50 protein-coding genes and 3 pseudogenes are annotated in these 57,501 nt (G+C 72.4%); 31 read left to right on the top strand and 22 right to left on the bottom strand.

Features of this window, described 5'->3' with window-relative positions:
- Positions 1–352: 352 nt before the first annotated feature.
- Complete coding sequence (locus ACFRAR_RS04270) at positions 353–2,530, bottom strand: helix-turn-helix domain-containing protein (protein ID WP_380694590.1); 2,178 nt, start codon at positions 2,528–2,530, stop codon at positions 353–355.
- Positions 2,531–2,653: 123 nt separating this feature from the next.
- On the opposite strand from ACFRAR_RS04270, the gene ACFRAR_RS04265 reads away from it, so the two are divergent.
- Positions 2,654–2,854, top strand: coding sequence for a hypothetical protein (locus ACFRAR_RS04265; RefSeq protein ID WP_380694588.1), 201 nt, complete (start codon positions 2,654–2,656; stop codon positions 2,852–2,854).
- 36 nt (positions 2,855–2,890) lie between these two features.
- Here the strand turns inward: ACFRAR_RS04265 and ACFRAR_RS04260 are convergent, their stop codons facing one another.
- On the bottom strand, positions 2,891–5,824 hold the full coding sequence (locus ACFRAR_RS04260) for an AAA family ATPase (protein WP_380694586.1): 2,934 nt from the start codon (positions 5,822–5,824) through the stop codon (positions 2,891–2,893).
- Positions 5,825–6,272: 448 nt separating this feature from the next.
- Between ACFRAR_RS04260 and ACFRAR_RS04255 the strand changes: the two genes are divergently transcribed.
- The 7 genes from ACFRAR_RS04255 to ACFRAR_RS04225 all read left to right on the top strand — a co-directional run bounded on the left by ACFRAR_RS04255 (position 6,273) and on the right by ACFRAR_RS04225 (position 15,317).
- A complete protein-coding gene (locus ACFRAR_RS04255) occupies positions 6,273–7,187 on the top strand; it encodes an MBL fold metallo-hydrolase (RefSeq protein WP_380694584.1) in 915 nt (304 codons plus the stop codon).
- 331 nt (positions 7,188–7,518) lie between these two features.
- The gene (gene cseB, locus ACFRAR_RS04250; protein WP_380694727.1) at positions 7,519–8,181 is read left to right on the top strand and encodes a two-component system response regulator CseB; all 663 of its coding nucleotides are present in this window, start codon (positions 7,519–7,521) and stop codon (positions 8,179–8,181) included.
- 65 nt (positions 8,182–8,246) lie between these two features.
- Positions 8,247–9,467, top strand: coding sequence for an ATP-binding protein (locus ACFRAR_RS04245; RefSeq protein WP_380694582.1), 1,221 nt, complete (start codon positions 8,247–8,249; stop codon positions 9,465–9,467).
- Positions 9,468–9,587: 120 nt separating this feature from the next.
- Positions 9,588–10,415 (top strand): ABC transporter ATP-binding protein, encoded by an 828-nt coding sequence (locus ACFRAR_RS04240; protein WP_380694580.1) that lies wholly within the window; start codon positions 9,588–9,590, stop codon positions 10,413–10,415.
- 79 nt (positions 10,416–10,494) lie between these two features.
- A complete protein-coding gene (locus ACFRAR_RS04235) occupies positions 10,495–13,059 on the top strand; it encodes an ABC transporter permease (protein ID WP_380694578.1) in 2,565 nt (854 codons plus the stop codon).
- 477 nt (positions 13,060–13,536) lie between these two features.
- The gene (locus ACFRAR_RS04230; protein WP_380694576.1) at positions 13,537–14,748 is read left to right on the top strand and encodes a prealbumin-like fold domain-containing protein; all 1,212 of its coding nucleotides are present in this window, start codon (positions 13,537–13,539) and stop codon (positions 14,746–14,748) included.
- A 227-nt stretch (positions 14,749–14,975) separates the two neighbouring features.
- The gene (locus ACFRAR_RS04225) at positions 14,976–15,317 is read left to right on the top strand and encodes a hypothetical protein (RefSeq protein WP_380694574.1); all 342 of its coding nucleotides are present in this window, start codon (positions 14,976–14,978) and stop codon (positions 15,315–15,317) included.
- Positions 15,318–15,768: 451 nt separating this feature from the next.
- On the opposite strand, the gene ACFRAR_RS04220 is transcribed toward ACFRAR_RS04225, so the two are convergent.
- Positions 15,769–16,200 carry a PPOX class F420-dependent oxidoreductase gene (locus ACFRAR_RS04220; protein ID WP_380694725.1) on the bottom strand — a complete coding sequence of 144 codons (432 nt, stop codon included), beginning with the start codon at positions 16,198–16,200 and terminating at the stop codon, positions 15,769–15,771.
- A 684-nt stretch (positions 16,201–16,884) separates the two neighbouring features.
- Positions 16,885–17,037 (bottom strand): annotated as a pseudogene (locus ACFRAR_RS04215) (DUF5996 family protein); the annotation flags it as partial.
- 133 nt (positions 17,038–17,170) lie between these two features.
- Here ACFRAR_RS04215 and ACFRAR_RS04210 point away from each other — a divergent pair.
- Positions 17,171–17,857 (top strand): alpha/beta fold hydrolase, encoded by a 687-nt coding sequence (locus ACFRAR_RS04210; protein WP_380694572.1) that lies wholly within the window; start codon positions 17,171–17,173, stop codon positions 17,855–17,857.
- A 736-nt stretch (positions 17,858–18,593) separates the two neighbouring features.
- On the opposite strand, the gene ACFRAR_RS04205 is transcribed toward ACFRAR_RS04210, so the two are convergent.
- Both ACFRAR_RS04205 and ACFRAR_RS04200 read right to left on the bottom strand, forming a co-directional pair.
- Positions 18,594–20,537 carry a hypothetical protein gene (locus tag ACFRAR_RS04205; RefSeq protein ID WP_380694570.1) on the bottom strand — a complete coding sequence of 648 codons (1,944 nt, stop codon included), beginning with the start codon at positions 20,535–20,537 and terminating at the stop codon, positions 18,594–18,596.
- Between the two features lie 513 nt (positions 20,538–21,050).
- The gene (locus ACFRAR_RS04200) at positions 21,051–21,731 is read right to left on the bottom strand and encodes a hypothetical protein (protein WP_380694568.1); all 681 of its coding nucleotides are present in this window, start codon (positions 21,729–21,731) and stop codon (positions 21,051–21,053) included.
- A gap of 245 nt (positions 21,732–21,976) precedes the next feature.
- Here ACFRAR_RS04200 and ACFRAR_RS04195 point away from each other — a divergent pair, with 245 nt between their 5' ends.
- Positions 21,977–22,312 (top strand): hypothetical protein, encoded by a 336-nt coding sequence (locus ACFRAR_RS04195; RefSeq protein ID WP_380694566.1) that lies wholly within the window; start codon positions 21,977–21,979, stop codon positions 22,310–22,312.
- Between the two features lie 453 nt (positions 22,313–22,765).
- On the opposite strand, the gene ACFRAR_RS04190 is transcribed toward ACFRAR_RS04195, so the two are convergent.
- Entirely contained in the window at positions 22,766–23,725 is a 960-nt protein-coding gene (locus ACFRAR_RS04190; RefSeq protein WP_380694564.1) for an NAD(P)H-dependent flavin oxidoreductase, read from the bottom strand.
- Between the two features lie 751 nt (positions 23,726–24,476).
- Entirely contained in the window at positions 24,477–25,517 is a 1,041-nt protein-coding gene (gene xerC / locus ACFRAR_RS04185) for a tyrosine recombinase XerC (protein ID WP_380694562.1), read from the bottom strand.
- Positions 25,518–26,342: 825 nt separating this feature from the next.
- On the opposite strand from xerC, the gene ACFRAR_RS04180 reads away from it, so the two are divergent.
- Together ACFRAR_RS04180 and ACFRAR_RS04175 are read left to right on the top strand one after the other, a co-directional pair.
- Positions 26,343–26,552, top strand: a complete 210-nt coding sequence (locus ACFRAR_RS04180) for a DUF6243 family protein (RefSeq protein WP_380423863.1) — start codon at positions 26,343–26,345, stop codon at positions 26,550–26,552.
- Between the two features lie 810 nt (positions 26,553–27,362).
- A pseudogene (locus ACFRAR_RS04175) lies at positions 27,363–27,551 on the top strand (hypothetical protein); the annotation flags it as partial.
- A 171-nt stretch (positions 27,552–27,722) separates the two neighbouring features.
- Here the strand turns inward: ACFRAR_RS04175 and ACFRAR_RS04170 are convergent.
- Positions 27,723–28,490: a hypothetical protein gene (locus tag ACFRAR_RS04170; RefSeq protein WP_380694560.1), complete on the bottom strand. Its 768-nt coding sequence runs from the start codon at positions 28,488–28,490 to the stop codon at positions 27,723–27,725.
- Positions 28,491–28,626: 136 nt separating this feature from the next.
- Complete coding sequence (locus ACFRAR_RS04165; protein ID WP_380694558.1) at positions 28,627–28,752, bottom strand: hypothetical protein; 126 nt, start codon at positions 28,750–28,752, stop codon at positions 28,627–28,629.
- A 108-nt stretch (positions 28,753–28,860) separates the two neighbouring features.
- Here ACFRAR_RS04165 and ACFRAR_RS04160 point away from each other — a divergent pair, with 108 nt between their 5' ends.
- Genes ACFRAR_RS04160 through ACFRAR_RS04150 form a run of 3 tightly spaced genes read left to right on the top strand, consistent with a single transcriptional unit; the run spans position 28,861 to position 32,422 of the window.
- A complete protein-coding gene (locus tag ACFRAR_RS04160; protein ID WP_380694556.1) occupies positions 28,861–29,394 on the top strand; it encodes a PadR family transcriptional regulator in 534 nt (177 codons plus the stop codon).
- Complete coding sequence (locus ACFRAR_RS04155; RefSeq protein ID WP_380694554.1) at positions 29,391–30,077, top strand: ABC transporter ATP-binding protein; 687 nt, start codon at positions 29,391–29,393, stop codon at positions 30,075–30,077. Before ACFRAR_RS04160 ends, ACFRAR_RS04155 begins: the two co-directional genes overlap by 4 nt.
- The gene (locus ACFRAR_RS04150) at positions 30,074–32,422 is read left to right on the top strand and encodes an FtsX-like permease family protein (protein WP_380694552.1); all 2,349 of its coding nucleotides are present in this window, start codon (positions 30,074–30,076) and stop codon (positions 32,420–32,422) included. The genes ACFRAR_RS04155 and ACFRAR_RS04150 overlap by 4 nt, the downstream gene beginning before the upstream one ends.
- 101 nt (positions 32,423–32,523) lie before the next feature.
- Here the strand turns inward: ACFRAR_RS04150 and ACFRAR_RS04145 are convergent, their stop codons facing one another.
- From ACFRAR_RS04145 to ACFRAR_RS04115, 7 genes are all read right to left on the bottom strand, one after another.
- Positions 32,524–32,880, bottom strand: coding sequence for a cyclic-phosphate processing receiver domain-containing protein (locus ACFRAR_RS04145; protein ID WP_380694550.1), 357 nt, complete (start codon positions 32,878–32,880; stop codon positions 32,524–32,526).
- Between the two features lie 63 nt (positions 32,881–32,943).
- Positions 32,944–33,465, bottom strand: a complete 522-nt coding sequence (locus ACFRAR_RS04140; RefSeq protein ID WP_380694548.1) for a pyridoxamine 5'-phosphate oxidase family protein — start codon at positions 33,463–33,465, stop codon at positions 32,944–32,946.
- Positions 33,462–33,830, bottom strand: coding sequence for a hypothetical protein (locus tag ACFRAR_RS04135; protein ID WP_380694546.1), 369 nt, complete (start codon positions 33,828–33,830; stop codon positions 33,462–33,464). The genes ACFRAR_RS04140 and ACFRAR_RS04135 overlap by 4 nt, the downstream gene beginning before the upstream one ends.
- 42 nt (positions 33,831–33,872) lie before the next feature.
- Positions 33,873–35,078, bottom strand: coding sequence for a GNAT family N-acetyltransferase (locus ACFRAR_RS04130; RefSeq protein WP_380694544.1), 1,206 nt, complete (start codon positions 35,076–35,078; stop codon positions 33,873–33,875).
- Positions 35,079–35,123: 45 nt separating this feature from the next.
- On the bottom strand, positions 35,124–35,861 hold the full coding sequence (locus ACFRAR_RS04125; RefSeq protein ID WP_380694542.1) for a class I SAM-dependent methyltransferase: 738 nt from the start codon (positions 35,859–35,861) through the stop codon (positions 35,124–35,126).
- Positions 35,862–35,931: 70 nt separating this feature from the next.
- On the bottom strand, positions 35,932–36,894 hold the full coding sequence (locus ACFRAR_RS04120) for a hypothetical protein (protein ID WP_380694540.1): 963 nt from the start codon (positions 36,892–36,894) through the stop codon (positions 35,932–35,934).
- Positions 36,895–37,165: 271 nt separating this feature from the next.
- Positions 37,166–38,179 carry a hypothetical protein gene (locus ACFRAR_RS04115; protein ID WP_380694538.1) on the bottom strand — a complete coding sequence of 338 codons (1,014 nt, stop codon included), beginning with the start codon at positions 38,177–38,179 and terminating at the stop codon, positions 37,166–37,168.
- A gap of 239 nt (positions 38,180–38,418) precedes the next feature.
- Between ACFRAR_RS04115 and ACFRAR_RS04110 the strand changes: the two genes are divergently transcribed.
- The 10 genes from ACFRAR_RS04110 to ACFRAR_RS04065 all read left to right on the top strand — a co-directional run bounded on the left by ACFRAR_RS04110 (position 38,419) and on the right by ACFRAR_RS04065 (position 47,541).
- The gene (locus tag ACFRAR_RS04110; RefSeq protein ID WP_380694536.1) at positions 38,419–39,471 is read left to right on the top strand and encodes a zinc-binding dehydrogenase; all 1,053 of its coding nucleotides are present in this window, start codon (positions 38,419–38,421) and stop codon (positions 39,469–39,471) included.
- A 270-nt stretch (positions 39,472–39,741) separates the two neighbouring features.
- The gene (locus ACFRAR_RS04105; RefSeq protein ID WP_380694534.1) at positions 39,742–40,317 is read left to right on the top strand and encodes a hypothetical protein; all 576 of its coding nucleotides are present in this window, start codon (positions 39,742–39,744) and stop codon (positions 40,315–40,317) included.
- 464 nt (positions 40,318–40,781) lie between these two features.
- Positions 40,782–41,759: an aKG-HExxH-type peptide beta-hydroxylase gene (locus ACFRAR_RS04100; RefSeq protein WP_380694532.1), complete on the top strand. Its 978-nt coding sequence runs from the start codon at positions 40,782–40,784 to the stop codon at positions 41,757–41,759.
- Positions 41,756–43,015, top strand: a complete 1,260-nt coding sequence (locus ACFRAR_RS04095) for a YcaO-like family protein (protein WP_380694530.1) — start codon at positions 41,756–41,758, stop codon at positions 43,013–43,015. The genes ACFRAR_RS04100 and ACFRAR_RS04095 overlap by 4 nt, the downstream gene beginning before the upstream one ends.
- 21 nt (positions 43,016–43,036) lie before the next feature.
- Positions 43,037–43,801: a class I SAM-dependent DNA methyltransferase gene (locus ACFRAR_RS04090; RefSeq protein WP_380694528.1), complete on the top strand. Its 765-nt coding sequence runs from the start codon at positions 43,037–43,039 to the stop codon at positions 43,799–43,801.
- Positions 43,802–43,817: 16 nt separating this feature from the next.
- Complete coding sequence (locus ACFRAR_RS04085) at positions 43,818–44,219, top strand: hypothetical protein (protein WP_380694526.1); 402 nt, start codon at positions 43,818–43,820, stop codon at positions 44,217–44,219.
- Entirely contained in the window at positions 44,216–45,049 is an 834-nt protein-coding gene (locus ACFRAR_RS04080) for a hypothetical protein (RefSeq protein WP_380694524.1), read from the top strand. The genes ACFRAR_RS04085 and ACFRAR_RS04080 overlap by 4 nt, the downstream gene beginning before the upstream one ends.
- A 144-nt stretch (positions 45,050–45,193) precedes the next feature.
- A complete protein-coding gene (locus ACFRAR_RS04075) occupies positions 45,194–46,468 on the top strand; it encodes a trypsin-like serine protease (protein WP_380694522.1) in 1,275 nt (424 codons plus the stop codon).
- A 367-nt stretch (positions 46,469–46,835) separates the two neighbouring features.
- Positions 46,836–47,222 carry a hypothetical protein gene (locus tag ACFRAR_RS04070; RefSeq protein WP_380694520.1) on the top strand — a complete coding sequence of 129 codons (387 nt, stop codon included), beginning with the start codon at positions 46,836–46,838 and terminating at the stop codon, positions 47,220–47,222.
- Positions 47,223–47,241: 19 nt separating this feature from the next.
- Complete coding sequence (locus tag ACFRAR_RS04065; protein ID WP_380694518.1) at positions 47,242–47,541, top strand: DUF6404 family protein; 300 nt, start codon at positions 47,242–47,244, stop codon at positions 47,539–47,541.
- 133 nt (positions 47,542–47,674) lie between these two features.
- Here the strand turns inward: ACFRAR_RS04065 and ACFRAR_RS04060 are convergent, their stop codons facing one another.
- Together ACFRAR_RS04060 and ACFRAR_RS04055 are read right to left on the bottom strand one after the other, a co-directional pair.
- Entirely contained in the window at positions 47,675–47,878 is a 204-nt protein-coding gene (locus ACFRAR_RS04060; protein WP_380694516.1) for a hypothetical protein, read from the bottom strand.
- Between the two features lie 62 nt (positions 47,879–47,940).
- A complete protein-coding gene (locus tag ACFRAR_RS04055; RefSeq protein ID WP_380694514.1) occupies positions 47,941–48,477 on the bottom strand; it encodes an ATP-binding protein in 537 nt (178 codons plus the stop codon).
- 216 nt (positions 48,478–48,693) lie between these two features.
- Here ACFRAR_RS04055 and ACFRAR_RS04050 point away from each other — a divergent pair, with 216 nt between their 5' ends.
- Positions 48,694–50,037 (top strand): tetratricopeptide repeat protein, encoded by a 1,344-nt coding sequence (locus ACFRAR_RS04050; RefSeq protein WP_380694512.1) that lies wholly within the window; start codon positions 48,694–48,696, stop codon positions 50,035–50,037.
- Positions 50,038–50,432: 395 nt separating this feature from the next.
- Here ACFRAR_RS04050 and ACFRAR_RS04045 read toward each other — a convergent pair whose 3' ends face one another.
- Entirely contained in the window at positions 50,433–51,026 is a 594-nt protein-coding gene (locus tag ACFRAR_RS04045; RefSeq protein ID WP_380694510.1) for a DUF4291 domain-containing protein, read from the bottom strand.
- A gap of 290 nt (positions 51,027–51,316) precedes the next feature.
- Between ACFRAR_RS04045 and ACFRAR_RS04040 the strand changes: the two genes are divergently transcribed.
- Positions 51,317–51,616, top strand: coding sequence for a DUF6404 family protein (locus tag ACFRAR_RS04040; protein ID WP_380694508.1), 300 nt, complete (start codon positions 51,317–51,319; stop codon positions 51,614–51,616).
- Positions 51,617–51,749: 133 nt separating this feature from the next.
- Here the strand turns inward: ACFRAR_RS04040 and ACFRAR_RS04035 are convergent, their stop codons facing one another.
- Positions 51,750–52,742, bottom strand: a complete 993-nt coding sequence (locus ACFRAR_RS04035; protein WP_380694506.1) for a DUF5937 family protein — start codon at positions 52,740–52,742, stop codon at positions 51,750–51,752.
- 101 nt (positions 52,743–52,843) lie between these two features.
- On the opposite strand from ACFRAR_RS04035, the gene ACFRAR_RS04030 reads away from it, so the two are divergent.
- The 3 genes and pseudogenes from ACFRAR_RS04030 to ACFRAR_RS04020 form a co-directional block, all read left to right on the top strand.
- On the top strand, positions 52,844–54,136 hold the full coding sequence (locus tag ACFRAR_RS04030) for an MFS transporter (RefSeq protein WP_380694504.1): 1,293 nt from the start codon (positions 52,844–52,846) through the stop codon (positions 54,134–54,136).
- Between the two features lie 314 nt (positions 54,137–54,450).
- Positions 54,451–55,506 carry a hypothetical protein gene (locus ACFRAR_RS04025; RefSeq protein ID WP_380694502.1) on the top strand — a complete coding sequence of 352 codons (1,056 nt, stop codon included), beginning with the start codon at positions 54,451–54,453 and terminating at the stop codon, positions 55,504–55,506.
- A 451-nt stretch (positions 55,507–55,957) separates the two neighbouring features.
- Positions 55,958–56,281, top strand: a pseudogene (locus ACFRAR_RS04020) (AAA family ATPase); the annotation flags it as partial.
- A gap of 101 nt (positions 56,282–56,382) precedes the next feature.
- On the opposite strand, the gene tnpA reads toward ACFRAR_RS04020, so the two are convergent.
- Positions 56,383–56,811 (bottom strand): IS200/IS605 family transposase, encoded by a 429-nt coding sequence (tnpA, locus tag ACFRAR_RS04015; protein ID WP_380694500.1) that lies wholly within the window; start codon positions 56,809–56,811, stop codon positions 56,383–56,385.
- Positions 56,812–56,835: 24 nt separating this feature from the next.
- Between tnpA and ACFRAR_RS04010 the strand changes: the two genes are divergently transcribed.
- Positions 56,836–57,501, top strand: a 666-nt coding sequence (locus tag ACFRAR_RS04010) for an RNA-guided endonuclease InsQ/TnpB family protein (RefSeq protein WP_380694498.1), incomplete at its 3' end; no start/stop codon positions are given.

The following is a 57,501-nucleotide window of genomic DNA, read 5'->3' as shown; positions in this document are numbered from 1 at the left end:
GGTGCGGCACTTTCCGGGCTGCAACATGCAGATCGCGGTCCAGGACGTGCTGGGTTGCGACCGGGTCGTCCTGGCACCCCCACAGGCCTTCCGCGGGACCGCTTCGTTCGATCGCTCAGGGGCAGGATCCGTCGGCCGGGGCGTCCAGGTCCGGGCGGATGTCTGCCCGGGATGTCCTTGCCTGTGGCGAATCGAGAGAAGGTGGCCGAGTGGTCAAAGCACGTATGGCATGTCACCGGGCTGACGACCGTGTCGACGGCCGGGCGCCTACGGTCACCGGCGCGGAGGGAGGCCAGGGCGGTGATGCCGCCGGGCTCGGACAGGCGTGGTGGGACCAGCCATGAATCCCTGTTCAGATCCAGCAAGGAGTGGGCGAACCGTCCGGGTCCAATCCGAACGGCCACCTCTCCTTGGAGAGCAAGTAGGGGAGAGGCTGGCCGGCGTCGGCGGCTTGCAGGTAGAGGGTTTCGGCACCCTTCAGGTCCCCAGCCTCCTCCCGGAGTCCTGCTACGAAGAACAGCGCATCGGGGTGGTCGGTGTTGACTACCAGCCGGACGAGGGTCTCGGCACCCTCCAAGTCTCCGGCCTTCGCTCGCAGCCGCGCCATGTGGAGTAGCGCACTCGGGCGGCCGGCGTCGGCGGCTTGCTGATAGAGAGTCGCGGCGCCGTCCAGATCCCCGGCTATCTCCCGCAGTCGGCCCAGATCGGTCAGGCCGCTGGGCTCACCTGCGTCGGCGGCTCGCCGGTAGCGAATCGCGGCGCCCTCCAGATCCCCGATTATCTCCCGCATCCGGCCCAGATCGGTCAGGCTGCAGTGCTCACCTGTGTCGGCGGCTTGCCGGTAGCGAGTCTTGGGACCCCCCTGGTCCTCCGCCCCCGTCCGCGCCTTGAAGAGAGTCTTGGCACGCTCCAGGTCCTCAGCCTCTTCCCCCACCGCCCACTCGATGACCAGGGGATGGCCAGTGTCGAAGGCCTTCAGCAGGAGCGCTTGGGCGGGCTCATAGTCTCCGAGCCCCGCCCGCAGTACCGCCAGCCTGACCGGGCCCTGCGGATGGCCGACGTCAGCGGCCCGGCGCCAGAGGCAGTGCGCCCACTGTAGGCGGTGCCTGTCTTCGGCGGCCTTGGCGAGGTTGTAGAGGTCGTCGGGGTTGGTGAGGTGGGTGGCAGCGCGCCAGAAGGAGGCGGGCGGGCAGCGTCTGCGGCGTGTGGTGCGGCCGCGCTGTTCGAGGTAGTCGGCGAGGCGGAAGACTGGTCCCGGCGCCGGGGCGGGCGTTGTGGCATGTGCCGGAGTGCTCGGGGGGCGGCGCGGAGGACGGGTGGTCGTGCGGCGCAGGGGGCTCGTGCCGTGGATGGGGCGGGCAAGCTCGGCGAATGCGGCTTCGGCCCAGTCTTCGGTGAGCTGGTCGTAGTCGTGGTCGGTGAGGTAGTCGGTGGCGGCGTCGATGAGGAACGCCTGCGGGAGAGGGAGCCCGACGCCGAGGCGGCGGGCATCCATCGCGGCCTCCAGTAGGGCTCTGGAGGGTGGGGTGCCTTGTTCGTAGCGGCGCACGAGTTCGGGGGCGCCAGCGAGTTCCTGGGCGAGGCGTCCGTGGGTGCGGGCACGGGTGAGGGCGTCCGTCAAGAACCGGTCACCGCCTTGGGCGAGGGCGGTGGCGGTGTGGAGCGCCTCTGGGTCGAACGTGTCGGGGACGGTGATGGTCCGTCCAGTCAGGAGCTCGCGGGCCCGGCTGTGCCGGTCGGGGGCGCCAGACCCGGGTACGAGGGTGTAGGAGCCGGCATACTCGAGCCATAGGGTGCCCAGAACCAGGACCGGCTGGCGGTCGGAATCGGTGAGGAGTGTGTGGAGGGCCGCCGCGATGCGCTCGCCGGCCCGGGGGCGGCCGAGGTAGCGCTGGGCCTCATTCAGCCACACCACCGTGCGGGGCGGCACGCCGCCGAGGCCGGCGAGCGCGGCCTCGTCAGGGGTCGGATCGTACGGGTGCCACAGCCGCCACCCTTCGGCGGCGAGCGGCTGGACGGCCTCCCAGCAGGCCCGTGTCTTGCCGGTCGACGACGACCCGACCAGGACCAGCATCCGGCTGAGTCCTTCAGCAGCCTCGCGTACTGCTTCGGCCAGGATCTGGTCGTGGGCACGGCGCACGTAACCGGGCAGCTCCCGGTGTGATCGGGCACCGGAGCCGACTCCGGGGGTAGCCGTTCCAGCGGGATGCACCTCCAGATCGTGAGGATCCCACTCCCCGATCGGTTTGCCGGGCCCCGCTTCCACTGCGTGCACATCACCGGCTTCGCCTGCCGATGCCCGGCGCAGATCCAACAGCTCGTCGGCCGGCAGGCGGAGCGCACGCGCCAGCGCCGCGACCGTCATGGCAGACGGAACAGGCCCGCCAGCTCGGAAAGCCTCGTGAACGGTGGTGCGACTTCGTCGTGTCCGGGCGGCGAGCTGCGTCTTGTCCAGCCCGGCACGGGCCAGCCCGTCTTCCAGCCGCTTACGCAGCTCGCCGAGCGCCGCCTCGCGCTCATCGCGTTCCACGCCCACATCGCCCCCAGCCCCGCGTGTTCAACGGTGTTCATCTTTGTCGAGCCGGACCACGTCGAACACCGTTTCCAAGACTTTCGGTCATGTCAACATCCCATTTCCTCAAGGGAGATAGCCATGAACCGCATCGCCACCATCCTGATCGTCACCGCCCTGTTCGTCGTGGTCGCACTCCTGGTCGCCGCAGGCGCCGGGGTACTCGCCCGTCTCGACGGCGCCACGTACCCCGCCGTCCTCATGCGCGCCGCCACCGCCTTCGCCGCCTTCCTCACCCTCGCCGCCGCCGTCACCGCAGCGCTCGCCCGGTTCCTCTCCTGATTCGTTCGCGCCGCCGCACCACGCCGCACGGCGGTCTCAGCCTCGCCTACGCTCTGGGCAGGCCGGGCCGGAAGTCGGTGAAGTCGTCCCGCCGCCGTGGCCGGCCCAGCCGAGTCGCCCCTCGTCCGGGCCGGGACGCTGGTCGATCAACTGAGCCCCGCCGTCGGCAACTGCTTCACCCGTCGCCGACAAGCCCTGGACGCCGGAACCCGGCAGGGTTCCTTCGAGCACGTCCCGGATCTGCGAGCGGGCGGTGATGCCCAGCTTGGGAAAGACCCGGTAGAGATGGGAGCTGACCGTGCGCGGTGAAAGGAACAGCCTCTTCCCGATCTCACGGTTCGTCAGACCGCGGGCTGCCAGTCGGACGATCTGCTGCTGCCGGGGGCTGAGTTCGGCGAGGGCGCCGGGCCCGGCGCCGGTCGCCTCGATGCCGGCGGCGCGCAGTTCTGCCCGGGCCCGTTCGATCCACGGCCGCGCGCCCAGCCGTTGGAAGGTCTCCAGCGCGGCGCCGAGCAGGGGGCGGGCCTCGGCGATGCGGCGTCGGCGCCGGAGCCATTCCCCGTAGTCCAGCCGGGTCTGCGCCCGTTCGAACGGCCACTGGTCACCGGCCGGGTTCGCGAGCGCGGCCAGGAAGAACGGCTCCGCGTGTTGGGGATCCGCCAGCAGGGCGCGGCCCCGGTCGATCAGCGCGGCCACCCGTGCCGACATGCCCGCACCGAGGCGGCGCGCCGAGCGTTCCAGTAGTTCCGCGACGTCCTGCCGCTCTCCTCGTCGGACGGCCGCCGCGGCCAGTTCGGCCAGGACGGTGTGGGAGACGTGGTAGTGGACCGGCTCGCCGTCGGCGGTGAACGCGGCGCGGAACTGTGCGTACGCGGTGTCGTGGTCGCCCTCGGCCACGGCCGCCATCCCCAGGGCCCTGCGGGCGAAGACCGCGACGGAGCGGCTCTCCAGCGGATCGACGAGGGACAGGGCGCGCTCGACGAGCCGGCGTGCGGCGGCGGGGTCGCCGAGCAGGGCTTCCACCGTGGCGTCGAGTACACGGGCACACGCCTCGGCGTGGTCGAGTCCGGCCGCCGACGCCGTGGCGGCGATGTCGGCCGCCACCGAGCGGGCCCCGGCCCACCGGCCCTGGTCCAGGCGGGTCCAGCCGACCGCGCATCCCAGCCCGTCCGGGAACGGGCCGTGTGCCCGCCACTGGTCGAACGCCTCGTCGAAGGTCCTGGCGGCGAGGGCGGTCTCGTCGAGCAGCCAGGCGACGATCGCGAGCGCGGTCAGCCGCTGATGGTCGCCCCCGCTCCCGGCGATGAGCCCGGGCAGCACCGGCACGAGGGACTCCGCTGCGCCGCCGGGGTCGCAGACGGCCAGCACCCAGGCGCGCACCGCCGCTGCGGCGGGATCGTCGGGCACGCGGGACAGCAGGCTCCGGATCCGTCGGTGCTGGGAGTCCTCGCCCGAGTAGTAGCGGACCACCGCGGCCGCGGCCAGCGCGTCGAGCAGGGCGGACGAGTCCGGGTCCGCATCCCCGGCGACGCGCATGAGCTGGGCGAACGCCGCGGTGTGACGGGATCCGAGGGCCATCAGCCGGCCGGTGGCCAGCGCGGCCTCGCCCAGGAGCGCCGGATCGTCGGAGCAGTCGCGGACCGCGGCGGCCAGGTGTTCCACCCAGCCGAGCTGACCGGTGAAGACGGCGTCGGTGGCGGCCTGGCCGAACAGGCGCGCCCGGTCCTCGCGGCGCGGGCTGAGTTCCGCGGCGCGCTCCCGGGCCGCGGCGGCGGCCGCGAAGCCGCCGCGGCGCCGGGCCCGGTCGGCCGTCTGCCGCAGGGCGGTCGACACGCCCTGGTCGGGGCCGACCGTCGCGGCGGCGAGGTGCCAGGCCCGGCGGTCCGGTTCCTCACGCAGCAGTTCCGCGAGGGCGAGGTGCGCCCTGCGGCGTTCCCCGAGCGATGCGGCATGGTAGACGGCGGAGCGGGCGAGCGGGTGGCGGAAGGAGATCGCGGCTCCGTCCCGGCGTACCAGCCCGGCCCGGTCCGCGGGCTCCCATGCCTCGTCGTCGGCTTCCGGGAGGCCCATGGCGACTGCCCTCGCGTCCGCCGCGTCGGCAACCGCGAGGCGCAGCAGGATGCGGCGGGTCGCTTCCGGCAGGTCCGCCGCGTGCTCCGCGAAGATCCGCTCCAGGCGGTCGGTGACCGGCAGCGGGCCCTCCAGGCCGGTGCCCCCAGGGCGCCGCAGCGCGGTGGCGCGGGCGAGTTCCACCAGGGCCAGCGGGTTGCCTGACGCCTCCTCCAGGATCCGCACCCGGGTTCGGCCGGTCGGTGGTGCGGGCTGCCGGTCGAGCAGCCGGTTGGCCGCCTCACCGTCCAGCGGGCCGAGTTCGAGGTGCTCGTACTCCCGGTCGAAGCCGGGCAGCACGGCCGCGCTGCGGACTCCGAGCAGCAGGGTCACGGTCTCGCGGTCCATGCGTCGCGCCACGAAGGAGAGGACCTGCAGGGAACCGCGGTCGATCCACTGGGCGTCGTCCACCACCACCAGCAGCGGCGCCGTCTCCGCCAGGCCCGACAACAGGTTCAGGACGGCCAGCCCCACCACCATCGCGTCGGGGGCCTCGACACACTCCACGAGCCCCAGGACGGCACCGAGCGCGCCGCGCTGGCGCTCCGGCAGGCCCTCCGCCGCGCCGAGCACCGGGCGCAGCAGTTGGTGGAGACCGGCAAATCCGAGCCGCGCCTCGGACTGGCTCCCCGCCGATCGCAGCACTCGGGCGCCGGCTCTCCGCGCGTGATCGGCCGCGATGTCGAGCAGCGTGCTCTTCCCGGCACCGGGGTCACCCGTGACGACCAGCACGTCGCTGTGGGACCGATCAGCGCCGACACGCCGGATGACGTCCGCGATCTCGGCTTCCCGGCCCACCGGTGTCACACCGGCGCTCCGGGTCGAGCGCTCCTCCCCGCGAGCCCTCCCACCGCTTTCCACGGGCACTCCAGGGAATCGGGACACCCCGAATTCTAACGCGGGGAGAGCCGCGACAGAGCCCCGAACCAGCGGCCCGGGGACCCCCGGTAGCACGTCCGGGCCCGATGACGTCGTACTGCCGTCATCGCATCGGGTCCACGGCGGGATGACCGGCACGCCCGAACGCCCGCCCCGACCCGCGACACCCCGACCCGCGACACCCCGACCCGCGACACCCCGACCTCCGAAGGCAGTCGCCTGACGCATACCGCACGGAATCCCGTGTGCATGATCCGGGCGACGACGCGGCCGCCTTCCCGGTGCACCTGGTCGGCGACCCCGGCCCCGACGGTCCCACCCGTGAACCCGTGGTCAGGGCCGCGGGCAAGTGCAGTCACGTGACTGATACCGCGCCCACCGGAGCCGCTCGTACGGTCGAACCGATCCTCCGGACTTCAAGGAGACCCCCATGGAACAGATAACCCTCGGCGACGTCTCGATCACCCGGGTCTGGGAGTACTTCGGCTCCGTCGAGATGACACCCGACACCTTCTTCCCGGAAAGCTCGAAGGAGGTCTGGGAAACCGGTGCCGAATGGCTGGCCCCGCATTTCCTGGATCCCGAGAGCAACCACGTGAACTCCGCGATCCAGACCTGGCTGCTGCGCAGCGAGGGCAGGACGATCCTGGTCGACACCGGTGTGGGCAACCACAAGGACCGTCCCTACGCCCCGGTCTGGAACCGCCTCGAAACGGACTTCCCGGCCAACCTCGCCCGGGCCGGCGTCCGGCCCGAGGACGTGGACGTCGTGATCAACACGCACCTCCACATCGACCACGTCGGCTGGAACACCTACCTGGACGGGCGGCAGTGGGTGCCCACGTTCCCGAACGCCACCTACCTGATGCCGAAGGCCGACTTCGACTTCTGGAACCCGGAGAACGGGCACAAGCCGCTCCTCGGCCGCGGCAACCAGAACGTCTTCGAGGACAGCGTGGCCCCGGTGCACCGGGCCGGCCGGACGCGGTTGTGGGAGGACGGCCACCGGATCGACGCGAACCTGCGCCTGGACGCCGCTCCCGGGCACACGCCCGGCTCCTCCGTGCTGACCCTCACCTCGGGGACGGACCGCGCGGTGTTCATCGGCGACGTGCTGCACAGCCCGGTGCAGATCCTCGAACCGGACGCCAACAGCTGCTTCTGCGAGGACCCCGCTGAAGCGCGGGCCGCCCGCCGCAGGGTCCTGGGCTGGGCGGCCGACCACAACGCCCTGGTGATCCCCGCCCACCTGGGCGGCCACGGCGCCGCCGAGGTCACGCGCGAGGGAAGCGCCTTCGGCATCAAGGCCTGGGCGCCCTTCGCCCCGTACCCCGGGCAGGGCTGAAGTCCCCGGAAAGGCACCAGAGTTGAAGCACCACCCCGAACCCGTCGTCACGACCGGGCAGGGAGCCGTCCGCGGCCTGCGCCGGAACGACGGCACGACCGTGTTGCGTGTTCACGGTCGAGGAGGAGCCGCGAGCGGCTTTCGTGCGGGTGGTCGCGGCGTCCGGCGGCTGTCGTAGGGTTCCTCCCAGGCCGGCCCTCGGCATGGGAGTGCCCTGGCGGCCGGTGCCTTGTGGTCGTTCGTAACAGGAGTCGTGCCCGTGCCCTCGTCCCTCCCTGCTCCGGATTCCCCGCAGTACGTGCGTGTCCTGCTGGTGGAGGACGACGACCTGATGCGCCGGTCCTTCACCCTCGCTCTGGAGCGCTACGGGTACGGGGTGAGTGCTGCCGCCGACGGTTTCGCGGGGCTGGAGCTCTTCCGTGAGGGGAGCTTCGACCTGCTGATCCTCGACGTGATGCTGCCCGGCCTGGACGGGATCGGCCTGTGCCGCAGGGTCCGGGAGAGCAGTCTGGTGCCTGTGCTGATGATGTCCGCGCGCGGCGACGGGCTTGACGTCGTCGCCGGGCTGGAGGCCGGGGCGGATGACTACGTGGTCAAGCCGGTGGAGACGTACGTGCTGGTGGCCCGGATCCGGTCGCTGCTGCGCCGGGCCACGTACCCCCTCGCCCCGGAGTCGCCGAGCACGGATGAGCGGGCGCCGTCCGACGGCGAAGTGCTGGTGTTCGGGGACCTGAGCATCGACACGGCCGGCATGGAGGTGTCCGTCGCGGGGAGCCCGGTGGCGCTGACCCCGACCGAGTTGAAGCTGCTGCTGGAATTCGCCGCCCGTCCCGGCGTCGTGCTGGAGCGACACACCCTGCTACGCGATGTCTGGGAGTACGGCTGGGACGGTGACAGCCGGGTGGTGGACCTGTGTGTGCAGCGGCTGCGCCGGAAGGTGGGCCGGGAGCGGATCGAGACGGTCCGCGGCTTCGGCTACAAGTTCAGGCGCTGAGGCCGGTGCGTGCGTCGCGCAGGCTGTGGTCGCCCCGCACGTCGTTGCGTTGGAAGATCACCGCGTTGGCCGCAGTCACCGCCTGCCTGGTTGTGGCCGTCGTCGGTGTCCTGGTGCACGTGTGGACCGAGAACGACGTTCGCAGCCGCGCCGAGGCGCAAGCCTTCAATACGCTCTACTCGGCCGTGGACGTCTACCGGCGGACGGGAACGCTGGTGGGCGGCGCCGAGCTCAATCCGGCCGGTCTGCCCACGCCGCTGCGCGACCTGGCCGACGGTGACCGCCACACGGCCCGTGACGGGCACGTGGAGGGAAATCTGGGGCCCAGTGTCTGGGCCGCCCAGCGGACCGGTGGCCCGGGCAGCCCTGTCCTCGCTGTTCAGATCAACATGAGCAACGATCTCCACACCCTGCGCATGCTCGACGTGACCATGGTGACGGCCTCGCTGATCGCGCTCACGGCGGCGACGCCCCTGGCGGTCTACGGGGCCGGGCTGCTCGCCCGCAGGCTCCGGCGGGTCTCGCAGACCGCGGCCCGGATCTCCGGCGGCGACCTCGACGCCCGTACCGGGCCCACCCGGGGCAGCGACGAGGTGGCCGACATCGCCGCCACCGTCGACCTGATGGCCGACAGTCTCAGCCGACGGCTGCGGACAGAGCGCCAGTTCACTGCGGACGTGGCCCACGAACTGCGCACCCCCGTAGGCGGACTGCTGGCCGCCGCGGACCTACTGGCGCCCGGTGAGACGGAGAATGCGATCCGCACCCGGGTGCGCGATCTGCGCGGCCTGGTCGAGGACCTGCTGGAGATCTCCCGCCTGGACGCCGGCGTCGAAGAACCCGTCCGCGTGTGGGTGCCACTCGGCGCCGTCGTCCGCGAGGCCGTGGCCCGCACCGGCCTCGACACCGAGGTGACCATCGTCGAGGACGAACCAGCCGACGACGCCGGGGCGGGCCCGGACGGGCCAGTGGTGGAGACCGACCCGCGCCGACTGGAGCGGATCATCGGCAACCTCGTCGTCAACGCCCACCGGCACGGCGGCACCCCGGTACGGGTCACCGTGCACGGGCGAACGGTCGCCGTACGAGACCACGGCCCCGGCTTCCCCGACGACCTCCTGCTCCACGGCCCACGCCGCTTCCACACCGGCGCACCGGATCGCGGCCCGGGCCACGGCCTGGGCCTGACCATCGCCCAGGGCCAGGCGAGCGTTCTCGGCGCCGACCTACGCCTGGACAACACCCCGGACAGCGGCGCCATCGCCACGCTGCGACTGCCGGCCTGACCAGGAGGCCCACGGAACTGCTACAGGACGGCGCGCAGGACGATACACGGCGGCCGGGCCCCCGATACGTTCCGCGGACACCCTTCGAGTGCGTCTTCCCGCACTTGCAAAGGAGTCCTCGTGACCGCCCGTTCCCTCGCCCCCGACGCACCGCACACCTTGCCCGGGATCGCTGCCTCCACCACCGACCTGACCAAGGTCTACGGCAGCGGTGACAACCGGGTCGTGGCCCTCGACCGGGTGAGCATCGCCTTCCGGGAGGCCGAGTTCACCGCGATCATGGGGCCCTCCGGCTGCGGCAAGTCCACCCTGATGCACTGCGCCGCCGGACTCGATTCGCCCACCTCCGGATCCGTGCGCGTGGGCACCGCCGAACTGAGCCGGCTCGGCGACCGCCGGCTCACGCAACTGCGGCGCGACCGGATCGGGTTCGTCTTCCAAGCGTTCAACCTGCTGCCGACGCTGACCGCGCTGGAGAACATCACGCTGCCGCTGGCCATCGCCGGACGCCGCCCGGACGGGCAGTGGCTGGACCGCGTGATCTCCATGGTGGGCCTCACCGACCGCCTCGGCCACCGTCCCGCACAGCTGTCCGGCGGGCAGCAGCAGCGCGTCGCCGTGGCCCGCGCCCTGGCCTCCCGCCCCGCGATCGTCTTCGGTGACGAACCCACCGGCAACCTCGACTCCCGCGCCGGGGCCGAAATCCTCGGCTTTCTGCGCGACTCGGTGCGTGAGCTGGGCCAGAGCGTGGTCATGGTCACCCACGATCCCGTCGCCGCCGGCTACGCCGACCGCGTCGTCTTCCTCTCCGACGGCCGCCTGGTCGACGAGATGGACCGTCCCACCCCGGACCGGGTCCTGGACCTGATGCGGCGTCTTCCCGGCGCGGCCCCGTGGAACTCGGACGGCGGAACCCCGGGTGACGGGGCCGACTCGGGTACCAGCTGACCCGCTCCCTCCCGTCCCGGAACCGAAATCCCGCCGCTCGTGCAGCCGTCGCCGTCGAGCCCGACCCCCGGAAGCCCTCGTGCTGAAAACAGCCCTGCGCAACATCCTGGCCCACAAGGCCCGCCTGACCATGACGATCCTGGCCGTCTGCCTCGGCGTCGCGTTCGTCAGCGGGACCCTCGTCTTCGCCGACTCCACCACGGCGGCCCACCGCGCCGCCGCGTCGAAGACCTTCGCCGACGTCGCGGTCACCGTCACTGGCAAGACACCCCCGCCCGGGGCACCCCCGGAGCGGCAGGCCGGCGTACTCGACGACGCCTTGGTCCGCGAACTGGCCGACGTCACAGGTGTCGCCACCGTACGCCCGTCCGCCGATGGCTCGGCCGTCCTGAACGCGGCGGACGGTACCCCGCTGCGGGCCGGCCGGGCATGGTCGAACCCGGCCGCCGGCTACATGCCCGGCCCGGACGGCAAGGACAGCCACTACCCGCTGGCCGAGGGCCGCGCCCCGGCCGACAGCGGTGAGATCGCCGTGGACCGCGGCACCGCCGACGCCGGGCGGCTCCGCATCGGGGACACGGTCACGCTGGCCACCGACGGGCCGGTGATGACCAAGCGGCTCGTCGGCATCGTCACCACCGACGACACCCGGGTGACCGCCGGCGGAACCCTCACCCTGTTCGACAAGGCGACCGCCCAGCAGCTGTTCGCGACACCCGGCCACTACACCAGCCTCGATCTGACCGCCACGCCCGGCACCACCCCGGCCGAACTCGCCCGCCGGGTCACCGCCGTGCTCCCGGCCGACCGCGCCAAAGCCACCACCAGCGCCGCCCTGGCCGCCCAACAGGCCATCCTCGTCGACACCCTGACCCGGGGCTACGAGAAGGTGCCGACGGTCTTCGCCGGAGTCTCGCTGTTCATCGGCTCATTCCTCATCGTCAACACCTTCACCATGCTCGTGGCGCGGCGCACCCGCGAGATCGCGCTGCTGCGCGCGATCGGCGCCTCCCGCCGCCAGGTGTCCCGCTCCGTCCTGCTGGAAGCGGCCCTGGTCGGTGCGGTCGCGTCGGCGGCCGGCTTTCTGCTCGGCCTCGGTATCGCCCAGGCACTGCCCGGTCTCCTGAGCACCGGCGGGACCACGCTGCCCCACGGCCCCCTCGTGATCGGCCCGGGCTCCGTCGCGGCCTCGCTCGGCGTCGGTGTGGGCGTCACCGTGCTCGCCGCGTGGCTGCCCTCCCGCCGGGCGGCGAAGGTCGCACCCGTGGAGGCGATGCGCACGGCCGACCGGCCGCCCACCACCGGCCGGTGGCGGGTCCGAGGCCTGACCGGCCTGGCCCTTCTGACCCTCGGCGCGGTACGGCTGATCTCGCTCACCAGGGCCAAGGGCGCCTCCGAGGAGAACCTGCAGAACGCGATGATCAGCTGCGCTCTGCTCGTCGCCGCCATGATCGTGCTCGCGCCGCTGCTCGCCGTCCCGGTGATCCGGCTGACCGGACGGCTGACCGGCCGCCTCGGGATCACCGGACACCTCGCCCGCGAGAACGCACTGCGCGACCCGCGGCGCACCGCGGCCACCGCCGCCACCCTGCTGATCAGCACCGCGCTGGTCGCCGGACTCGCCGTCATCGGGCACTCCACCGGGCAGGCCCTCGACCGCCAGGCCGCCGCGGGTCTCGGCGCCGACTACGTGATCAGCACCCGCTCCGCCATGACCGGCATGAGCCCGGACGCCGTACAGCGGGTGGCCGGCACCCCCGGCGTACGGACCGCGAGCGCCGTCACCGACTCCACCCTGTTCACCGCAGGCGCAGTCCGCCAGATCTCCGGAGTCGACCCCGACACCGTGAACGCCGTCATGAAACTCCACTTCACCAGCGGCTCCGCCGACAACCTCGGGCCCGGCCGGATCGCCGTCTCCAGCACCATCGCCCGCGAGAGCGGCGTGACCACGGGCGGCCTGCTCAACGCCGGCCTGGGCCAGAGCCGGCAGTTCGAGGAGTACACCGTCGTGGGCGTCTACCAGGACAGTCCCGTAGCGCGCGACGCGTTGGGAACCCGTACCGAGGTGGCGAGCCACAGCCTCCTGCCCGGCTCCATCCAGCGTCTCCTCGTCAACACCGACAACGGCGAGGCCTCGAAGACCTTCGAGGAGCGGCTGCGCGCAGCCGTGGGCAACAATCCGCTGCTGAAGGTGCAGGACCGGGAGCAGATCGTCCGCGAGGCCGCCGACACCATCGGAGACCTGCTCGACGTGATGTACGGCATGCTCGCCATCGGCACCGTGATCGGCGCACTCGGCATCGTGAACACCCTGGCCATGTCCGTCGCCGAACGCACCCGCGAGATCGGCGCACTGCGCGCCCTCGGCATGGACCGCACCGCAGTCCGGCGGATGATCCGCCTGGAGGCGGTGACTGTCGCAGCCTTCGGCACCCTCCTCGGCCTGGCCGGCGGCCTGTTCGGCGCCTGGGCGGTCGGCTCGCTCGCCAACAGTGCGATCGAGCAGTACTCCCTGGCCATCCCCTGGGGGACGCTCCTCCTCATCTGTCTGCTGTCCCTGGCCACAGCTGCGCTCGCGGCCACCGTTCCCGCCCGCCGGGCGGCCGCACTGAGCCCACTCGAAGCCGCCACGGAGGCATGACGACACAGGCCTCCGGCCGTCCGGGAACAGCCCTGCGCCGACGCGATGGGGGCCTTGTCCGGTGAGGCCACCGAAGGCGACGGGGCGTGCGATGTACGGCCTCGGCGGCGACGGCCACCGGCGGCGCATCGGCCTGTGAAACCGACGATCAATCGGCTCCCGCGGGTGCGCCGCCCGGAACGGTGTGTGACCTGACGGCTGGGCAGTCCGGGGGCTCACCCCTGCCGAGTGCATTGTTCGGCTACCTGGTGGATGCCCATCGCGCGCCGCCCGCCCCCCGTGTTCGATTCTTCCGTTATGAGACATTACCTTTCATTCGCGGGACGGGCGTTGGTCGCCGGGCTGACCACAATGGCCGTGTTCCCGGCTCCCGCCCTGGCGGGCACGGACCCCGCTGCGCGGCGGATTTCGCAGAGCTCCACATTCACCTTCACCGGGGCGCCTGAACAGGTCACGGTCCCGGAAGGCGTGTGCTCGGTGAGTGTCGACGCGTTCGGGGCCGCCGGAGGGGAGGGCCAGTACGGCGTCCCGAGTGGCCGGGGGGCGGAGGTGTCGGCGGTGGTCGACGTGGCACCGGGAGAAGTCCTCACGGTGAACGTGGGCGGCGCCGGGCACCCCGGAGACTACAGCGATCCGGAGCACACCCAGGGCGGCTACAACGGAGGCGGCCAGGGCGGCGCCTACATCGCGGACGGCCAGATCGCCGGCATCGCCGCCGGCGGAGGCGGGGGCCGGACCACGGTCGGCACCGGTACGACACCTCTGGTCGTGGCAGGCGGAGGCGGCGGAGGCGGCGCGTCGTTCTTCTCCACCGCCATCGGCGGCGGAGACGCCGGCCAGGCGGGCGAGCCGGGCCAGGGGCTCCCGGGAGACGACGAAGGCAAGCCCGGCCGGCCCGGCGGCGAGGGTGGGCAGGGCGGCATCAACGCACCCCACACCGACCCCAACGGCCAGAACGGCAGTCCGGCCGTCGGACCGGTCGGAGGCGCCGGCGGGAACAGCATCCTCGACCCCCACGGTGGCGCGGGCGGCGGCGGAGGCGCGGGGGCCACCGGGGGCGGCGGCGGGGCCGCGTCCCCCACCGCCTACAACAGCGGCGCGGGCGGCGGCGGAGGATCCAGCAGCGGCCCCGCGAACGCCGTGTTCGTCACCGGAGCCCGCCTGGGCAACGGCGAGGCCACCCTCACCTGGGTGCCCTGCGCCGTCGTCACCGGCAACGTGACGGTCCTCAAGCAGGACGCCGACACCCAAGCCCCCCTCGCGGGTGCCACCTTCCAGCTCTGGGAGGAGACCAACGGCACTCCCGGACTCCAGACCACCGGTACCAATCCCGACACCCGCGTCGGCGAGCCCTGCGTGACCGGCACGGACGGCACCTGCACCCGCAACGTTCCCGTCGGCACCTACTACTGGGAAGAGACCCGAGCCCCGGCCGGCTACCTCCTCCCCGACAACCGTGTCTTCGGCCCACTCGTCCTGACCGCCGACAACGTCGCCGCCGGGGTCAGCACCACCGCCGACGACACCGCGAAGCCGCACTGCTACTGCCACCCCGGCCACCCTGGCGACCACGGCCACCCTGGCGACCACGGCCACCCCGATGACCACGGCCACTCCGATGACCACGACGGCCACCCCGACGACTACGACACGCCCGAGCCCCCCGCCGACGGCGACGACGACAGCTGACCGCGACCCACACCACACATCCACTCGCTGAGCGCCAGGCCACAGCAGCGCCACGTTCCGAACACCGCTTCGACGAGGAGCAGCACGGCCGGGTGTTCCGCGACGGGCAGCCCGTGCCCTGCCCCGCAAGGCGCGGGCACGCCGCGCTGTTCGCCGGCCCCCGCAGCGCCTGGTGGACCTACACGACCCCGGGCCCCGGCCGGACCGCAGCACGAAGGAGAGCACCGATGAGCGGCAAGGTGCCGGCCGCGACGCCGAAGCGCAGCAAGACGCGCCGCACCGGGCCGAAGCCCGGCGAACGACTCGCCGCCGTCGTTCAGGACCTCCAGGCCGCGCTGGTGGCCGTCAAGGACGCCGGCCCGGAGCCGATGGACCTCTGCGAGCAGCTCCGCGGCGCGCTCACGGTGATCGACGACACCGCCACCACCGTGCGCGAGATGCGCCTCGACGGGGTCCTCGCCGCCTACCCCGACCGGTCCGTGCCGGCCAGCAGGACCGGTGGCACCGGAGGCGGCATCCCCGGAGCCACCACGGCGGGGGGCCCGGCCTACGCCCTGATCACCTGGTAGCAGCACCGTCGGCAGACAGGCACACGATCGTCGGGCCGTATCTGCCGATCGGCAGATACGGCCCGCACCCGAAACAGACACTGATGAGGATCTCGGAAAACGATCCTCATCAGAGCATCCGGGGTTCTCGGGTTCAGCCGGCGAGCTGCCCGGTGAGGGTGGGGGAGGGGTGAGGGATCTCGCCGAAGTCCTCGTCGCCGCACAGGACCGGGGGACGGTTGATGACGGCTGCTGACGAGTACGCACGCCGGCAGCGCGCACGCCACCGCGCCGCTCTCACCACCCCTGGGCGCCGTCCGGGCCGGGGTGATCCGAATCGCGCCACCGCCTCGGCCCCGCCGTGGACCGGGGCGGTGTGAGCCGCACCCGGCCTCGCTCGCTCAGGGAGATCCGGGACAACCACGCGGCGGCCTGCGCGGCCCGTTCCCACCCGGACGGCTCGGCGGCGAGATCAGTCGATGTGCCGGGCGGCAGCGGGCAGCGGTTCGACTCCGACGACCCGGCGGATGCGGGTGGGTTCGACGAACACGGTGACCCGTCGCTCGCCCGGGATGCGCCAGCCGTACTCCTCGACGCCGAGGTACTTGCGGGCGAGGCGGTCCATCTGCCGGTCGGCCTGCTCACCGGTCACGAACTCGACGGCCCGGCCGTGGATCTGGATGCGGTCGTACGGATCGGCCGGGTCGGAGCCGGAGAGACAGACGCGGGGGTCGTGGCGCAGGTTGCGCTCCTTGACCCGGCCGATGGAGGTGTTGAAGAACACCCGCTCACCCTCCAGGTCGATCCACATCGGGGTGACGTGCGGGGCGCCGTCCGCCCCGGTGGTCGCCACGAACCAGATCCACGGCTTCGCCACCCGTTCCCGGATGTCCTGCGTCCACATGCCCACGGCCTGCCTCCCCTTCCATTTTGTTCCGCGGCGGCCAGCCTGATGGCGCCTCAGACCAGGGTAGCGAGCAACGGGAGACCGCCACCATCAGCCAGGCCGTCGCGGAACGCCCTGCCAGCGCCGACAAGCCACCCGCAGCACCATCCCGCCGCGCCCGGCCCGCCCACCGATGACGCTCAACGGTGCCGCGTGCCCGGAACCACCCAGCCCGACCGCCAGGACACGGCCACGCCCCGGCCGACCAGGCTTCGCGAGCTGCGCGCCGCTGGTCTTCCTCGGCCTGTTCGTCGTCCCAGTCCTCGGCGTCGCTGAGGTTGTCGTACAGGTCGTCGAGCTGTTCGCGCAGGGCGGCGGGGTCGGGCAGGGGGCCGTCGGTGATGCGTAGGGCATGGCGTACGAGGCCGGTGACGGCTTCGTACGGTGTGGCGCCGGCGTCGATGAGGCCGAGGGCGGGGTGGGGGTCTCATGGGGGAGGGCTTCGATGTTGTCGGCTTCCTGGACGACGTGGACGGTGTCGTGACCGGAAGCGTCGGGGGTGACTTCGGCCGTGGCGACGGCGGCAGCGGTGGGGTCGATGGTGGAGGACAGCTCCGCCGTCCCTGACGGGTCGTGCTCCGGGAGGCGGTCGACGGCGGCGACTTGGACCGGTGAGCGTGGAGTTCGGGTTGCTGTCGACCTGCCCATGGGCCGCGCGGTGATGCCGCGCCCGGTCGGGTGGAGCGGGACGTCCCGCCAGTGGTTGCGGCGCACGCTCGCCGCCAGGAGGATCCTGCCCGCCACCGGCGTGAAGCGGTGCAGCGTCTCCCTCGTGTCCGTTCGGCCCGGTTCCATGGTGACCACGGCAGTCCGAACCTGCGGACGGAGGCGGAAGGACCAGCAGTCGCGGCCAACTGCGATGAGTCATAAAGTGACCACTCAGCGTGTCCGGATCATCATGGCTCGATGACGACGAAACGAGGAATCCATGGCAAGCAAGGCCAGCATCGTCTTCGCCCACGGACTCTGGGCCGACGGGTCGTGCTTCAACAAACTCATCCCCGTGCTCCAGTCCGAGGGACATGCGGTCTCCAGCTCGCAGCACGGCCTCGACTCGCTCGAAAGCGACGTCGCGTGCGTCACCCGCTCCATCAACCACGTGCCCGGCCCGGTCGTGCTCGTCGGTCACTCCTACGGCGGGACCCTGATCACCAAGGCCGGGGTTCACGACCGCGTGGGCGCACTGGTCTACATCGCCGCGCTCGGCCCGGACGAGGACGAGACCTCGCAGGACGAGCAGAACAAGTTCCCTCGTACGCCCGTGTTCGATCACATCGACATCTCCGACGGCCGGATCTGGCTCAAGGAGTCGGGTACCGGCGATTTCTGCGGCGATCTGCCGCCGGCCGAGCAGAAGCTCGTCCGGGCCGTGGGTGCCGTGCCGGTCCCCGACCTGTTCGACCAGCAGGTGCCGGGCACCGCCTGGCGCAACAAGCCGAGTTGGTGCATCGTCGCGAACAACGACCGGACGGTGAACCCGGACCTGGAGCGGGCCGCCGCCGAGCGCATGGGCGCCAAGACCTACGCCGTCGACAGCAGCCACGTGCCCATGCTCTCGCACCCGGACTTCGTCCTCGACGTCATCCGTGACGCCGCGAAGTCCCTTGAGATGTAGGCGCCGGTCGACCGGACTCCGCCCGAGTCCGCTCCCGGGCGGCGCTCTCCCGCCGGCGCGGGCGGTGGGTCACGGCGAGCCCCACGAGATCGCGAAGAGTCGGACGAGGGCGAGGCCCAGGACGGGCGGCGACGGCTGTGTCGCGGCGCAGGGCATGGCGTTGGTGGCTCCTGCTGTGAGGGTGCTCGCCGGTGGGATGCGGGACGAGCAGTGCCACCGTGCCGGCCGGCCAGTCGACCGTGCCCAGGTAGGTGGCGATGACCGCCGCCGCCCACGCGGCCAGCGGGTCGATGCCCCAGCCCGCGGCGGCGGCAACCGGAGAGGAAAGCCAGCGGGGCACTCTGGGCTCGGCACGGTATCCGGTCCCTTCCCCGCACGGCTGCGCAGGACGTGCCAGCCGGTTTCCGGCATGAAGGAGTTCCCGAACCGTCCCCAGAGCCGGCTCGGCAGGCCGGGTGACTGTCAGCCGGCTATGTCGCGAGTGGCGGGTCGTCGTCGCCACGGCGGACGGCCCGGAGCCGGCCTGCCTGGGCTTGATCGAGTGCTCGGACGAGGGCGTTGACGGCCTGATCGGCGGTCCGACTCGGTGGGCGGATTCGAGCAGGCGGCTGTAGGAAACGACCACCGAGCTGCCGCTGGGCAGGTTCGGCTTGGCGATCGCGTCGGGAATCTTGGTGGCCTGCGGGCCGGCTCGTGCGATTGTACGAGCCGGCCCGATTCGGGACCGCCGGAGTCGTCAGCGGGAGGTGGGCGGCTTCGGCCATGCCGTCCCATCTGTGGCGGCCGTGAGGATGTCTCCGAGGCGGAGCCAGGCGCTGGGTCCGGAGTTGCCGATCGGGCTGTCGGCGAATCGCTGCCAGGCCTGGTGGTCGTCTCCGAGCGCGGCTTCGACCAGGGCGAGCACGGTGGGATGCGTGCTGTCGTAGCGGTGCCCGCGTGCTTTGAGTGCGGTCCAGGCGGGCAGGGCGAGGACGGTCTCGCTGGGGCAGTCGGGCAGGGCGAGGATCTCCCGGGCCCATGCCTCGCGGTTGGCGGGGTTGCCGCCGAGCCTGTGGCGAAGCTCCCGGGTGAGCGTGTGGACGGCGTGGCGCGGGTCGGAGTGGCGGGCGAGGACCGAGGCGAATGCCGGTTTGCCGCGGTGGCCGTGCAAGGCGAGGGACAGCAGCGCCTTCTCCACGAGGTCGTCGTCACCGGCATGCCGATCGAGGTAGGCGTCGAGTACCTCCGCAGAGGCGGCGGACAGGCTCCGCACCGTCACTTCCTCGGGATCGCCGAGGGCCGTGCGACGGGTCGCGGGTGGCTGCGGGGCGGGGTCGGTGACGATCCGCGTGATCGCGTCCAGGAGTTCGTCGAACCGCCTGCGATCTTCCTGGGACTTGTAGTCGTAGGACTGGGGGCCGGACCGGCCGCGGCGGGCGTCGCGGATCACCAGCCGGACGGTCGCTTCGACGGCCGGTGTGAGGTCGGGCAGGTGGACCAGCATGGCGTGGATCCAGCGCAGGTCCGTGGCCCTGCTGATTCCGTAGAGGTCGTTCGGTTTCCAGGTCTGGAGGGCCTGCACGGCGGTTGTGGCGAAGTGGCTTGCCAGGTCGGTGAGTTCGTCCGCATGGCTTCGCCAGGGGTGGGGATCGCCGTAGGCGGGCTTGGCCTCGGCGGGGTTCAGGATGAGGCGCCACGGTCCGTCGGCCGCGTGGCTCACCCAGGAGACGGCGGAGTCGGTGCCCCAGTCGGACTCGAAGCCGTCGTCCCGTAGGTGCAGGAACTCGATGTCCTTTCGGTCGGTCTCCTCCAAAGCGGAGAGCTCGGCGGCGAAGTGCTGCCGTGCCTCCTCCTTCGACGATCCGTTCTGGAGGAAGCCACAGATCCGGGTGGCGAGCATGGCGGCGCCGAACCGGGAGAGGTCCTCCAGCGCGATCTGCCGGAGGAGCTTCGGCTCGACCGTCCACGGGACACTGCCGAGCAGCTGGTCACGGATGACTTGGTTCGACGTGTTGTCGGCGGTCATGGCGATGATCTGAGAGTGGCGGTCGGGGTGCTGTTCGAGCACGGCCGACCACATGCGGCCCCACGCGTGGAACGCCGCCCTGATCCGCTTGGACCAGACACCGGAATCCTCGTCCTCCAGCCGCCTGTGGTCGGGACCGTCGGGAAGGAGCGCGACGGCGGTCTCGAACACGTCGTCGTGGAGGCGTTCCGTCCGCAGGACCACCTGTGCGGGCGTTGGTTCCTTGAGCAGTTCGGGCGTCATGTGCGGCGGCTGGGGAACCCGCCTGCGCAGTTCGTCGATGACGGCCGCACAGAGATCGGCAGGTCGGGCGGCGGCACCGAGGGATCCGAGCCGGCGGTCGGAGCAGCGGCGCAAGGCGTCGGCCCGCAAGGCCGGGTCGCAGTCGGGGTGGACGAGCGCGAGGACCACCAGCGAGGTCGAGTCGCCGAGGTACTCGTACTCGGTCTCGGTCTGCCGCAGCCCGTTCGCCACGGCCGCCTCCAGCAGCCAGGACGGTGCCGAATCCCGGTAAGGCTTGGTGAGCAACGCCGCGAGGAGAGGTCCGCCCTGTTGGCTGTCGGCCACGCCACGGGCCTGTTCGGCTGCCATCCGGGCCGCCGCGGACCCGGGGTCGGCACCGGCCGCGACAGTGGCCAGGAACTCCACAGGCAGCCGGGTCTCATCGGTGGCCATTCTTTGCTTCCCTACTCCGAGGCGACGCGTCAGGACCCATCTTGCTCCAGCGGTCGGACAACCAAGTCAACAGGCCCGTCTACGGTTCAACAGACGGGACCGATCCAGCTCTCGAAGCGGACACGCGTACTGCCGTCGGGTACGGTGTCCGGCACGACCAGGTCCGGACCGCCGACAGCATCGGCGGAACCAGCCTCGGCCGATTTCTTCTCCCCGTCCGGAGGCGTGTCAGCAGCGCGCCCACCAGCGGAACTCCACCCTTCTCCGCGCCGTGTGCCTGCGGAATGCCTACTACTGAACCGGAGTTCCCCGCATGCCCGAGCGCCAACTCGCCGCCTCACCGAGCGACTTCCTCTGCGAACACACCCCCAGCAAGAGCCGCGTCCTCGCCCTCCTCTCCCACGGCGACGGCCCCGACTCGCTCCAGGCCGTTCTCACCTGCCGCGACCCCGAACTCGCCCACCGCGCGGCCGAACTGCTGCGCCGGACCCTGATCCGGGCGGCGGGTGCCCTTCATGCGGAGTCCGTGGACGGGCTGTGCGGGCAGTTGCCGGACGCTCCGGCGTCGTCGCTCCGGCAGACCGTGGCCGCCGCCTCGGGCCCGGCGCCGGCGGCGACCCGCTGGAACAGGTCCCGGGTCTGACCGGGCAGCAGATCGCCGACCGTGTCGGCCAGCACGATCGTCCCCGCCCCCTGGGCCGTCATGGCCCCGGCGTACTCGGCCACCAGACCGTGGTCCGCCCGGGGAGCGTCCACCAGGCACACGTCCACCGCTGTGTTGTCCGCCAGACCCACCGCCTCCTTGACCACGTCCAGGCCCTGGCGCAGGGCCTCGCGGGCTTTGCTGTGCACCAGGGTGCGGGCGGTCGCCTCGGAGGCGGCGACGATCACCATGACCTGTGCGTGCGCCGCACCCCGCGCCGCACCCCGCACCGCGCTCAGTGCCAGCCGCACGTCCGTCACTGTGCCTCTGCAGATCGCGGATGCTCCCGGGCCAGCCGGACCCGGAAGCCGGCGCTCATCAGGGTCTTGGCCTGAGCACCGTCGCGTGCCGACTCCTCGAAGAACACGACGCGCCCGGCCCCGGCCGACTCCCGCACCACGTCCACTGGCGACAACGTCCCAACCCCTGTCCTGCCACGGCACTTGCGCACCGCGATACGTCGAGATCCACTCGGGCGGATCGTAGAGCATAGGCAGGACACCGACGTTGACACAGCATCATCCTGCCGCCCTGACGGCAGCGCCCCGGCAGCGGTGTCCCCGACCACCTCACCCACACCGACGCAGGGGTCCGCACGACCCAGGTCATCGCTCCCGGATACGCCTGCCCCTCCAACGCCTTCCTCACCCGGGCGCTCGCCGCCACGGGGGAGGACCTCCTCTCCATCACCTCCGCCAACCGCTCCCGGAAGCTGACCGGCGCCCGTGGCGAACCGGTGCACTGGCGCGCCGACGCGCTCAAGGCCGAGTTCGACAGCGAACCGGGCATCACTTTCCTGGAAAACCCCGACGAGGACGCCGCGCGGCGCAGCCACCCCTCCCACGCCCCGATGTCCACCACCGTCCTGACGTTCCACAAGACCGACGGCACGGACGACGACGGCCGCCCGCGGCTGGTCGTCGAACGGCACGGCTCACTTCCCGTCGAACTCCTCGCCCCTGCCGTGGCCGCCCTCGGCTACGGCCTGAGCCTGTCCCCGGGCGCGGCCCGCAGGCTCTCGCAGCGGTCCTACGGCGATGACCTCCGGGTCGGCGGCGGACACCTCGGCTGAGGTGACGCCGAGGCAGCTCCCCCCGCAACAGCATCGGCAGGCTCCTGCGCCGGCCCCTCCAGGAACAGGCCGAAGCCCTCGCCCAGAGCACCGACACCTGACCCCCGCCCACCTCGGCAGGGCCGGGTACGGCCGCACCCGGCCGCCCCGGACCTGCCGCACTCCGAGAGCCGACACGGCCGGACTCTCGGCATCGACCGCACTCCCGGCACGGCAGGCGCAGCAGGACCGCCATGGTGAAGGCTGCGGCCCCGAGGCCGGCGGCGGCGCATGGCAGGCGAGTCTCCTGAACAATCGATCACGGACGCGCCGGTCATGCCATGCCACGGCCTGTCCGACTACCGAATCACGAAAGGGAGCTCCGCCCTCGCGAGCCTCGGCGTGCTGGACGTCCCGACGCGCAGGCAGGCGCGCCCTCAATGGGCGGCGGCTCGGGCGTCCGTCCCGGCGCCGTCAGAATGCCATTCGTTCCCAGGTGGCCGTGTACTCGGCAAGCCAGCGATCCACGATCTCCCGTACGGATGTCACTTCCCGCACGAGGCCGATGCCCTGGCCGGAGCCGAGGATGTCGCGCCACGGCATGACGAGCGGGTCCTTCTCGCCGAAAGCCATCCTGTCGCCTGTTGACGGGGACAGGTTGTCCGGATCGAACCCGGCATCCACGATGGACTTCCGCAGGTAGTTGCCGGGCACCCCGGTAAACAGGTCGGTGTAGACGATGTCCGCCGCCGTGGAGTCGATGACGGTTCGCCGGTAGTCGTCGTCGGTGTTGGCCTCCCGCGCGGCCAGGAACCGGGAGCCGATGTAGGCCAGGTCGGCACCCAGGGTCTGAGCTGCCAGGATCGCCTCGCCCGTCGCTATGCCTCCGGCGAGCACGATGGTCCCGTCGAAGAATGCGCGTACCTCGCTGAGCAGGGCGAAAGGAGACAGGGTGCCCCCGTGCCCGCCCGCCCCGGCGGCCACCAGGATCAGTCCGTCCACTCCGGCGTCGGCGGCCTTCCGCGCGTGCCGGATGTTCGTCACGTCATGGAACACCACACCCCCGTAGTCGTGGATGCTGTCGAGCAGCACGGGGGGTGGGGCGCTCAGGCTCGACAGCACGAGGGGGACCTCGTGTTTCACGCACACCTCGATGTCCCGCTCGAACCGGTCGTTCGACGGGTGCATGACGTGGTTCACGGCGAATGGGCCGACCACCGAGTTGGGATGTTCGGCCTGGTAGTCCGCCAGTTCGCCTTTCAACCGCGTCAGCCAGACGTCCAACTGGTCGGCGGGCCTGGCGTTGAGCGCGGGGAACGCCCCCACGATCCCGGCCTTGCACTGCGCCGCAACCAGCTCCGGACCGCTCACGATGTACATGGGCGACCCGATGACGGGAAGGCGTAGGTTCCGCAGAACGGCGGGCAGCGCCACCTCAGTGCTCCTCAAGGTCTATGGTCCACCAGTCCGCGGACCCGTGGAGTCTGACTGCGTATCAGTGGATTATCGCATCGCCGATCCATGCCCAGTCGCCGTATCCCCAGTAGCGCGCCACCAATGCCGTGGGCCGGTGGGAGTGGAGAGAGGAGGCGATGTCAGAAGCGGCAAGGCGAGAGGCGCCCATCCATCTCTCGGTGGGGTAGGCATCCTGTCACTGGTTTCAGCTTCTGACGTCCCATCAACTGATGCCAATGACTTAACACAACCAGGTAGTCCTGACCTGGAGCGTTGCCAGGGGGTAACCGCATGGGCACGGACGAGCCTGGGGGGCGGGCGAACCCGGGGGCGGCGTAGGCAGCAACGGAGGCGACGGCGGTACGCTCAACGTCAACGGCGGCGCCCCGCAGGCCGGTGGCCCCGGCCGGAACGGCGCCAACGGCACAGGCGGAGTCGCCGGCGCAGCCGGCGCCGTGCTCATCCTGTGGTGACCACATCTCCCACCTGCCGGCGCCCGTCCACGGGGCTGCCGCGCAGCTCGCAGCGCTTCCGCATCCTTGCGGCGCAGCGGAAACGGTGGGCCATACCAGTTCGTAGCCACTGAGATCTATCACGGGAAGTCCCTCCTCGCCCGAGTCCGCCGGTCACGCGACCTACGTACCGGCTGCACGGCGAGGGCACCGGCGGGCCCGGACAGAGTGGCGGGAATTCCCCGGCTCACGGTTGGCACATCCGGTGGGGGCGGGGTTCAGGTGCGGAATGGAGACTCCCGCCTCCTGGATGCCGGTCCGGTGCAGCTTCGCCGGACCGGCGAGGGGGCGCCGGCAGCGATCATGATGCTGGCGGCAGCGTGTCGCAGGTCGTGCAGGCCGATCCGGGGGAGGCCGAGTTCGGCGGTGCGCTTGCGGAGCTGGTCGAGGACCAACTGGGGCCGCAGGGGCGATCCGTCCGCGTGGGCGAAGACCAGGCCCTCCAGCCGGCTCTCGGGGTGGGCGGCCATCTGGAGGTCGGCCTGGTGGTGGAGGGCGATCATGACCCTGGGGGAGAGGCTGATCCAGGCGCGGCTGGCCTCGGTCTTGGGCTGGTTGAAGTGGAGGTCGCCGTTGTCCACGGCGGACAGGGTCCGGCGGACGAACAGCTTGCGGTCCATGAGGTGGACGTCCGACCAGTGCAAGGCCAGGACCTCGTCGCGGCGCATACCGGTACCGAGCAGGACCTCGAACAGGTCGGCCGGCTGGTCCGCGTACTGCTCCGCGTTGTGCCGCAGGAATGCCGCCGCCTCCTTCGGCGTCCAGCAGGTCCGCTCCTCGGCGCGGGGCTTGGGCGGCACGCAGTGCTCGGCCGGGTTGAACTTCAGCCGCCATGACCGCACCGCGTGGTTCAGCGCGTTGCGCAGCGTCGAGACGACCCGGTACGGCGTGGCCCTGCCCCGCCCGGCCTTGCGCTGCGCGGCCACCCAGTCCTTGATCTGCTTCGGCCGCAGGTCCAGCAGTCGGCAGCGCCCGAACGCGGGGATCAGGTTCCTCTCCACGTAGGCCTTGTAGCCGGCGTACGTTTTCACGGTGAGCTCCTCCTTCGGCGTGGCCAGCCATTCCCGCAGGCAGTCCGTCACAGTGGTACGGCGCTCCTCGTACGCCCCGTTCAGCTCGCCCTCCAGCACCGCCGCCAACTCCTGCGCGGCTTCGACCTCCGTCGCGAACCCATCACGTCGCCGGGTACGACGTCGGCCGTCCTGCGGCGCCAGGTCGACCAAGTACGTCCACGACCCGTGCTCCGTATCCTCCAGCAACCGCACACACCACGCACCCAACTACCGCCCGCCCTTGTCCCGGCACCCACACCGCCGGTACACCCGACCACGCTGCGCACGCTGTCCCATGTGCTTCTCCTTCCTGAACGCGGTGACCCTGGTCCAAGGCTTGCCGTTCGGCCGGGCGTGGCGGCAGAGCATGCGGGGCGGTGCGCGAGGCACATCAGAATCAGCCGGTGAGGACACGCTCAAGACGACATACTGCCCGGAAGATCACCAACCGTATCCAGTGGGTAGTCGACCTTGATCCGCCCGGGCTGGTGAGTGGCAGCGAAGGGTGTCCCGGCCGGCCGGCGGGCGGTGTGGGATCCCAGATTCCGTGCCCTCTCCCCATGGGCGATTTCCACCGCGTGGCCCAAAGGACACGGGAACGGGAATCGGCAGGTGAATCGCCGCTGCCCGAGCCAAGGGTTGTCCCGCAACGGCGGGACGCAAGTGAGATGACCTCTCATGCCATCAGTGTGCTCGCGACCACTGGCAGTGCCCCGGCGGCTCGGCAACGCCGATCTGGACAGGGCGGGCGGGCGACGACCGGCGGGTGCTGGGGGGTGCTGGCGGTGCCGGGATTCCGAAGGAACCGGCCGGCCCCGGGCGCTCGCCGAAGGCCCGGCCGACGCGGGGGCGGCGAAAAGGTTGGTGTTCAGGGCCGACGGAACCGGGTAACGTCTTTGCCATGTTCTTCCAGACCCCGAATGACGAGTGAGCGCGTGATGGGCCCCTGCTGACGTCCTTCGACGTCGCCGCCCGTCCCCCACCGATGAACCCGTAGAGCACTTCACTTCACCACCGGGAGAACCCACGACCGTGAGCAAGAACATCAACAACCCCGTGGGCATGGGCGGCGGCCAGCGCAAGAGGCAGTCCCGCGCCGAACGGCAGAACAACGGTCCGCACCGCAACCTCGACCGCCAGGGTGCAGCCGACCAGAAGGCGGAGCTGGTGCGCAAGATGCGCGAGAAGGCAGGAACGGCTGAGGGCGCCGGGCAGGCGGGCGGCGACATCGTACAGGGCTGACGCACCGCCGTCGCAGCGCGGCACCGCACGGGGCAGGGCTCGGACCGCGACGCGCGGCCCGAGCCCTGCTGCCGTACCGGGCGCGGCCGGTCCCGCTCAGCTCCTGGCCGACCACCCGCGTCTCAGCTCAGCTGACCACCCGGGGCAGCCGCAGAATCGGCAGCCCCGCCACCGCCACCACCCCGAGCTGCACCAGCAGCTCAGCACGTCCCCGTGCCCAGCCCGGGCAACACCGCAGCCGGCGGCAGCAGAGGAAGTGGACATGGCCGGAGGAAAACTGGTGGACACCTCGGTGGGACAACCGCGAAACCCGCTGGCCAGAACGACTCCGGCGGACAGGCCGATGCGGAACCCACAGGCGGGCCCTGCTGAAGGGTCGACAGATTGTCGTCACCCGCAGTGACCGGGGCCCATGGGGGCCATTTGGGGACCAGTTTGGGACCACGACTGATGAGCGCCTATGAGCGCCCGTGGGCGATAACAGACATCTATGTGCGAACTTGAACCCGGTTGGGCATCGAGCGGGTTCGAGCCCTCGACCGTGGATCTTCATGATGACTCTCAACTTTCCTTTTTTCAGTGCAGTTGAGATGCAAGAAAGTCAAGTCCTTGAGGTCTCGGCTGCCGACTATAGTTGAACCCCTGGGGGTCAAGGGGTCGCAGGTCGGAGGCCGCTTTCACCGAAAGGTGGAAGCGGCCTTTTTTGATGTTCCGTCGCTGTGTTGGTGCGGTCGTGTGGCGGGTCGGGCGGGTCCTGCGGGCGGGACGGGTGATGGGCCGGGTCGTACTTCTCGGGGTTGTGTGGCGGCCTACGCCGGGCAGTTGGCCTCCGACGTGCTGCGGGCCGGCGACCCGGTCACCGTCCTGCCCTCGGGCCGCACCAGCACGGTCGCCGCGATCGACGCACTCGGCGTGGCCACCGACATCGTCTGGGCCCCGCAGCCGGTGACGGTCCGGCTCGTCGACGACATCGACATCTCCCGCGGCGACCTCATCGCCCTGGGCCTCCTCCCCGGTCGCATCGCCACCGCCGACCACCTGGCCCCCACTCTCGGCACCGCCCCCGAACTCGCTCACCTCGTCCTGACCCGCCACCGCGAGGCGGCCACTACCGCTCCCAGCGCCCGCACCGCTTGATCTCGGGGCCGTTCCGGCCGGGGACATCGCCGGTCAGCAGTGGTACCAGACCCGGACGACGAGGCAGTCGTCCGGCAGGTTCTCCAGGTGCTGGTCGGCGAACTCGTAGTAGTCGCCGGTGAGTCCGTGCTTCTCGCCCCAGTTCCGGACGTCCCCGTTGATCCAGCGTCCGTCGAGGGTGAGCAGGCTGGGAGTCGGGATGACGGCCGCGCTCCGGCGGCGGGTGAACTGTTCTTCCGTGCCGTGGAAGTAGGCAATCGGGTCGACGTAGCGCGGGAAGGTGCCGCAGACGGTGGCGGAGGTGTTGGCGGCGCCGATCACCGGTTGGGCGAGGAAGTCCTCGCGGGCGCGTTCCATGGGGTAGGTGTCCGGTTCATGGCGGGCCCGCTCGGCGAAGGCCGCGAAGGGGCGGCCGGTCGGGTAGGCGTCGGCGAACTGCTGCCAGGTCCGCCAGTCGGCGGCGGCCTTCGCGGTGACGGGTGCCCTGGCCGCGTCGAAGTCGAGCAGGCCGCGCGGGCCGCCGTCCCAGGTCGACGGGGCCTGTGTCCGGGCGGTTCCGTCCGGCCTGGTGTGTTCGAAGATCAGCCGGGGGTCGGTCTCGTGTCCGGGCCGGACCAGGAATCCTTCGTCGTCCGCGAAGCCGCCGCGGATACTCCAGTAGTCCCACTCGCCCTGCCAGCCGGGGCCACCCGGTTCGGGGGTGAGGTCGTAATCGAACGGGGCCATCGCGGCGGCGAGCGCCTGCTCGACCTGCTCGGGCGGGGTGGGGGGAAGGCAGACGGTGACAATCTCTTTTGACATGGTGCCTCTGGTCGAGAGCGGGTGTGGCCGCTCCTGGCGGCCTGTTGATCGTAGATCCGGTCCTGCGCCGGAAGGGCCCCGGCCAGGGGCGCGCAGAGGATGCCCGCCCCGGGCCGGGGGTTGCCGATGTGGCGTGTCAGGCCTCGACCTGGGGCGGTCCCGTGATCACTTCCCGGCTTCCGCCGAAGTCGAACGGGTCGAAGAGGTCGCCGACCGTCAGGTAGAAGCCCTTCTCCCAGCCGTATTGGTCGACGTGGGTCAAGGGGCCTCGGGCCGGCCGATGGCCGGGCGACGGCGCCCCGGCGGGGGCTCCGTGGCTTCGCGCCTGGCTATACATAGTGTTTATACACGGTGTGTATAGTCCTTGATCATGGCACTCGGACAGATGCTCCTCGGGCTCCTGGAAGCCCAGCCCCGGCACGGATACGACATCAAACGCCTCTACGACGAGCACTTCGGCCGCGACCGCGCCCTGCACTACGGGCAGGTGTACGCGACGCTCTCCCGGCTGCTGAAGAACGGCCTGGTCGTCGTGGAGGGCACGGAGTCGGAGGGCGGCCCGGAACGCAAGCGGTACGCCATCACCGACGCGGGCGTCACCGACCTCGCCGGCTGGCTCGGCCAGGCCGAGGACCCCCAGCCCTACCTGCAGAGCACCCTCTACCACAAGGTCGTCCTCGCGATCCTCACCGGCCGCTCGGCCGCCGACGTCCTCGACGCCCAGCGGGCCGAACACCTGCGCACCATGCGCGAACTGACCCGCCGCAAACTCGCCGGCGACCTCGCCGACGAACTGATCTGCGACCACGCCCTGTTCCACCTCGAAGCCGACCTGCGCTGGCTGGAACTCACCGCCGCCCGCCTCGACGACCTCACCGCCCGCCTGACGGAGACCCCGCGTTGACCACCGCCCAGCCCCTCCTCCACGCCCAGGACCTCCACAAGGCCTTCGGCCCCACCCCGGCCCTCGACGGCGCCTCGCTCACCGTCGCCGCCGGCGAACTCGTCGCCGTCATGGGCCCCTCCGGCTCCGGCAAGTCCACCCTCCTCCACTGCCTCGCCGGCATCACCCGCCCCGACCGGGGCACCATCACCTACCAGGGCCGCGACCTCACCGCCGCCACCGACGCCGAACTCAGCGCCCTGCGGCGCACCGAGTTCGGCTTCCTCTTCCAGTTCGGCCAGCTCGTCCCCGAACTCTCCTGCCTGGAGAACGTCGCCCTGCCGCTGCGCCTGAACGGGCTGCGCCGCAAGGCCGCCGAGGCCCGGGCCGCCGAATGGCTCGAACGCCTGGAGGTGGCCGACCTCGCCGCCAAGCTCCCCGGCGAGGTCTCCGGCGGCCAGGGCCAGCGGGTGGGAGCCGCCCGGGCCCTGATCACCGGCCCCAAGGCGGTCTTCGCCGACGAGCCCACCGGCGCCCTCGACTCCCTCAACGGCGAACGCGTCATGAAGCTGCTCACCCGCGCCGCCCGCGAGAGCGGCGCGGCCGTCGTCCTGGTCACCCACGAGGTGCGGGTCGCCGCCTACGCCGACCGCGAGATCGTCGTCCGCGACGGCCGCACCCGCGACCTGGTCACCACCCGGTGAGCGCCGCCGACCCGCGAGTGCGCTCGCCCCTCCTGGACCACCTCGCCCTCGGCGCCCGACTGGCCCTCACCAGCGGACGGGACGGCTGGGGCCGCCTGCTGCTCACCGCCTGCGGCGTCGGCCTGGGCGTGGCCCTGCTGCTCTTCACCGCCTCCTTCCCCGGCATCGTGCACCACCGCGACCAGCGCCTGTACACGCAGAACGACACCTTCCGGGACGAGGACCTGCCCGCCCCCGGCGACCGGACCGTCCTCGTCGCCGTCGCCGACACCACCTTCCACGGCACGCCCGTGCGCGGCCGCATCGTCCAGCCCGAGGGCCCCAACGCCGCGCTCCCGCCCGGGCTCGCCGCCTACCCGAAGCCCGGCGAGATGGCCGTCTCGCCCGCCCTGGCGGACCTGCTCAAGGACCCCGCCAACCACCTGCTGCGCGACCGCCTGCCCTACCCCGTCACCGGCACCATCGGCCCGGCCGGGCTGCTCGGTCCCGGCCAGGCCGGCTACGTGCTCGGCGGCGACCACCTCTCGGTGGACACCGGCGCCCTCCGCATCACCGAGTACGGCCACTTCTCCCCGCCCAAGCCCATGGACCCGAAGCTGGTCCTGCTCAACGCCGTCGGCCTGACGGTGATGCTGGCCCCGGTCGGCGTCTTCCTCGCCGCTGCCGCGCGCTTCGGCGGCGAACGGCGCGACCGCCGGCTCGCCGCGCTGCGCCTGGGCGGCGCGGACCTCCGCACGACCGCCCGGATCGCCGCCGGGGAATCCCTGGTGGGCGCGGTGCTGGGCCTGGCGGCGGGGGCGGCGCTCTTCCTGCTCGGCCGACAGCTCGTCGGACACATCCGCCTCGCCGGGTTCAGCTTCTACCCCGAGGACGTCGCACCCCAGCCCGCCGTCGCCGCCGCGATCGCCGTCGTCGTGCCGCTCCTGGGCATCGGCGTCACCCTGCTCGCGATGCGCCGGGCGGCCCTCGACCCGCTCGGCACGGTCCGCCGATCCACCCCCGGGCGGCGCCGGATCGGCTGGCGGCTGATGCTGCCGCTGGCCGGCCTGGCCCTGACGGTGTTCGCCCTCGCGCTCGTCGGCCCGGCGCGGGGAACGAGCGGTTCGCTGCTCGTCGCGGTCGGCGTGCTGCTGGTGCTGATCGGCCTCTGCACCCTGCTGCCGTGGCTGGTGGAGGCGGTCACCCGGCGGGCCGGTGGCGGCGGCCTGTCCTGGCAACTGGCCACCCGCCGCCTGCGGATGAGCCCCGGACCCGCCGCCGCGGCGGTCAGCGGCGTCGTGGTGGCGATCGCCGGAGCCATCGCCCTGCAGACCCTCTTCCTCGGCATCAGCACCCAGTACGAGGACCGCGCCCGGCCGCTGCCCGCCACCGGGCCCTACCGGCAGTCGGTGACCTTCCCCGGCGGAGCGCCCACCGCCGACGCCCTCGCCGACCGACTGGCGCACAGCGCCGGTATCCAGGCCACCGCCGCCTACACCCAGTTCTACGTCGAGAGCGACACGGCCAAGTCCTGGCAGCTGCCCGCGGTCCGGATCGCCTCCTGCACGGTGCTGCGCGGCTTCGCGACCCTGCCCGACTGCGCGGACGGCGACGCCTTCGCGGTCCAGGGTTCGGCCGGGCAGCCGGACGCCGAACCGGTCCGGCCCGGGACGACCGTCCGCGCGGCCTACTCCCGCGGCACCGGCGACCCGGTCACCTTCCCGCTGCCCGCCGTGACCGCGACCGTCCCGGCCGTCGCGGACGCCGACCCCAACGGACGGATCGGGTCCGGCCTGCTGCTCCTCACCCCCGCCGCCGTCCCGGCCGAGGCGCTGTGCGGACAGCCGGCGACCGTCCTGGTGTCGCTCGCCGACGGCCTGGCGGACCCGGAGGAACAGCTGATCACCGCCGTGATGGCGATCGACCCGCAGGCCCGCGCCGAGTTCCCGCTCGACCCCGCACCCGACTCCACCTACCTCGCCGTCAAGCGCCTGCTGACCGCCGGATCGGCCGTCACCCTCCTCCTGGTCTCCCTCAGCCTCCTGGTCGGCCAGCTGGAGCGGTTCCGCGAACAGCGCCGCGTGCTCGGCGTCCTGAACGCCGTCGGCACCCGGCGCCGCGTCCTGGGCCTGTCGGTGCTGTGGCAGACACTGGTCCCGATGGCCCTGGGCCTGGTGCTGGCGGCCGTCGGCGGCCTGCTGACCGGCGCGGTGCTGCAGTACTCGGCGGGCGTCCCGTTGAGCGCGGACTGGGGCTCGCTGCTGGCCCTGACTGCGATCTCGGCGGGTGCGGTCCTCCTGACGACCGTCCTCGGGCTGCCGCAGCTCCTTCGGCTGATGCGCCCGGAGACCCTGCGCCACGAGTGACGGCGCCGGTTCGCGTCCGACGCACCTCGCGGGGGAGGGGCGTCGGACGCGACAGCCTCGCACTGGTATTTGTTCTTTGGTCAGTGGTCAGTGGTCAGCGGTCACTGGTCGGCCCGGCCCTGGGCCGTCGTCCGCTGGACGCGGTAGCCCCACCGCGCGAGCGACCGGACGACGGTCGCGGCACCGACGGGGTTGGCGCTGTGGACGAAGACCGTGCCGATCCGGAAGGGCCGCCCGTCGAAGGCGGCCTCCTCCAGGAGGGCCACCACCGGCATGATGGTGTCGTCGCCGCCGAGGTCGTGGTCGAGCCACAGCTCGTCGATGAAGCCGTCGCGGTGCTCCTCCAGGAGCAGGATGCCCTCGCCGCTCGTGCGGGCGATCCGGGTGACCCCGGGGAGTGGCCGGAGGTCGTCTATGCCGAGGACGACGGGCGTCGGCGCGGTGTCGGCTGTCATCATCGGACCATTGTCGCCGTGGGCGCACGGGACGGCCACGGGATATTCCGGCCGCACGGCCTGCGGTCAGCCCGGCTCGGTGAGGGCGTGGAGGGGGACCTCGATGCGCTGGTCGTGCTTGTCGAGGAGCCAGCGGTCGACGTCCAGCAGCCACCAGCGGTCGACCTCGACGGTGTAGAAGCGGCGGGGCCCCGGGCCCCGGAAGTCGGATTCGGGCAGGAGCCATTCGCTTCGTACGGCGGGGTCGGGGAAGTTCGACTCGTAGTAGAGCCGGTGGTGTTCGGCCACGCCCCGGTCGTCGGTGGCGCGGCAGGTGCCGGTGAACTGGGCGCCGTCCAGGCCGAGTCCGGGCAGGCCGGTCAGGTAGAGCGAGCCCGCGACGCGGGGGTGGTGGCCGACGTTGCGGGAGTGCAGGGCGGTGCGCAGCGAGTAGTAGAGCAGCCGCAAGGGGGCGCCGGGGGTGCGCAGCGGCACGAAGTTGACGGTGGAGGCCCACGGTTCGGTGCCGTCGGTGGTGGCCAGGGTCATGAACCGGGCATGGGCGAGCAAGTGCCCGCTGCGGCGGAGGAGTTCGTCGGGGCCGGTCACGGGGTGCGTCCCGGTGCGGGGGTGCGGTCGAAGCCGAGGGGGACCGGGGGGTCGCTGAGCAGGGTGGCGTCCAGCAGGGTCCACCAGCGGGTCTGTTCGGTGCGGCGGCGTTCCCAGGCGGGGTCGCGGCCGCGGTCGGCGACCTGGCGGCGGTAGCGGCCCCAGCCGGCTTCGTCGGCGAAGCTGACGGTGTGTTCGATGGTGTGGACGTGGGCGCCGACGGTGCGTACCGCCCACCGGGTGCGCAGGACGGTGTCGAGTCCGTCGTAGTACCAGGACTCGCGGGCGCGGACCCAGTCCCAGAAGGCGTGCGGGTCCGTCTCCGCGGCAGGCGTGGGCTGGATCAGGTAGACCAGGTGCAGCACGGCGGGTCTCCTTCCGGTGTCGGCTTCCGATGTCGGTGGTGGTCAGCCGGCCGCGGGCGCGCCGGGGCCGTCCTGGGCCCAGTCGTTCCACTCGGGTGCCAGGGCCCAGGGGCGGGCGGCGCACCGGCCGGTCCAGAGCCGGGCGGTCCGGGCGTTGTGCCGGGCCGCCGTCCGCCGGTCGCAGAGCCGCCCGTGCAGGGGCAGGACGACGGCGGCGAGCGGGGAGAGCACGGCGCCCTGCCGGATCTTGATCTGCCAGGCGGAGACGGCCAGGCGGTAGCGGTGGAAGCCGCCGGCGGCCGCGTAGTCGACGGGGGCCTGGTAGCAGAGCATGAAGTACTCGCTCTGGGGCTGGGCGGCGCGGTAGTCGAAGCCGAAGTAGCGGCCGTAGAGCCGGTCGTGGTGGGTGTAGCAGACGTTCACGGCGACGGGGCGGCCGTCGCGGACCGCGAAGCAGCCGATGGCCCGGCCCAGCACTCCCGTCGCGGCCTGGGCCGCGAAGGAGCGGAGCATCCAGGCGGGGTCGGCGGTGCCGCCGTGCCGGGCACGGGTCTGCGTCACCAGGGCCGCGGCCTGCCGGGCCACGTCGCCGTGGGCGAGGGGCCGCCACACCACGGCCGTGCCGCCGCGCTCGCAGGCGCGGCGTTCGGCCCGGCGGTGGGTGCGGTCGGGCTGGCTCATCCGCGCCAACTGTTCGTCCCAGCCGCCGGCCGGGACGGCGACGTTGGCGTCCGCGTCGTGCAGCAGGACGCAGGCCCGGGGGTGCCTCCGGCTGATCTCCCGGGCGTCGTCGGCGGCCAGGTAGGGCATGACCACGCCGGTGAGGCCGCCGTCGCGCGCCAGCCGCAGCGCCCCTTCCAGCAGGACCTCCAGGACGCGGTCGCGGTCCTCACCGCGGGTGCGGACCAGTTCGTTGTAGGTGGAGCGCCGGGCTCCCAGCCACAGCCATCGCGCGGACCGGGCGCCCGCCAGGTCCGGGAACAGCGTGGGCAGATGAAACAGCCCGGGTTCGTCGTTCTCGCCGGGCCAGACGGACAAGGCGCCCAGCAGCCGGCCGCCGGAGGCGGCGGTGAGCGCACCGGTGTCGCCGTGGGCGAGTTCCAGCGCGCGCACCCAGGCGCTGCTGTTGTAGAAGTTGTCCGGGCCGATCAGCCGGTCCCACTGCGCGGGGTCGACCTCCGCGGGGGACGGCGGGAATCCCGCCTCGATCGGCCCGGGGCGGCGGTGGACCCGTGGTGTGGTCGCCATGGTGGTGTCTCTGGGATCGGGCTCCGGGGGTCGGGTTCTCCGGGGTCAGGTTCTGGTGCAGCTGATGATCGCCGCGTGGGGGCAGGTGAGGTACGGCCGCCAGAAGTCCTCGCCGTGGCGGGCGGTCCCTTCCCCGGACACCCGGAAGGCGGGCCAGGAGATCGAGGCGAAGCCCGCCTCGCGCAGCGCCCGTTCCAGCGTGTCCCGGCTCCAGTACCGTGCGGTGACCCGTTCGTCGTAGCGGCCGAAGCACAGTTCAAGCGTCACCCGCGAGGCGTCGTGGCGCGACTCGGTCTCCACCAGGCGCAGGCCGTAGCGCTCGTAGTAGGCGCGGTCGCCGTGGAAGTCCGGGTTCACCGGCAGGGTGACGAACCGGCCTCCCGGGCGGAGGGCCCGTGACGCCAGCGCGCACAGCGACAGCAGTGCTCCGTAGTCCTCCGCGTACGGCAGGACGTACACGGCCACGCACGCGTCGAAGCCGCCGTCGCCGAGGAGGTCGCCACGCTCGGTGTACTCGATGCCCAGCGGCTCGGCGCGTTCGGCCCGCCGCGCGATGTCGAGCATGCCGCCGGAGACGTCGTACCCGACCGCCCTCGCCGCGCCGCGTCGCCTGAGCTCCCGGCTGTACAGGCCCGTCCCGCACCCGAGGTCCAGGACGCTCCGGCCGGCGACCGCTCCCAGCGCGGCGAACACGCTGAACGACTCCAGGTCTCTGCGCCAGGGCAGGAGGAACATCTCCTCGTACATGTCACCGAGGGTGTCGAACCGGTCCGCTCCGCCCATGCCTTCGATTGTCCGCCCGATCTCCGGGGCGTGCCCGGCCCGCGACCGCCGCCGGCCCCGCTACGGCCCGCTACCGTCCGCTCCCGGCCGTCGCCCGCCCGCGCAGGGAGACCCCGAAGCGCGTCCGGAGCCGGTGCACCTCCCACCACGCCACCGCGGTCACCGTCGCGGGCCCGCCGACCACGGCGGCCAGCTGGACGGGCGGCGGGCCGGGCGGCAGGCCGCCGAACACCAGCCCGGTCACGGCGAGTTCCCAGACCAGGACGCCGGTCAGGACGGGCGGGAACACCGGGTGCACCCGGTCCATGGTGAAGGCCGTGCGAACCACCGTCGGCGAGGCGAAGGCCACGAACATCAGCACCCAGATCGGCAACGCCAGGACCAGCAGGTTGAACAGCGGCCCGAGGAACAGCCCCTGGACCGACCCCTGCGCCTGACCGGCGAACCACAGCAGCACCGGCACCGCCGCGCACGCGCCCAGGAACTGCGAGGCCATCAGGACCGCCGGCCGCACCTGCGCCCGCATGGCCGGTCGCGCGGCCGGCCCGGCGAGCCGGAACAGCACCCCGACCACCACCGGCGCGGTCACCAGCACCAGCAACGGCGTGACCGTCAGCCGGGTCTCGAACTGCTGGTCGAGCTGGTCCCAGTCGTCCGCCGTCCCGTACACGAGCAGCACCACGACCGCCGCCCCGAGCGCCAGCCACCCCCGTATCCGTTGCACCCGCAGCACCACCTCGTCGGTGATCCCCCGGGGCCCGGGCACGATGAACACCCGTCGCGCCAGCCGCCGTGCCGACCTGGCCATCGGATAGAGCGCCAGGAACACCAGGAACGGCCACAGGCAGAACAGCAGCGGCACCAGGGCCCACCAGCGTGCCACCCGCCGTACGGGGGCCAGCAACTCCCGCAGGGTGGGCCACTCCTCGCCCCGGAACCGCTGCCACAGCGGAGCTGCGGCCGGTCGCGGCCACTGGTGGGGATCCTGCCGGTAGGGGCTCTGCGGGAAGGGCCTCTGATCTCCGTACGTCACGCCGAGTTCCTCGCGCCTCTCTGCTCGTCTGCTGACACTCGGTCAACCCGTCAGCGCCGCACCCTACTGCCGTCCGCCCACACCTCGTCCACCCCCTGCCTGCCACCCGTCCGGCCGACGGCCGTTCCCGGTGCGCACACGGACCAGGTCGGCCACCCGGTCGTGGGGGAACAGGGGGCCTCGCCGTCCTCGTGGACTGCGGTCGGGCTGCGGTCGGACCGGGTACGCGGGCTCGGGAACGGCGCCGCCTGGCGGTGGAGCGGACGCGGGCTCAGCCCGGCCGGACCGGTCCCGGGGCCGAAGGCGGTTGCGGGACCGGGTCGGTGAGGCGCTGGAGGAGGGCGGCCGCGATGTAGCGCATCCGGCCGGTGGTCGTGCGCGGGTCGTAGCCGAGGTCGCGCGTCAGCGCCTCGTGCCGGGCCTGGAGGGTGGAGTGATGCATGCCGAGTTCCGCCGCGGCGGCGCGGACGCTGTCCGACTCCACGAGCACGCGCAGGACCGCGGCCGAGCGGGCGTCGAGGCGCAGCAGGGCCCGGACGTCGTCGTGCGGGGCGTGGGGGTCGTGGGCCTGGGCGAGCACGAGCATGGCGCCGAGGTCCGTCGCGTCGACGGTGGGGGTGGACGGCGCGGTCAGCCGCAGGGCGATCACGGCGCCGTCCCACGACGCGGGCGCCCGGTCGGCCCGTACCCACGGGCCCAGGCCGGCCCGGCCCGTGAGCGGCGGGGTTCCCGTCGTGTCGAGGGTCGCGCGCAGGATGCCGTAGCGGGTCGGCAGGACCGCGGTGGGTCTGCCAGGGACCTGCGCGTCTACGGCAGTCGCGATCAGCCGGATCCGGGCGCCCGGAGCGAGGCGCAGCCGGGCCAGGGCGGTCGTGCGGTCGTCGAGCGTGCGGGCCGCGTCGATGCCGATCGCCAGGGCGCCGCCCGGGTCGCGGCGCCGGTCGAGAAGCCCGACCGCGAAGGCGAGGCGCTCGACGATGATCGCGTCGGCGGCGTGTGCGGCCCCGTCCCGTTCCAGCCAGACGCTGCCGCCCGCACAGGGCTGGACGGGGGAGCGGGGCTCCCGGCCGGTGGTGCCGTCCAGGAGCCGGCCGTCCGGGTCGCGCCGGCTGGTGCGGCCGTGCCGTTCGGCACCGGCGACGGTGCCGGACAGGGCGGCGGCTCCGCGCAGGAGCCCGTCCAGGCCGACGTCCGCGGTGATCAGCGTGTCGAAGTAGGAGACCGCCTTGAGGACCTCGGCCGCTCGTGGGTCCAGTGCGCCGATCCGGCCGACGAGTTCGTGCATCTTCGCTCCCTCACGTACGCCGCGACCCTACCGCCGCGTCCTCCGACGGCGGGGTCGTGCGTCGAGGAGGCGGGGCCGTGTGCGGGTTCGGGCGCGCGAATGGCGGGCGGGGCCCTCGGATTCCGCCGCGTCCGGCGGTGGTCCGGGGCCTGCGGGGCCCACGACGATGGGACGGCCGGCGATCCCGGCCGGCTCGGAAAGTCACGGAAAAGTCCCGGAAAACCCCGGAAAGGCGAAGCATGAAGGCAGCACGGTTCCACGGCAAGGAAGACCTCCGCATCGAGGAGGTGCCGGAGCCCGGCCCCGGGCCCGGGCAGGTGAAGCTGCGCAACGCGTTCGCCGGCATCTGCGGCTCCGACCTCCACTTCTTCTTCCATCCCGAGTCGCTGCCGTTCGGCCTGGACGAGCCGCACCCGCTGACCGGTGCCACCCTGCCGCAGATCCTCGGCCACGAGTTCTCCGGCACCGTCGTCGAGGTCGGCGAGGGCGTGACGGACGTGCGGGTCGGCGACCGCGGCGCGGTCTACCCGCTGGCGGTCTCCTGCGGCGAGTGCGCGGCGTGCCACAGGGTGCTGCCCTTCTCCTGCCGGCTGATGGGGTCGCTCGGATCGAACGTGGAGGGCGGCGGCCTGGCCGAGTTCTCCACGTTCGACGCGTCGCTGCTGCACGTGCTGCCGGAGGGCGTGGACCTGCGGCTGGGCGCCCTCGTCGAGCCGATGGCGGTGGGCTGGCACGCCGTCGCGCGCAGCGGCGTCGAGGCGGGCGGCGCGGCGCTGGTCGCGGGGGCCGGACCGATCGGGATCGGCGCCTGGTTCGCGCTCAGGGCCCGCGGTGTGGAGCGGGTGCTGGTGTCGGAGCCGAGCGCGGACCGCCGGGCGATCATGGCGGGCCTGGGCGCGCGGGTCGTCGACCCGCTGAACGAGGACCTCGCCGGCGCCGTCGCCGCGCTCACCGACGGCCGGGGCGTGGACGTGGCGGTGGACGCCGCGGGCGCGGGAGCGGCGGTCGACTCCGCCTTGGCGGCCCTCGTCCCCGGCGGCCGGCTGGTGGTGACCGCGCTGCACGAGCAGCCGATGCGGTTCCAGCCCACGCGGCTGATGATGGCCGAGACGGAGATCGTCGGTGCGGTCGGGTACCGGCCCGAGGAGTTCGACGCCGTCATCGCGGCCATGGCCGACGGCGTGTACGACACCACCGGCTGGGTGCGGGAGGCGTCGTTGGACGGCATCGTCGACGCGCTCCACTCGCTGCGCGCCGGCATCGGCGCGAAGGTCCTGCTGCGGGTCGGCTGAGCGACGTCCGGCCGTCCGGTGCGGGCGCCTCGCGGGGCGTCCGCACCGGAGGGCGGCGTGTGCGCGGGCGACGTGGCGGGGGACCACGGGCGAGCGGGGGCTCGCCGGTGGCGGCGACGGTGCGGTGGCCGGGGCAGGAGAGCAGGGGGCCGATCGGGTGGGGAGGCGGGCGGGGGCCGCCGGGGCGGCGCCCCCGCGGCCGGGGAGGATCCGGGGCATCGCCACGACGAGCGGCCTCGCGGCCGCAGCTCCGGAAGAGGGGAACCACCCGTGCTCGTACGCCGCACCGCCACCACCGCCCTGGCCGCTCTCACCGCCCTGTGCGCGTCGGCCCTGCCCGCCGCCACGGTCCAGGCCGCAGTGCCGGAGACCCTCAACTGCCTGACGAACGCGGCCGTCGCCTTCAGCCCACCGCTGTCCGCCACCGCCCAGGCCACCACCGTCGCCATCACCGGCACCGTCAGCGGGTGCACGGACTCGCAGAGCGGCGGCACGGCCATCACGGGCGGCACGGTCACCACGACCCTCCACTTCGGCTCCCTCAGCTGCAACCCCCTGCTCCCCGCCACCATGACGCCCGGCGCCTCGGCCGCCTTCCTCTGGAACCTGGCCGACGGCACCCGCAGCAGCAGCACCGTCACCGGCCTCGCCCTCACCCAGGTCGACGGCGCCGGCACCCTGACCGGCACCGTCACCGCCACCTCCCCCCGTCTCGCCGGGGAGGCCCTGACCTCGCTCCTGAACATCGACAGCGACCAGCCGATCGTCGACAACTGCGTCGACGTCCTCTTCGGCGCGCCGCCCATCGCCAACTCCTCCCTCACCGCCGACGTCGCCTTCGGCTGAGCCCCCGCTTCCGGGGCCGCCCGCCCGCGTGACCGCGTGACCGCGTCGAGCCGCCTCGACCAGGCGGCGAGCGGGACCACTCGTTCGGAGTAGTCCCGTGATCCGGGGCCCCGGCAGTAGCGGCGGCCCTGGACGGCCGTGGGCGTGCCGGGGGTTGCGCCGGCCGGCGGGTCGCCCACGACTGGACGTCCTAGCGTGGTCCGTGAGCGCCCTTGCCGACCAGGGCGTGGGCGCCGACCGAGAGGGAGTGCGTGATGGAAGAAACGCGCGAGCCGGAAGAGGTCGAGGTCGAGGTCGTGGACGAAGAGGAACTGCCCGACTTCGCCCTGATGGTCGACGTTCCGAAGTGACGGGACGTGACCCACGACCGGGGCGGACCGCTGTGTCCGCCCCGGTCCCCGGGGGCCGGAGTGCCAGCCGGAGCACCGGAGTGCCGACCAGAGCAGGAGAGCAGGGAGGCGGCAGTGCGCGTGGAACCGGACGCCGAGCGGGCCGCCGAGGACGAGGAGCACCTGGACGGCCTGGTGACCGGCTGCCTGACGGCCGCGGGGTGCGCGGAGGAGTCGTGGCGGCCGCAGGACCTGCGCTATCCCGGACTACACGCCGCGGCGCACCGCCTGCAGCGCAAACGCGGGAAGCCCTCCGATCCCGCTGAGCGGGAACAGGACGAACGGCTGGTGCGCGGCGTCGTCGCCCGCGCCCGGTCCAGTGCCGAACGGGCCCGGGCCACGGCCGCGACCGCGGGCTGGGCCGTGGACCTGGCACCACCGGCGGAGGACCACCTGACGGCGAGCGTCCGACGGGCCCTGCGCCAGATCCCCGAGCGCGCCGACCGCGCCGGGGCCGGGCCCGCCGCCGAGGTGGGCGACTGGAGCGCCGAGCAGCGCGCGGTCTTCGCCGACTGCCGCCGGGTGCTGGAGCGGGCGTGGCCGTCGATGCTGGCCGAACTCGGCGTCACCCTGCGTCAGGTCGCCGTCCTGAACGGCGAGGGCATCGACGGATTCACCGACTTCACCGTGCACGGCACCGCCTTCGTCAACCACCGGCGGCTCACCGACGACCACGAGAGCGGACTGCCGGGGCCGGTCCGGCTGGCCGAGGCGCTGGTCCACGAGGGCACCCACAACCGGTGCAACTCGGCCGCCGCGGGCACCCCGTTCCTGCGGCCGTCCGACGCGGACGTGCTGCTGCACACCCCGCTGCGCGCCGACCCGCGGCCGCTGGCCGGCCTGTTCCAGCAGGTGGTGGTGCTCGCCCGGCTCGTGCTGCTGTACCGGAGGCTTCCGGACGGACCGCCGGTGCGCGCCCGCCACGCCGTCCTGCTCGACCAGGGCCGGGACGGGGCCGCTTCCCTGCGCCGGCACGCCGACGGGCTGACCCCGGCGGGCGGGGAACTGCTGCGGCAGGCCGAGGCGGTCCTCGCCGGCGGGGCAGCGGTGTGAGCGCCGACGCCGACACGGCCTGGCCGGTGCAGGTCCGTGGACTGTTCCCCGAGGCGCCGGACTTCCTGATCGGCAGGGCCGCCGCGCGCAGCCCCGTCTTCGCGGCCAACGACGCGGCCGGCGGGCAGCGGGTGCTCATCGGGTCGGCCGCCGGGACCGAGCGCGAGGACGTCGCCCGGCGCGCCGCGGGCGAGCTGCTGGAGCGGATGCACAACGTCCTGGCCGGGCACCGGGCCGTGCGGCGGGCCGTCGTCGCCTCGTACGCCGCCCTGCGCCGGGCGGGTCGGCCCGCCCTGGACCCGCGGGCCTGGCCGGACCTCCAACAGGCTGCGGACGTACGGGAGATGGAGGTGGCGTGGGTGGAGGGGGCCTCGCTGACCGGCGCCGGGCGCCTGCTCGTCCCGGCGTGGGCGGTGTACCTGGCGTACTGCCCGCCCGCCGGTGGCGCGGCGCCGCTGTGCCCCGGCTCGACCGGACTCGCCGCGCACCGGACCGACGCCGCGGCACGCCGGCACGCCCTGCTGGAGATCCTGGAGCGGGACCTGCTGTGGCACGCCTGGTACGCCGACGGGCCGCGCCTCGTGCCGTGCGGACCGGCGCCGCTCGGCGCGCCGTTGCGGCGGGTCCTGGACGCCCTGGGGCTCCGGGAGCGTTGTGTGGTGCTGCCGGGCCCGGCGGGGACCGCGTGCGTGGTGGCCTGCCTGTCCGACGTCGACGGAGCCCGGCAGAGCTTCGGTGCCCGTGCCACCGATGGTGCCCGTGCCACCGATGGTGCCCGTGCCACCGATGGTGCTCGCGCCGCCGACGGCGCTCTCGCCGCGGCTGCGGCGTCCGCCGTCCAGGAGGCGCTGATGGTGCGCTGGAGCATGGGGACCACGAGCGCCCGCATCGTCTGGGCGCGGCTGCGCGCGGACCCGGGGCACCGGCCCCGCGGCCCACTGGAGCACGCGCTGCACACGTTCCACCGCCAGGACAGCCTGGCCCACCTGCTGGGCGGAGCCGTCGAGAGCGCATGGCGGATGCCGTCCGCGCCGCCGCCAGAGGCGCCAGAGGCGCCGGAGGTGCCGGAGCTGCCCCGCCTGCTCGCCGGGCACACCGGCGAGGACGTGGTCGAAGTCCCCACCACCGCACCGGGGTTGGACGACGACGGGACGGCGGTGGTGCGCGTGGTGGCCCCCGGCGCCCGCCGGCTGCCCGTGGACGAACCACCCCACGCCGCCTCGGCCCGACCGCAGCCCCCGCACCCGCTGGGCTGACCTGAGGAACGGAGACCGACCGTGTCAGCTCCCGCCACCCGCCCCCCGACGGCGGCCCCGTACGCCCGGCACTTCGCCGACCGCTACGACACCTGGTTCGGCAAACCGTCCGTGACCTCCGACACCGTCGCCCTCCTCGCCCGCCTCGCCGGCTCCGGCAGCGCGCTGGAACTCGGCGTGGGCACCGGACGCGTGGCCCTGCCGCTGTCGCGGTGCGGCGTACGGGTCGAAGGCATCGACGCCTCGCCCGAGATGGCGGCCCTCCTCGCGGCCAAGCCCGGCGGCGACCGCATCCCGGTCACCATCGCCGACTTCACCCGCCCCCCGCTCACGGGGCACCCCTACGACCTGGTCTACCTCGTCGCCGGGACCCTCTTCGAACTCGACACCCAGGCCGACCAGCTGCGGTGCTTCCACGCCGCCGCACAACTCACCGGCGAACACGGGCTGTTCGTCCTGGACGCGTTCGTCCCCGAAGTCCTGGTCGCCGCACCGCAGGAGCCGGACGGCCAGGTCATCCCGACGGCCGACGGCGACCGGGTCGTGCTCCGCCGAAGCTTCGACCGGGCCGCCCAGCGCTACCACTCCCACTACCGCATCACCCCCGGAGACGGGAGCCGAACGGTGGACCTCGACGTCACCTTCCGCTACGCGGGCACCGGCGAACTCGACCTGATGGCCCACCAGGCCGGCCTGGAGCTGCGCGAGCGCTACGGCAGCTGGAGCGGAACACCGTTCACGGACGGCTGCGCCTACCACGTGTCGGTCTACCGGCACACCCGCTGAACCGGCGGCACCCGCCATGCCTGCCTGGGCCGGAACCGTCCTGGCCGCCGCCGCGCTGATCGCGCTGGCGGTCCTCGTCGTCTGGGGTGCGTGGACCTCGCCGCACCGCCTCTTCTCCTGGGGCATGTACTCCGGCTCCTCCAAGGGCTTCCTCTGGATCCGGCACGAAGGCCACCCGCACCCGATCGCCATCGAACAGCTCCACCTGGCCCCGGGCAGCCACTACCTCAACATCCCCGAACTGCGCCGCCTGCTCGCCCACGCCGACCTCGACACCCCGCTCACCGGCCTGATCATCGGCTCCGACGGCGGCTGGCACGTCCACTACGACCCCGCCACCGGCAAGCTGCGCCTGGCCCGGCTGCCCGCCGGACAGCAACTGTGCGCCCTCGCCCAAGCCCTGCGCGAGGCACCGTGACCACCACCCAGACCGCCGCCGCACTGCTCCTTCTCCTCGCCGTCACCTGGCAGGCCGCCCTCACCCTCGCCGACGGCCGCACCATCGCCCGCCGCTACCCCGAGGGCCGCGCCTACCGCCTGGGCCGCGGCTGGACCACGCCCGCCGAACTCGCCGTCCAACGCCGCCTCGCCCTGAACGTGCTCACCGGCGCCGCGGCGCTGGCGGCCACCATCGGCTTCCGCCGGGCCGCCCCAGGCCCCGCCTCGACGGCCGCCTACGGCATCGGCTGCGGCCTCCTCCTGACGCTGGTCCTCATCGAACGCCGGCACAGCGGCTGCCGCTTCACCACCGTCTGCGTCGCCGAACTCACCACCGCCCTCGGCCTGCTGGCCCTGCCCGGGTCAGGTCCCGCCGCCGCCGGCCTGCTCGCCTCCTTCTGCGCCGCGCAGCTCTACCTCGTGGCCGGCATCCGCAAACTCCGCTCGGCCCACTTCATCACCGGCGGCGTCCTGATCGACAACCTCGCCTACAACGCCGTCCAGGCCGCCGCCGGAAACCGCGACTTCCCCGCCTGGCCCAGCCTCGGCACGCTCAGCACCATGCTCACCCGGCCGCCCCTGCACCGCCTGTGCCGCGCCGCCGCCATCGCGACCGCCACCACCGAAGTCACCCTCGGCCTCGCCGCCCTCGGCCTCCTCCCGGCCCCCGCCACACTCACCCTCGCCGTCCTCGTCCACGGCGCCTTCCTCCTGATCAGCCCCCGACGCATCGTCCCCTTCTCCACGGCCTCCCTCGGCCTGCTCCTCCTCGCCACCACCCACCCGCTGCTTCCCGTGTTCCTGCCCTGACTCCGTGACTCCGGGGGCCTGGTCCCGGTCGCGGCGGCGGGGCCGGCGGGGGAGTGGACGGCAGCGGCAACGCACTCGCTGTCTCGGCGGCGCATACGATCCGACAACTCCGCGTACCGGATCCGGTGACCCTATGGTGTCCGCATGCGAGGGTCGAAACTCCTGTACACGGCAGTGGTCCTGGTCCTGGGCGCCGCGTCCGTCGCCGTCGCCCGCGGCGGCCAGGGGGAGGCCGAGGAGACCCGGATGGCCCCGGCGATCCTGCTGAGCCGGGAGTACCACGAGACGCACCTGCGGCCGATCGCCGAGGAGGTCCACCACCTGGTGGACACCGGGCAGGTGCCCAAAGACGGCTTCGCCTCGATCGTGTTCCACGGCGACGAGAACTGCCTCGACCTCTACTGGAAGGGCCCCGTACCCGCCCGGATCACCGAGGCCGTCGACGCCTGGCGCGCCCGCACCCGCGAACAGGCCCGCCACGAGCCCGCCCGCCCGGCCCCCGACTACGACGTCCGCTACCACCCGGCCGCCTACTCGCGCCTCGAAATGGACCAGGCCATCAGCAGGTTCGTCTCGGCGGTCGGCAACGACCCCGCCGAATGGTCGTCGCTCTCACCCGCCAACGACGGCAGCGGCCTCCTGCTCACCTACCGGCCCGCGTCGACCAGACGCATCGCCCCCGCCGACGCCCCGGCCCGCGACTACGAGACCAGGGCCGGGCACCTCGCCGGCGTCCCCGTCCACGCGCGGGCCGGATCCCCCGAGACACCCACCAAGGGCAGCCGTACCAGCGACGCCGCGCCCTGGTACGCCGGAGCGGACCTCACCCTCGCCGACAACTCCCGCTGCTCCACCGGCTTGCCCGGGTGGGTGAACGGCAAGCGCGTCCTGCTGACCGCCGCCCACTGCCAGACCAGCGGGAACGTCTACAACGGGCAGCGCGTCGTGGGGGAGGTCACCGCCCACGACAGCGGCCTGGACGTCGCCGTCGTCACCACCGGCCAGGACACCGCCGCCCGCTTCTACAGCGGTCCCTGGAACAGCGGCGACTCCCGTCCGCTGTACGGGCCGGCCCGCCTCGACCCCGGCCAGTCCGCCTGCTTCAGCGGTGCCACGTCGGGCTTCCACTGCGAGCTGGAGGTCACCCGCGTCGGCGTCCACTCCCCCTCCGGGCGCACCGGCGCCACCGAGGTGAGGTCCCGCGGCGGGGGCGTCGCCGTCGCCCAGGGCGACAGCGGGGGACCGGTCGTGGCCAATCCGCAGGGCGACTCCATGGCACCGGCCGGCGTCATCATCGCCGGGAACACCGACACCAAGGTCGCGTGCGGCGGCACGTCGACCCCGACGGTGTGCTTCTCCACCGGCTACTACACCCCGCTCGACCCGGTGGCGGCCGCGTTCGGGTTCTCGGCCCTGTGATCCCGGACGCGCGGCCGTGGCCGGGCGGGCGCTGCTCATCGGGTCGTGGGTGTCGAACGGCCTGGTCGTCGGGGTGGAATCGCTCTACGTTCCCTGCTCACCCCGAAGTTGGACCCGCGGTCAAGCCCACCGCGGGTCAGGACCCGGACCGGGCGAACATCGCGGGGAAGGCGACCGTGAAGGTCGGTGAGAGGCTGGTGAGGGCTGTGCGCAGTGCGGTCTCGTCGATCGTCGGCTGGTTCTCGAACGACTGACCGGGTCACCGCTAGGCTGTGGGTGATCGGCCGTGTTCGAATGGCCGTGACGGAACAGTGCTCCGGAGCCCGCGTTCGACGCAGGCCCCGCAGCCTGGACGAGGGGGTGTGCGGTGTATCCGTTGGGGCTTGGCGCCGTGTCGTGGTGGTGGCTCGCGATCCTGGCGACGGCGGTGTTCTGGGCGGTCCTGGTGCCGGGAATGCCCACCCCCTCGTACCGGATCCGTATGGCGCTGGCGCCGGCCGCGATGGTGGTCTTCGGCGTCGGCAGTTACTACGGGAAGCACATGGACCTCGCCGCGGTGCTCGCCATGTACTCGTTCGCGATCGTGGCCTTCCCGGTGGGAATGATCGGCCACCGCAGGAAGTTCGCGCGGCGATTGCTGGAGGCGAAGCAGAGGGGCGAGTCGGAGGAGTACACGTGGCCTCCGGCGATGATGGCGCAGGTCTTCGTCTCCCTCGTCGTATGCGGAGCCATGGCGATCTGGGTCACCCGGTAGCCGGCCCTATCCTTCTGACATGGCGACATGGCAGCGGTCTCTGGCTGATGGGTTCTGGGCTCTCGACAAGGCCCTGGGCGGGCAACGGCGTCCGACCAGGTTCCAGAAGTGGGCGGGCCGGCACCCGGTCCAGGCCGGTCTGTGGGTGGCCGCGCCCCTCACGCTGTTCCTGTGGCTGGTGTCGGGCGAGGATGGCGACAGCCCGCTGTTCGTCGTGATCGGCGGGCTGACCACGGGGCTGATCTTCGGCCTCACGGCAGCCTTGGAGCGGCTCCGGCAGCGTCGGCTCAAGCGTCTGGGGGTGTGGGACGGAGCGTGAGACGGCCCGGGACCGGTAGACGGAGCTGGCGAAGGCGTCCTCGTCGAGACCGCCGAGACCCTGGCGGGTCACCCGCGAACCGGATGCTCGTGCCGGCCCTCATCGAGGAGAACTCCGGTACGAAAGGCGGCACTTACGCATCGTCGCGCCGTGCGTCCGCCGCGGTGAGCAGGACCTCCGCCGCCTCGGTGCGGACGTACAGGACGTACCGGCCGCTGCGGCGGGCGCGGTGCTCGGCGATGAGCTGGGCGGCGCGGGCGCGGGCGGCTCCGGGCGTGGACCACTCAATGCCGGTGCGGAGTCCGCGGCGGCCGAGGATCCCATCAGTACTGGTCACACAGGTCATCAGGTCTGATCCCTTCGGAGCGGGTTTCCCTGGGTGGTGCGGACGGAGCCTGTTCAGGCGGCGGTGCGAGGGCGGGTACTGCCGGGCGTGAACGGCGGACGTATCGCAGAGCGTCCGGGACGCGGGACCGCGCGAAGGACGGCCCGGACCGCGCGACGCGGACCGGCGAGGACCTGGCGCCGAGTCACTGGCTGCTCGGGCAGGGCCAGCTCCGCCCAGACCCGCTTGCCCCGTTCGGTCCGCTCCGCGCCGTACGCCAGAGCCAGGCGCTCGACCAGTTCCAGCCCTCGGCCGCTCTCCGCGTCCGTGCCGGCCTGGCGTCGCTGGGGCAACGCGGTCGACCCGTCGTAGACCTCCACCAGGGCCCGCCGCAGCCGGACACTCACGTGGACGGCAACGGTGAGCATCGGCCGATCGGAATGCCGCACGGCATTGGTCACCAACTCGGAGGTGACCGTGTCCAACGCGAGCCGGGTGTCCTCGTCGAGCAGGACGCCCCAGCCGACGACTCGGGTCCTCACCCTGCGGCGGGCGACGGGCACGGAGACCGGATCTCTGGTCAGGAAGAAGACATGGGAATGCACGACCACGGTGGGGCACCCTTCGGCACTGGCCTGGAGAGCGGCACCGGCCACCTGGGAATGGACGAGCAGGTGGGCGGTGCCGCCGATCGTGGAGCCGAAGCAGCCCCGATTCGTGGGGCTCTCGTTCGGCCTGACATAGAGTCAACAGGTGTGTGCTCGCCGTGAACACGGTAGAGACGCTCCGGGTGCTTGAAACCCTTGAAACCTGACGCGGGGGCGGCAATGGCAGCGCGTGAACGGACACCCAACGGCAAGCTCTCCGCCCTGGTCGCGGAGTGCCGATGGGCGAGCAACGGCGAGTTCGCCCGCGCGGTCGACCGGGCCGGCACCGAGGCCGGGTACAAGCTGAAGTACGACGAGTCCGCCGTCTCGCACTGGCTCTCGGGAACCCGGCCCATGGCGAAGTACCGGAAGGTGGTCCTGGAGGCCCTGACCCGCCGCCTGGGGCGGCCGGTCACCGCGTTCGAGGCGGGCTTCGCCGATGAGCCTGACGTTCAGCCCCAGTCCGCGGATACGGTGGCGGGGTTGATCGATTTGGGGGTTATGGACATGGACCCATCGCGTAGGGGCGTTCTCGGGGCCGGCCTGTACTCGGTCGCCCTCACCATCCCCGGCCGGCCGGACGTCATCGGGCGGTTCGAGAGGCTGAAGGCCGATCCGCACACCAGGATCGGCATGGCCGAGGTCGAGGCCGTGATCGCCATGACCGAACGCATCAGCGAGCTGGACGACCAGTTCGGCGGCCGGACCGCCCGCCCGATGGCCGCCGCGTTCATGGTCAACAACATCGCGCCGCATCTGAAGGCCACCGCCGACGACGAGGTGCGCAAGGCGATGCTGTCGGCCGCCGCCGACCACCTCTACCTGACCGGCTACATGGCCGTGGACGAACGCCTCGACCTGCTCGGCCAGGCCTACTACACCAAAGCGCTGGAGCTCGCCCTCGCCGCCGGCGACCACCTCACCTACTGCACGACCCTGCGCGGCATGAGTGTCCAGGCCGTCGAACTCGGCCACGGCGCTCCTGCGTTGCGGTACGCGAACGCCGCCGCTGCCGCCTCGCCCGAGGCCGGACCGCGGATGCGTGCCTTCCTCGCCGGCCAGCAGGCCCACGCCCTCGCCCAGACCGGCGACCGCGCGGGAGCGCTCGCCAAGCTCCACGAAGCCGAAGTCGCCATGGAACAGGCCGAGTCCAAGGCCAAAGCCCACGGCTCCTACGACCCCGCCTCGCTCTCGTACCACGTCGCCCAGGTCAACTACGAACTCGGCGACCGTGAAGGAGCGATCCGCGCGCTCCAGCACTCCGAGAAGGTCCGACCCGCGGTGTACCGGCGTGCCCGGGTCCGCCACCGCGCGATGCTCGCCGAGTGGCAGCTCGAAGCCGGCCGCCTGGAGGAAGCCGTGCAGGGCTGGAACCTTGCTCTGGACGACTTCCCCCACGTCCAGTCCGGCCGGGCCGACGACCGCTTCCGCGCGATGCTCTCGGCGACCCGCCCGCACCGGCGCAACCCCCACGTCCGCGAACTCCTCGATCGTTCCCGGCCGATCGCTCCCCGTCCAGCCTGAGCCACCCCGATGAACCCGGCGCGGGCGAGGTCCGGAGGAGCCCGTGTCCAGGCTCTGCCGAACGAGACATGACTGCTGTGGGACACAGCCTGTGTCGCGATACACACCCCGCTCGACCCGGTGGCGTCCGCGTTCGGGTTCTCGGCCCTGCGATCCTTCCCGCGCGGTCGCGCGCGCGGCCGTGACCGGGTTGTGGGCGGCTGCACGAGACACCCTCCGAGGTACCACGAGACCCTGTTCCCGAGCCCGGCGCGGACCACGAGTATCCGATCGAGACTCCCGTTCGACGGACACCGCTCGAAATGCTGATGGCATCGCGTATTGGATCGTCGCGAGTTGCCCAGGCGGGCGGTGCCGGAACGAGGAGTCCGCAGTCCCGGATCGTCGGTCACGACTCAGCCGCGCAGATGAGCCAGAAGCCCGTCGCTCGCCGGGTAAGGGCGTTCTGCGGGGAGGAGTTGGCGGGCGGTGTCCAGAGCTCCGTCCCTGACGTGGGCATGGATCGTGTGCGCGAGCGTGGTGACGTCGCTGATCGAGACGATCCACTCCTCCGCGTAGCGCTCGGCGGCTTCGCCGGCGAGGCCGAGTTGCAGGGAGCGGTGAGCGAGCGGCTGTAGGCGCAGGTCGCGTTCGGGGTCCCACTGGACTCGGGCCAGGGCTCGCTTGAGCCGGCGCTTCCAGGTGGCGCGGTCGGGATGCAGCCCGTGCTCGTAGTGGGTCAGGCAGGCGTTTCCTAAGGCCCATTCGAAGCCCTCCCGGGTGATTTCGATCGCGAGGACGGTCTCCTGGCCTTCCTTGGCGGCCCATCCGCAGCGATACATCATCCAGAGGAACGACGGCTTGATCCACGTCATCCGGTCCCGCTGCCAGGTCGCGGGAAAGCGGCCGTCGAGGGCGGCGGGCAGGCCGATCTCCGGTGCGTATGCCTGGTAGACCGTCACGGTGGTGGCCGTGTGGAGGGCGCGGATCTGATGCTTGGGTTCTGACACGGTGACCAGAGTCGATGGTGGGCGCGTTTCGTGCCATCGAATTACCAGGTTGGCTGTCAGGGAGCCCGCCCCGACGTTCACCCATCAGGACAGGTACGGCAGTTCACCCACGGGTGACAGGCGTACGTGCGGCTCCCGGACGGTCGGGGTGAGGCCTCTGGGACTGTCGACATCATCGACCCGGCATCACCCGAGACGCGACGTCGGTGCGCGCGGTGGCGGCCGGCGGGCCGCTCGGCCGTCGCGACCTCGGCCGTGGGGCCGCCGCGCAGCGGCCCTGTCCTTCTGCCATGGCGACAAGGCAACGGTCACTGGCTGATGGGTTCTGGGCTCTCGACAAGGCCCTGGGCGGGCAACGGCGTCCGACGCGGTTCCAGAAGTGGGCGGGCCGGCACCCGGTCCAGGCCGGTCTGTGGGTGGCCGCGCCCCTCACGCTGTTCCTGTGGCTGGTGTCGGGCGAGGATGGCGACAGCCCGCTGTTCGTCGTGATCGGCGGGCTGACCACGGGGCTGATCTTCGGCCTCACGGCAGCCTTGGAGCGGCTCCGGCAGCGTCAACTCAAGCGTCTGGGGGTGTGGGACGGAGCGTGAGACGGCCCGGGACCGGTAGACGGAACCGGTGAAGGCGTCCTCGTCGAGACCGCCGAGACCCTGGCGGGTCACCCGCGAACCGGGTGCTCGTGCCGGCCCTCATCGAGGAGAACTCCGGTACGAAAGGCGGCACTTACGCATCGTCGCGCCGTGCGTCCGCCGCGGCGAGCAGGACCTCCGCCGCCTCGGTGCGGACGTACAGGACGTACCGGCCGCTGCGGTGGGCGTCGACCAGGCCGGCGGCGCGCAGGGCCGTCAGGTGCTGGGAGACCCCGCCGGCGGTGATCCCGGTGCGACGGGCCAGCTCGGTCGTCGAGGCGGGCGTGTCGAGGTCGGCCAGCAGCCGGGCCCTGGAGCGGCCGACGACCGCGGCCAGGGCCTGCGGGACGGCGACCTGCCGTTCCCAGAGCGCGGCCACCCCGCGCGGCGGATAGCGCAGGGTGGGTTGCCAGTTCGGGCTGACGACGGAGAAGACCCGCGGCCAGACGAACACCGACGGCACGAGGAGGAGGCCGCGCCCGCCGAGTTGCCGGCTGCCGCGTACGTAGCGGTGCCCGACGCGCAGGGTGTCGTCGTCCCAGGTCACGACGGGCCCCAGGTCGCCCAGCAGTTGGTCCGCTCCGTGCTCGGCGAACAGCCTGGCACGGTGCAGCACGTCCCCCTCCAGGAGCGAGCGCATGCGGGGCCAGTACGGCGCGAGCACGAGATCCCAGTACGACCCGATGACGTCGGCGAGTTCGGCGAGGCCGCGGCGCGGATCGTCGCGCAGCCGGTCGACGCGCTCCGAACGCGGCGCGTGCGGAGCGCCGAGGCCCGAGCGGACCTGCTCGGCCGGCGTGGCGCGCAGCACGGCCAACTCGCTGTCCAGATCGCGGGCCGGGCCCGCCGGCGGCGGTGCGAGGAAGATCGGGATCGACCCGGGCGGATCCGGGACCAGATCGGCGAGCAGGCGCCAGTCCAGCCCCGAGGACGCCAGTCGGCGTCCGGCCTCGCCGCTCCACGGGCGGTGCAGCGGGTTCCCGGCCGGATGCTTCAGCACCCGGACACTGGCCACCACCTCCCACAGCGGCGACAGGGCGAACCGGGTACGGGCCAAGTCGCGGACGGAGAACGCCAGATCCAGCACGATGCCCCCTCGACGGCGGAAGACCCCCGCGGCCGGCGGCCCGGGATTCAGCACAGCCTAAATTCCTCGCCCGCCGGCCGGTGCGGCGGGAACCTCACCCCATGACCAGCACCGATCTTCCCCACCGGCCGGACACGGCCGCGCCCACCCCCGATCCGTCTCCTCCGGTCCTGCGGGACCCGGGCTTCCGCCTGCTCGTCGGCGCCGCCGCGGTGAGCAAGCTCGGCACCGCGGTGAGCGCCCTGGCGATACCGCTGACCGCCGTCCTGGCCCTGCACAGCTCGCCCGGACAGGTCGGCCTGCTGGCGACGCTGAGCACCCTCGCCTTCCTGCTGATCGGCCTGCCGGCGGGGGCCTGGGTGGACCGGATGCGCAAGCGGCCCGTGATGGTCGCCGCCGACCTGGTCAGGGCCGCGCTCCTCGGGTCGGTGCCGGTCGCCTGGTCGCTCGACTGCCTGACGATCCACCAGCTCTACCTGGTGGTCCTGCTGACGGGCGTGGCCACGGTCTTCTTCGACGTCGCCACCCTGAGCCAACTGCCCTACCTGGTCGGACGCCACCGGCTCACCCAGGCCAACGCCCACCTGGTGACGGTGGACGCCCTCACCCAGATCGGCGGGCGCAGCGCGGGCGGCTTCCTGACGGCCCTGCTGTCCGCCCCGGCGGCGATCGTGGTCGACGCGGCCGGCTACCTGTGGTCGGCGGTCCTCCTGCTGCGCATCCGCCGGCCGGAGCCGCGCCCGCGGGAGCGGCGCGACGCGGGGCTCGGCCGCGAGATACGCGAGGGCCTGCGCTTCGTGCTCGGCGACCCGACCCTGCGGGCTCTCGCGCTCGCCGGAGCACTGACGAACCTGTCCATCCAGCTGTGCCAGACCATGCTGCCGGTGTTGTTCGCCCGGGAACTCGGCCTCTCCGGCGCGGTCGTCGGCCTGTTCTTCGCCGTCGGTGGCCTCGGCGTGCTCATCGGCTCGATGTCGGCCCGACGGCTGGCCCACCGGTTCGGCGCCGGACGGCTGCTGTGGTCGATGGGCCTGGCCGTCGCGCCCCTCGGCGCCCTGCCGGCGCTGACCGCCCGCGGACCGGCCCTCTGGCTCGCCACGGGCGCCTGGCTGATCATCACGTGCAAGGTCGGCGTCGACAACGTGATCACGGTCAGCTTCCGTCAGAGCGTCACCCCGGACCACCTGCTCGGCCGGATGAACGCCACCATGCGCGTCCTGCTGACGGGCTCACTCGCGATCGGTGCGGCCCTGGCCGGGCTGCTGGGCGAACTCGCCTCCGTCCGAACCGCGTTGTGGGTCGCGGCCGCCGGGCTCGCCACGGTGTGGATACCGGTCTTCTTCTCACCGCTGCGCACCCGGCGCGAACTGCCGGGCACCGTCGCCGCGCGATGAACAACCCGGCCCGCGGAGAACCACCCTGAACCAGCTACTCACCATGACCGATGCCGTGCAAATCCCAGCGAATACGCGACACATCAACATGCGAGCTCACCGGTCTCGACCCCCGAGGGCCGGACGCCTCAGCGGAGGCCGCATCGGCTCGCGGCCCTCGGCGAGGGGGCGCTGTCCGGTGACGGTGACTGGCATTCACCCGAACAGGTGGTTTGAACGTGCCGTGGTCCAGTGCGCGGGGTCCGCACCGCACATCCGACGAGATCCCCTGGCTAGGGTGGCCGTCGTTTTCAGTGGCACGTGAAGGGACTCGAATGATGCACGGGATCCGCCTCGCCCTCGCAGGGGTGCTGGCAGCCGGCGCGGTGTTAGTGGCAGGGCCGTCCGCCGGGGCGGTGGACGAGCCCGCCCCGGCAGTGAAGATCGTGGCCTCCGCCTGGTCGCAGGACGGGTGGATCGCCAAGGCCACCTGTCCCAGCGGCTACGGCCTGGTCGGCGGCGGGCAGGACGCCAACCTCTATGCCAACGCGACCTTCAAGACGGTCGTCGACAGCGTCGAGGCCAACGGGCCCGACCCGAGCACCGTCAACACCTGGATGGTCCAGGCCAGTAGGGGCCAGGCCCGCGCCTTCGCCGTGTGTGCCCAGGGCGCGCCCGTGCCCACCGTCGTCCCCTCCGCCTGGTCCCAGGCCGGATGGATCGCCAAGGCCACCTGCCCGGCGGGCCAGCGTCTGATCGGCGGCGGCCGGGACACCCGGCTGGAGACACTGATCAACGGGGACGTCAACGACGACATCGAACTCAACGCCCCCGACGCGACCGTCTCCGACACCTGGTCCGCGCAGGCCAAGAGGGGTCAGGCCCGCGCGATGGCGCTGTGCGCCGCCGGAGCCCCCGCGCTGACCGTCGTCGCCTCCGACTGGTCCCAGGCCGGATGGATCGCCAAGGCCACCTGCCCCAGTGGCTACGGCCTGGTCGGCGGCGGCCAGGACGCCCGCATCGGAACCAACTTCACCGGCGCGCTCAGCGACGGCGTCGAGGCCAACGGGCCCGCCCCCGACAGCGCCAACACCTGGATGGTCCAGGCCAAGAGCGGCCAGACCCGCGCCTTTGCCATGTGCGCCCAGGGCGCGCCCGTGCCCACCGTCGTCGCCTCCGACTGGTCCCAGAAGGGCCAGGTGGCCCGCGCCACTTGCCCCCAGGGCACACAGATCGCAGGCGGCGGACGGGACAGCCGTCTGGGCCTCGACGGCTTCGGCGCCATCGACGACGAGATCGAGCTGGACGCCCCCGACCCGCAGAACGCCAACTCCTGGACAACCCGCTCCCACATCGGCCAGAGCCGCGCCCTGGTCATGTGCAGGGCCTGACCAAGCCCACCTCCGCCCCTCTGTGACACCACTCCGTCAACAGGAGCGGCGCCGCAGAGGGGCGTTCCGGTGTGGAGGCGTAGCCGGCCGGGGTACAGCCGAACACCGGACGGATGCGGATGCGGATGCGGCTTCCACCGGCGGCCACTCGCGATTCGCCAGAGCCGCCGCCCCTGGGCGAACCGACCGAGCGACAGGGCAGAAGGCCACCTGATCCGCCAGGCAGGAGTCGAGGAGCGCCATCGGCTCGCGGCCCTCGGCAAGGGGGCGCTGTCTGGTGACGGCCGGCGGCGGGTTCGAGGCGTCGGAGGCTGCGGCTGACTGGCGTCTGCTGGCAGGGGCGTGACCGGAGCCGGCGGATGCCGGCCCGGGCCGCCGGAAAAGCTGATGCGCCCGGCCAACTCGCGGCGCACACTGGGCCGGTCACGCACCGTCGCCGCGAAGGAGCCCCGTGCAGGGAGCAGTCAGCGTCTCGCCCGCCCAGATCCCCGAGCTGCTGCTCGGCCTGGCCACCGTCCGTCCGGTGTTCCTCTGGGGCGCCCCCGGGATCGGGAAGTCCTCCCTGGTCAGGGCGTTCGCCGAGTCGCTCGGCCTGGAGTGCGTGAGCCTGGTCGGCACCCAGCTCGCCCCGGAGGACCTGATCGGCGTCCCGCAGCTCACCCCCGAGGGCCGCTCCCGGTTCTGCCCGCCCGAGCAGATCGCCCGCGACGAGCCGTACTGCCTCTTCCTCGACGAGCTCAACGCGGCCTCGCCGGACGTCCAGAAGGCCTTCTACCTCTGATCTTGGCCAGTGCTCCGCCCTTCAGGGCGGGGGTGAGGGCCATCCTTGGGCCGGAGGCGCGGAGCGCCGGAGTTCGCTGCGTCTCGGGGTAACGATCAGACGGGTCGCTTCTGGTTCTCGATGTACTGCTTGACCACGGTCAGCGGTGCGCCGCCGCAGCTCCCGGCGAAGTAGGAGCCGGACCAGAAGTGTCCGCCCCACAGGTACCGGCGCACGTGCGTGTCGTACTCCTTGCGCAGCAGCCGGGCCGAGACGCCCTTGAGGGAGTTGACCAGCTTGGAGAGCTGGACCTTCGGCGGATAGTGCACCAGGAGGTGCACGTGGTCGTCCTCGCCGTTGAACTGCTTCAGCTCGGCTTCGAAGTCGGCGCATACCTCCCGCATGATCTCTTCGCATCGCGTCAGCATGGCGTCGGTCATTGCCTCGCGTCGATACTTCGTGACAAAAACCAAGTGGACATGCAAGTCGTGGATGACGTGACGTCCTGTGCGGACATCGGGATTTTGGTTCCATCGTGGTGACATAAACCAAAGGGTATAGTGGTTGACATGCAGCTTCGGTACAGCTTCCGCGTGTACCCGAGCACCGGTCAGCGCATGGCGTTGGCGAGGGCGTTCGGGTGTGCTCGGGTCGTCTTCAACGACGCGCTCCGCGTCCGTGAGACCGCCCGCGCCGCCGGGCTGCCGTTCGTTGCGTCGGGTGAGCTGTCCAAGCAGCTCACCGCCGCGAAGAAGACCCCCGAGCGGGCATGGCTCGCCGAGGTGTCATCGGTCGTGTTGCAACAGTCCCTCCGGGACCTGGACACCGCCTACCGGAACTTCTTCGACGGCCTCAAGGGCAAGCGCCCGCGCATGGGCGCACCCCGCTTCAAGTCCAAGAGGGACACCCGGCAGGCGATCCGCTTCACCGCGAACGCCGGGTGGAAGATCACAACCGGGGGAAAGCTCCGGCTTCCAAAGGTCGGTGACGTGGCCGTGAAGTGGTCCCGTTCCCTGCCTTTGACCCCGTCCACGGTGACCGTGGTCAAGGACAGCGCGGGCCGCTACTTCGCCTCGTTCGTGGTCGAGACCGACCCCGAGGCGCTGCCGGGTACGGACAGCGTGGTCGGCATCGACCTGGGCCTGACCCACTTCGCAATCCTGTCCGACGGCACGAAGATCGAAAGCCCGCGCTTCCTTCGCCGGGCGGAGAAGAGGCTCAAGAAGGCGCAGCGG

Origin of the sequence: Kitasatospora sp. NPDC056651, from assembly GCF_042792155.1 — a bacterium.
Classification (GTDB): Bacteria; Actinomycetota; Actinomycetes; order Streptomycetales; family Streptomycetaceae; genus Kitasatospora.
The sequence above is the reverse complement of the archived record's forward strand: the minus strand, read 5'-3'. Positions and strand labels throughout refer to the sequence as shown.

Coding starts and splice junctions, on each gene's coding strand:
- ACFRAR_RS04265 (WP_380694588.1), top strand. CDS start 2,654: ATGAACCGCATCGCCACCATCCTGATCGTCACCGCCCTGTTCGTCGTG.
- ACFRAR_RS04255 (WP_380694584.1), top strand. CDS start 6,273: ATGGAACAGATAACCCTCGGCGACGTCTCGATCACCCGGGTCTGGGAG.
- cseB (WP_380694727.1), top strand. CDS start 7,519: ATGCGCCGGTCCTTCACCCTCGCTCTGGAGCGCTACGGGTACGGGGTG.
- ACFRAR_RS04225 (WP_380694574.1), top strand. CDS start 14,976: ATGAGCGGCAAGGTGCCGGCCGCGACGCCGAAGCGCAGCAAGACGCGC.
- ACFRAR_RS04220 (WP_380694725.1), bottom strand. CDS start 16,200: ATGTGGACGCAGGACATCCGGGAACGGGTGGCGAAGCCGTGGATCTGG.
- ACFRAR_RS04210 (WP_380694572.1), top strand. CDS start 17,171: ATGGCAAGCAAGGCCAGCATCGTCTTCGCCCACGGACTCTGGGCCGAC.
- ACFRAR_RS04205 (WP_380694570.1), bottom strand. CDS start 20,537: ATGGCCACCGATGAGACCCGGCTGCCTGTGGAGTTCCTGGCCACTGTC.
- ACFRAR_RS04200 (WP_380694568.1), bottom strand. CDS start 21,731: ATGCTCTACGATCCGCCCGAGTGGATCTCGACGTATCGCGGTGCGCAA.
- ACFRAR_RS04170 (WP_380694560.1), bottom strand. CDS start 28,490: ATGTCAAAAGAGATTGTCACCGTCTGCCTTCCCCCCACCCCGCCCGAG.
- ACFRAR_RS04160 (WP_380694556.1), top strand. CDS start 28,861: ATGGCACTCGGACAGATGCTCCTCGGGCTCCTGGAAGCCCAGCCCCGG.
- ACFRAR_RS04145 (WP_380694550.1), bottom strand. CDS start 32,880: ATGATGACAGCCGACACCGCGCCGACGCCCGTCGTCCTCGGCATAGAC.
- ACFRAR_RS04130 (WP_380694544.1), bottom strand. CDS start 35,078: ATGGCGACCACACCACGGGTCCACCGCCGCCCCGGGCCGATCGAGGCG.
- ACFRAR_RS04125 (WP_380694542.1), bottom strand. CDS start 35,861: ATGGGCGGAGCGGACCGGTTCGACACCCTCGGTGACATGTACGAGGAG.
- ACFRAR_RS04115 (WP_380694538.1), bottom strand. CDS start 38,179: ATGCACGAACTCGTCGGCCGGATCGGCGCACTGGACCCACGAGCGGCC.
- ACFRAR_RS04110 (WP_380694536.1), top strand. CDS start 38,419: ATGAAGGCAGCACGGTTCCACGGCAAGGAAGACCTCCGCATCGAGGAG.
- ACFRAR_RS04085 (WP_380694526.1), top strand. CDS start 43,818: ATGCCTGCCTGGGCCGGAACCGTCCTGGCCGCCGCCGCGCTGATCGCG.
- ACFRAR_RS04075 (WP_380694522.1), top strand. CDS start 45,194: ATGCGAGGGTCGAAACTCCTGTACACGGCAGTGGTCCTGGTCCTGGGC.
- ACFRAR_RS04065 (WP_380694518.1), top strand. CDS start 47,242: ATGGCGACATGGCAGCGGTCTCTGGCTGATGGGTTCTGGGCTCTCGAC.
- ACFRAR_RS04050 (WP_380694512.1), top strand. CDS start 48,694: ATGGCAGCGCGTGAACGGACACCCAACGGCAAGCTCTCCGCCCTGGTC.
- ACFRAR_RS04040 (WP_380694508.1), top strand. CDS start 51,317: ATGGCGACAAGGCAACGGTCACTGGCTGATGGGTTCTGGGCTCTCGAC.
- ACFRAR_RS04030 (WP_380694504.1), top strand. CDS start 52,844: ATGACCAGCACCGATCTTCCCCACCGGCCGGACACGGCCGCGCCCACC.
- ACFRAR_RS04025 (WP_380694502.1), top strand. CDS start 54,451: ATGATGCACGGGATCCGCCTCGCCCTCGCAGGGGTGCTGGCAGCCGGC.
- tnpA (WP_380694500.1), bottom strand. CDS start 56,811: ATGTCACCACGATGGAACCAAAATCCCGATGTCCGCACAGGACGTCAC.